General features: G+C 64.4%; 47 protein-coding genes and 1 pseudogene. 25 read left to right on the plus strand and 23 right to left on the minus strand.

Features of this window, described 5'->3' with window-relative positions; translation table 11 throughout:
* Positions 1 to 133: 133 nt before the first annotated feature.
* Positions 134 to 490 carry a hypothetical protein gene (locus tag QCM77_RS34690; protein ID WP_279690174.1) on the minus strand — a complete coding sequence of 119 codons (357 nt, stop codon included), beginning with the start codon at positions 488 to 490 and terminating at the stop codon, positions 134 to 136.
* Positions 491 to 600: 110 nt separating this feature from the next.
* Entirely contained in the window at positions 601 to 1575 is a 975-nt protein-coding gene (locus QCM77_RS34695; RefSeq protein ID WP_280095980.1) for a tripartite tricarboxylate transporter substrate binding protein, read from the minus strand.
* Between the two features lie 157 nt (positions 1576 to 1732).
* Here QCM77_RS34695 and QCM77_RS34700 point away from each other — a divergent pair, with 157 nt between their 5' ends.
* Positions 1733 to 1990, plus strand: a complete 258-nt coding sequence (locus QCM77_RS34700; RefSeq protein ID WP_279690272.1) for a hypothetical protein — start codon at positions 1733 to 1735, stop codon at positions 1988 to 1990.
* A 42-nt stretch (positions 1991 to 2032) separates the two neighbouring features.
* Here the strand turns inward: QCM77_RS34700 and QCM77_RS34705 are convergent, their stop codons facing one another.
* Entirely contained in the window at positions 2033 to 2968 is a 936-nt protein-coding gene (locus QCM77_RS34705) for a LysR family transcriptional regulator (RefSeq protein ID WP_279668364.1), read from the minus strand.
* Positions 2969 to 3085: 117 nt separating this feature from the next.
* Between QCM77_RS34705 and QCM77_RS34710 the strand changes: the two genes are divergently transcribed.
* Genes QCM77_RS34710 through QCM77_RS34725 form a run of 4 tightly spaced genes read left to right on the plus strand, consistent with a single transcriptional unit; the run spans position 3086 to position 5497 of the window.
* The gene (locus QCM77_RS34710; protein ID WP_280095981.1) at positions 3086 to 3838 is read left to right on the plus strand and encodes an SDR family NAD(P)-dependent oxidoreductase; all 753 of its coding nucleotides are present in this window, start codon (positions 3086 to 3088) and stop codon (positions 3836 to 3838) included.
* A 37-nt stretch (positions 3839 to 3875) separates the two neighbouring features.
* Positions 3876 to 4574, plus strand: coding sequence for a pirin family protein (locus tag QCM77_RS34715; RefSeq protein WP_279668362.1), 699 nt, complete (start codon positions 3876 to 3878; stop codon positions 4572 to 4574).
* A gap of 52 nt (positions 4575 to 4626) precedes the next feature.
* Entirely contained in the window at positions 4627 to 5226 is a 600-nt protein-coding gene (wrbA, locus tag QCM77_RS34720; protein WP_279668360.1) for an NAD(P)H:quinone oxidoreductase, read from the plus strand.
* Between the two features lie 43 nt (positions 5227 to 5269).
* Complete coding sequence (locus tag QCM77_RS34725; protein WP_280095982.1) at positions 5270 to 5497, plus strand: hypothetical protein; 228 nt, start codon at positions 5270 to 5272, stop codon at positions 5495 to 5497.
* Here QCM77_RS34725 and QCM77_RS34730 read toward each other — a convergent pair.
* From QCM77_RS34730 to QCM77_RS34745, 4 genes are all read right to left on the minus strand, one after another.
* The gene (locus QCM77_RS34730) at positions 5494 to 6378 is read right to left on the minus strand and encodes a protein-L-isoaspartate O-methyltransferase family protein (RefSeq protein WP_280095983.1); all 885 of its coding nucleotides are present in this window, start codon (positions 6376 to 6378) and stop codon (positions 5494 to 5496) included. The two genes, QCM77_RS34725 and QCM77_RS34730, sit on opposite strands and share 4 nt — an antisense overlap.
* A gap of 75 nt (positions 6379 to 6453) precedes the next feature.
* Positions 6454 to 7599 (minus strand): GNAT family N-acetyltransferase, encoded by a 1146-nt coding sequence (locus QCM77_RS34735; protein WP_280095984.1) that lies wholly within the window; start codon positions 7597 to 7599, stop codon positions 6454 to 6456.
* Positions 7600 to 7719: 120 nt separating this feature from the next.
* Positions 7720 to 9072, minus strand: a complete 1353-nt coding sequence (locus tag QCM77_RS34740) for an O-antigen ligase family protein (RefSeq protein WP_462804369.1) — start codon at positions 9070 to 9072, stop codon at positions 7720 to 7722.
* Positions 9073 to 9111: 39 nt separating this feature from the next.
* Positions 9112 to 10179, minus strand: a complete 1068-nt coding sequence (locus QCM77_RS34745; protein WP_280095985.1) for a glycosyltransferase — start codon at positions 10177 to 10179, stop codon at positions 9112 to 9114.
* A 247-nt stretch (positions 10180 to 10426) separates the two neighbouring features.
* Here QCM77_RS34745 and QCM77_RS34750 point away from each other — a divergent pair, with 247 nt between their 5' ends.
* Positions 10427 to 11413 carry a glycosyltransferase gene (locus QCM77_RS34750; protein WP_279668350.1) on the plus strand — a complete coding sequence of 329 codons (987 nt, stop codon included), beginning with the start codon at positions 10427 to 10429 and terminating at the stop codon, positions 11411 to 11413.
* 15 nt (positions 11414 to 11428) lie between these two features.
* Here the strand turns inward: QCM77_RS34750 and QCM77_RS34755 are convergent, their stop codons facing one another.
* A complete protein-coding gene (locus tag QCM77_RS34755; RefSeq protein WP_280095986.1) occupies positions 11429 to 12457 on the minus strand; it encodes a glycosyltransferase family 2 protein in 1029 nt (342 codons plus the stop codon).
* A gap of 393 nt (positions 12458 to 12850) precedes the next feature.
* Here QCM77_RS34755 and QCM77_RS34760 point away from each other — a divergent pair, with 393 nt between their 5' ends.
* The 4 genes and pseudogenes from QCM77_RS34760 (at position 12851) to galE (ending at position 18126) form a co-directional block, all read left to right on the plus strand.
* A complete protein-coding gene (locus tag QCM77_RS34760) occupies positions 12851 to 13651 on the plus strand; it encodes a class I SAM-dependent methyltransferase (protein ID WP_279690200.1) in 801 nt (266 codons plus the stop codon).
* 291 nt (positions 13652 to 13942) lie between these two features.
* Positions 13943 to 16315: an exopolysaccharide transport family protein gene (locus QCM77_RS34765; RefSeq protein WP_280095987.1), complete on the plus strand. Its 2373-nt coding sequence runs from the start codon at positions 13943 to 13945 to the stop codon at positions 16313 to 16315.
* Positions 16308 to 17108 carry a WecB/TagA/CpsF family glycosyltransferase gene (locus tag QCM77_RS34770; protein WP_279668345.1) on the plus strand — a complete coding sequence of 267 codons (801 nt, stop codon included), beginning with the start codon at positions 16308 to 16310 and terminating at the stop codon, positions 17106 to 17108. The genes QCM77_RS34765 and QCM77_RS34770 overlap by 8 nt, the downstream gene beginning before the upstream one ends.
* Before the next feature lie 24 nt (positions 17109 to 17132).
* A pseudogene (gene galE / locus QCM77_RS34775) lies at positions 17133 to 18126 on the plus strand (UDP-glucose 4-epimerase GalE).
* A gap of 29 nt (positions 18127 to 18155) precedes the next feature.
* On the opposite strand, the gene QCM77_RS34780 reads toward galE, so the two are convergent.
* Positions 18156 to 18293 carry a hypothetical protein gene (locus tag QCM77_RS34780; RefSeq protein ID WP_280095988.1) on the minus strand — a complete coding sequence of 46 codons (138 nt, stop codon included), beginning with the start codon at positions 18291 to 18293 and terminating at the stop codon, positions 18156 to 18158.
* A gap of 56 nt (positions 18294 to 18349) precedes the next feature.
* Here QCM77_RS34780 and QCM77_RS34785 point away from each other — a divergent pair, with 56 nt between their 5' ends.
* The gene (locus tag QCM77_RS34785) at positions 18350 to 18691 is read left to right on the plus strand and encodes a hypothetical protein (RefSeq protein WP_279668372.1); all 342 of its coding nucleotides are present in this window, start codon (positions 18350 to 18352) and stop codon (positions 18689 to 18691) included.
* Here the strand turns inward: QCM77_RS34785 and QCM77_RS34790 are convergent.
* Complete coding sequence (locus QCM77_RS34790; RefSeq protein WP_280095989.1) at positions 18665 to 22780, minus strand: bifunctional diguanylate cyclase/phosphodiesterase; 4116 nt, start codon at positions 22778 to 22780, stop codon at positions 18665 to 18667. The genes QCM77_RS34785 and QCM77_RS34790 overlap by 27 nt on opposite strands.
* 46 nt (positions 22781 to 22826) lie before the next feature.
* Between QCM77_RS34790 and QCM77_RS34795 the strand changes: the two genes are divergently transcribed.
* From QCM77_RS34795 to QCM77_RS34810, 4 genes are all read left to right on the plus strand, one after another.
* Positions 22827 to 23003, plus strand: a complete 177-nt coding sequence (locus tag QCM77_RS34795) for a hypothetical protein (protein ID WP_280095990.1) — start codon at positions 22827 to 22829, stop codon at positions 23001 to 23003.
* 71 nt (positions 23004 to 23074) lie between these two features.
* Positions 23075 to 24127, plus strand: a complete 1053-nt coding sequence (locus QCM77_RS34800; protein WP_280095991.1) for an Ldh family oxidoreductase — start codon at positions 23075 to 23077, stop codon at positions 24125 to 24127.
* Positions 24128 to 24149: 22 nt separating this feature from the next.
* The gene (locus QCM77_RS34805) at positions 24150 to 25517 is read left to right on the plus strand and encodes an LLM class flavin-dependent oxidoreductase (protein WP_279690210.1); all 1368 of its coding nucleotides are present in this window, start codon (positions 24150 to 24152) and stop codon (positions 25515 to 25517) included.
* Positions 25518 to 25532: 15 nt separating this feature from the next.
* The gene (locus tag QCM77_RS34810) at positions 25533 to 26318 is read left to right on the plus strand and encodes a fumarylacetoacetate hydrolase family protein (RefSeq protein WP_279690212.1); all 786 of its coding nucleotides are present in this window, start codon (positions 25533 to 25535) and stop codon (positions 26316 to 26318) included.
* A gap of 99 nt (positions 26319 to 26417) precedes the next feature.
* Here QCM77_RS34810 and QCM77_RS34815 read toward each other — a convergent pair whose 3' ends face one another.
* A complete protein-coding gene (locus QCM77_RS34815) occupies positions 26418 to 27338 on the minus strand; it encodes a LysR family transcriptional regulator (RefSeq protein ID WP_279668333.1) in 921 nt (306 codons plus the stop codon).
* A 189-nt stretch (positions 27339 to 27527) separates the two neighbouring features.
* Between QCM77_RS34815 and QCM77_RS34820 the strand changes: the two genes are divergently transcribed.
* From QCM77_RS34820 to QCM77_RS34830, 3 genes are all read left to right on the plus strand, one after another.
* A complete protein-coding gene (locus QCM77_RS34820) occupies positions 27528 to 27866 on the plus strand; it encodes a hypothetical protein (RefSeq protein ID WP_279690214.1) in 339 nt (112 codons plus the stop codon).
* Positions 27867 to 27936: 70 nt separating this feature from the next.
* On the plus strand, positions 27937 to 28440 hold the full coding sequence (locus tag QCM77_RS34825; RefSeq protein ID WP_279661803.1) for a DUF8737 domain-containing protein: 504 nt from the start codon (positions 27937 to 27939) through the stop codon (positions 28438 to 28440).
* A gap of 90 nt (positions 28441 to 28530) precedes the next feature.
* Positions 28531 to 29370, plus strand: a complete 840-nt coding sequence (locus QCM77_RS34830) for a DUF8737 domain-containing protein (RefSeq protein ID WP_280095992.1) — start codon at positions 28531 to 28533, stop codon at positions 29368 to 29370.
* A gap of 86 nt (positions 29371 to 29456) precedes the next feature.
* Here QCM77_RS34830 and QCM77_RS34835 read toward each other — a convergent pair whose 3' ends face one another.
* Positions 29457 to 29912: an Lrp/AsnC family transcriptional regulator gene (locus tag QCM77_RS34835; protein ID WP_279661799.1), complete on the minus strand. Its 456-nt coding sequence runs from the start codon at positions 29910 to 29912 to the stop codon at positions 29457 to 29459.
* A 154-nt stretch (positions 29913 to 30066) separates the two neighbouring features.
* Between QCM77_RS34835 and QCM77_RS34840 the strand changes: the two genes are divergently transcribed.
* Complete coding sequence (locus QCM77_RS34840) at positions 30067 to 33516, plus strand: indolepyruvate ferredoxin oxidoreductase family protein (protein WP_280095993.1); 3450 nt, start codon at positions 30067 to 30069, stop codon at positions 33514 to 33516.
* A gap of 75 nt (positions 33517 to 33591) precedes the next feature.
* Positions 33592 to 35016 (plus strand): indoleacetamide hydrolase, encoded by a 1425-nt coding sequence (gene iaaH / locus QCM77_RS34845; protein ID WP_280095994.1) that lies wholly within the window; start codon positions 33592 to 33594, stop codon positions 35014 to 35016.
* Here iaaH and QCM77_RS34850 read toward each other — a convergent pair.
* On the minus strand, positions 35011 to 35922 hold the full coding sequence (locus tag QCM77_RS34850; protein ID WP_280095995.1) for a LysR family transcriptional regulator: 912 nt from the start codon (positions 35920 to 35922) through the stop codon (positions 35011 to 35013). The two genes, iaaH and QCM77_RS34850, sit on opposite strands and share 6 nt — an antisense overlap.
* 274 nt (positions 35923 to 36196) lie before the next feature.
* On the opposite strand from QCM77_RS34850, the gene QCM77_RS34855 reads away from it, so the two are divergent.
* The 3 genes from QCM77_RS34855 (at position 36197) to QCM77_RS34865 (ending at position 39601) form a co-directional block, all read left to right on the plus strand.
* Positions 36197 to 37378, plus strand: a complete 1182-nt coding sequence (locus QCM77_RS34855) for an HlyD family secretion protein (RefSeq protein ID WP_280095996.1) — start codon at positions 36197 to 36199, stop codon at positions 37376 to 37378.
* Between the two features lie 117 nt (positions 37379 to 37495).
* Positions 37496 to 39112, plus strand: coding sequence for an MDR family MFS transporter (locus QCM77_RS34860; RefSeq protein WP_280095997.1), 1617 nt, complete (start codon positions 37496 to 37498; stop codon positions 39110 to 39112).
* Between the two features lie 27 nt (positions 39113 to 39139).
* Positions 39140 to 39601, plus strand: coding sequence for a carboxymuconolactone decarboxylase family protein (locus QCM77_RS34865; RefSeq protein ID WP_279661787.1), 462 nt, complete (start codon positions 39140 to 39142; stop codon positions 39599 to 39601).
* Positions 39602 to 39730: 129 nt separating this feature from the next.
* On the opposite strand, the gene QCM77_RS34870 is transcribed toward QCM77_RS34865, so the two are convergent.
* The 6 genes from QCM77_RS34870 to QCM77_RS34895 all read right to left on the minus strand — a co-directional run bounded on the left by QCM77_RS34870 (position 39731) and on the right by QCM77_RS34895 (position 45509).
* A complete protein-coding gene (locus QCM77_RS34870; protein WP_279690233.1) occupies positions 39731 to 40591 on the minus strand; it encodes a D-amino-acid transaminase in 861 nt (286 codons plus the stop codon).
* A gap of 201 nt (positions 40592 to 40792) precedes the next feature.
* Positions 40793 to 41524, minus strand: a complete 732-nt coding sequence (locus tag QCM77_RS34875) for an amino acid ABC transporter ATP-binding protein (protein WP_279661783.1) — start codon at positions 41522 to 41524, stop codon at positions 40793 to 40795.
* Between the two features lie 8 nt (positions 41525 to 41532).
* Positions 41533 to 42225, minus strand: coding sequence for an amino acid ABC transporter permease (locus tag QCM77_RS34880; RefSeq protein ID WP_279661781.1), 693 nt, complete (start codon positions 42223 to 42225; stop codon positions 41533 to 41535).
* Between the two features lie 4 nt (positions 42226 to 42229).
* The gene (locus tag QCM77_RS34885) at positions 42230 to 42961 is read right to left on the minus strand and encodes an amino acid ABC transporter permease (protein ID WP_279661779.1); all 732 of its coding nucleotides are present in this window, start codon (positions 42959 to 42961) and stop codon (positions 42230 to 42232) included.
* A 126-nt stretch (positions 42962 to 43087) separates the two neighbouring features.
* Positions 43088 to 43999, minus strand: coding sequence for an amino acid ABC transporter substrate-binding protein (locus QCM77_RS34890; protein WP_279661777.1), 912 nt, complete (start codon positions 43997 to 43999; stop codon positions 43088 to 43090).
* Positions 44000 to 44090: 91 nt separating this feature from the next.
* Positions 44091 to 45509 carry a M20 family metallopeptidase gene (locus QCM77_RS34895; RefSeq protein ID WP_280095998.1) on the minus strand — a complete coding sequence of 473 codons (1419 nt, stop codon included), beginning with the start codon at positions 45507 to 45509 and terminating at the stop codon, positions 44091 to 44093.
* A 254-nt stretch (positions 45510 to 45763) separates the two neighbouring features.
* Here QCM77_RS34895 and QCM77_RS34900 point away from each other — a divergent pair, with 254 nt between their 5' ends.
* On the plus strand, positions 45764 to 47143 hold the full coding sequence (locus tag QCM77_RS34900; protein WP_280095999.1) for an LLM class flavin-dependent oxidoreductase: 1380 nt from the start codon (positions 45764 to 45766) through the stop codon (positions 47141 to 47143).
* 161 nt (positions 47144 to 47304) lie between these two features.
* Here QCM77_RS34900 and QCM77_RS34905 read toward each other — a convergent pair whose 3' ends face one another.
* From QCM77_RS34905 to QCM77_RS34920, 4 genes are all read right to left on the minus strand, one after another.
* The gene (locus tag QCM77_RS34905; protein ID WP_279661773.1) at positions 47305 to 48966 is read right to left on the minus strand and encodes a thiamine pyrophosphate-binding protein; all 1662 of its coding nucleotides are present in this window, start codon (positions 48964 to 48966) and stop codon (positions 47305 to 47307) included.
* A 108-nt stretch (positions 48967 to 49074) separates the two neighbouring features.
* Entirely contained in the window at positions 49075 to 49578 is a 504-nt protein-coding gene (locus QCM77_RS34910) for a GFA family protein (RefSeq protein ID WP_279690241.1), read from the minus strand.
* 879 nt (positions 49579 to 50457) lie between these two features.
* Positions 50458 to 51585 (minus strand): alkene reductase, encoded by a 1128-nt coding sequence (locus QCM77_RS34915; protein ID WP_280096000.1) that lies wholly within the window; start codon positions 51583 to 51585, stop codon positions 50458 to 50460.
* Positions 51586 to 51704: 119 nt separating this feature from the next.
* On the minus strand, positions 51705 to 53201 hold the full coding sequence (locus QCM77_RS34920) for an aldehyde dehydrogenase family protein (protein ID WP_279661768.1): 1497 nt from the start codon (positions 53199 to 53201) through the stop codon (positions 51705 to 51707).
* Between the two features lie 185 nt (positions 53202 to 53386).
* On the opposite strand from QCM77_RS34920, the gene QCM77_RS34925 reads away from it, so the two are divergent.
* Entirely contained in the window at positions 53387 to 54232 is an 846-nt protein-coding gene (locus QCM77_RS34925; protein ID WP_280096001.1) for an SDR family NAD(P)-dependent oxidoreductase, read from the plus strand.
* Positions 54233 to 54452: the final 220 nt, after the last annotated feature.

Raw genomic sequence — 54452 nt, forward strand, 5'->3', positions numbered from 1 at the left:
GCTCGGCTTGCCTAGACAAAGCGGTTCCATCTTCGCCCATTGGGCGTCATTCAAAACGAATCGGTCCATCCCGAGCTTGAATCACAGCCGAGCTCAAATGAGAATCCTGAATCCCAACAGACCCTAGGCAGCCCTAATCGTCGTTATCGTCATAAGGTCGCGGCTGCGATTGCGGAGGTGGTGGCGGCGCATTGTTATATCGTGGCACCGGCGCGGCGCGATTGCGCGGAACCGGCTGCTGCGGCTGCATCTGATTATTGGATTGGAACACCGCGCGGCAGCCGCTGGAGAGCTGCGGCGTGTTCTGCTGCAAGCAAGCCGTGATGCGGCTCACGTCAGGGATCTGGTCGCTGCACAGCCGCCACACATCCGGCGTGCAGGCCATCTGCTGCTCCATGGTTCCGCGATATTCTTCGGCGGACGCAGCGCCCTGCGCGACTATGCCGCCGATCGCGAGCGCTACGCCCAGCGCAATCCGCTCTGTCCGCATGTCCCGATCCTTCTTGAGCCTCTTGAATTTGAGTCTCTCGAATTCTCTTCAATCAATGAGACGCGGGGAGGTTCTGGACTAACAAAAAAACGTGAAAACGGGCTAGGAACCTATTCGACCCTGCCGATCTTCTTGACCGCCGTAATCAGTCGCGCGCTGTCGGAGGCGACGAACTCGGCAAATGCCGGCGCGTCCTGATAGGCGACGAGACTGCCCGACGTCTCGAAGGCCTTGAGCACGTCCGGACTCGTCATCACCTGCGCCATCGCTTCGCGCAGCCGGCTCGCTATCGGCGTCGGCAGCGTGCTCTGCGCGAACAGGCCGGCCCAAATGTACATCTCGACGTCCTTGTAGCCGAGCTCCTGGAAGGTCGGAACGTCGGGGAAGCTCGCGATGCGCCGCGCACCGCAATTGCCGAGCACGCGCAGCTTGCCGTCGTCGACCTGCGGCTTCAGCGTGCCGGGTGCCGCGGCGATCGCCTGCACGGTGCCGCTGAGAATCGCGGTCAGCGCGGGCCCCGCACCGCGGAATGGTACGTGCAGCAGCTTGATGCCGGCGCTGCTTGCGAACATCTCCATCGCCACGTGCAGCGTGCCATAGGGCCCGGACGAGCCGTAGGTGATCTGGCCCGGCCGCTTCCTGGCGTCCTCGACGAAATCCTGCGCCGTCTTCCACGGCGCGGAGGCCGGCACCGCCAGCAGCGTGGGATCGGCCAGCACCCGTGCGATCGGCATGAACTGCGAGACCTCGTAGGCGACCGGACGGTCGAACAGCCGGTCGGCCTCGGGCAGCACAGCAAGCGAGGACAGCGTCATCAGCAGGGTGTAGCCGTCGGGCTCGGCGCGCGCCGCCGCGGCATTGCCGACGGATCCACCACCACCGCCGGCGCGGTTGTCGACGATGACCGCCTTGCCGAGGATACGCTCCAGCGCCGGTGCTACGGGGCGCGCCGCGAGATCGGCCTGGCCGCCGGCCGGAAACGGTACGATCATGGTGATGTTGCGAGCGGGATAGGCTTGCGCGAAAGCCGAGCCCGACAACAACGGCAATGCGGCAGCGGCGCGCAGGACATCGCGTCGATCCATGGCAGATTTCCTCCCCCTGTTTTTCTTGTTTCGCTGCCAGCCTAGCGTGACCACCCGCAAGAACAAGCCGCGCGGCGGGATTTACGAAGCATTATCCATGTTCAGCCCTGGCAGGAACGCCACCCTGGACCCACCGTTGCCTCCCAGGAGTGGAGCGATGAATAGACTTCGGACCATCGATGTGGCGTTGGACGAGATACTGGTGAATCTCGCGGCGATCGTGATGCGGCTTTCAAAGCCCGACGTGACGCGAACGCCGGAAGCGCGCCACGCCTTGGCGCAATCCGTGCATCAATACGCGGTTTGCGCAAGGCGCTCGAGCGACCCGCGTGTTCATGAATTGAAGTCGCAGCTGGAAGAGACGTTGAAGCCGAGCTTGCGAATTATCGCGAAGGATGGCGTGAAGGTGTCGTAGTCACACTCCGTCATTGAAGCCGCTCGTTCTACGATGACTTTGCTACGACGGCTTTGCCTTTCCGCGCGCCCGCCGCTTGCACGTGCCCGGCAGCTTCGCCGCTAGAAAATCGCCGAGCGCCTCGACGCGGGCGGGGCGCGGGCCGCCGGGCGGGGTCACCAGATGCACGGCGCCTTCGGCCTGCTTCCAGTCTTTCAGGATCACTTCGACCTCGCCGGACGAAATCGCCTCGCCGACGATGAACTCCGGCAGTTCGGCGATGCCGAGGCCGGCGATCAGGGCCGGCATCACCGCTTCGCCGTTGTTGACGCGAAGCTGTCCGCCGGGGCGCACGCTGGCCTGCTCGCCGGCCGAATTGGTGTAGTGCCAGACATTCGGCGTCGAGAGATAGGCATAGCTGAAGCATTTGTGCTCGGCCAGATGCATGGGATGCGTCGGCCTTCCGTGTTGCTTGAGATAGGACGGCGCGGCCACCGTGAAACGCGGCATGGTAAAGAGCCGACGCGCGATCAGCGAAGAATCCGGCAGCCGTGCGATCCTCACCGCCATGTCAAAGCCCTCGCCGATCAGATCGACGGTCGCATCGCTCAAGTGGAGATCGACCGAGACTTCCGGATAGGCTTCGAAAAACTCCGGCAGCAGCGGCGCCACCGCTTTCACACCGAAGGTCATGGGTACGGCGAGCCGCACCAGGCCGCGCGGTGCCACCGATTGCGCCAGCGCCTCGTTCTCCGCCGCCTCGCCGTCGGAGAGCAGGCGTGTGGCGCGTTCGGCGAGCTTGTGCCCGGCATCGGTCAGCGCGAGCCGGCGCGAGGTGCGGTTGAACAGACGGGCGCCGAGCCGCTCCTCAAGCCGGGTCACCGCCTTGGACACCGTCGCCTTGGACATCACGAGCTCGCCCGCGGCTGCCGCAAACGACCGCAATTCCACGACTTTTGCGAAAATCGCGAGTGCCTCGAAATCGGGGAGTTTTGCCATACGAGCGGATCCAATCGGGTTATTTAAGGAAACAATACGTTTCAACAGTTTCTATTTCTATACCACAGGCGGAGGCTTATCCAAGGGTCATCAGAAATTCAGGAATGGAGAAATCCAATGACCAAGAAGCTCTCAGGCAAGGTTGCGCTCGTCACCGGCGGCTCGCGCGGCATCGGCGCGGCCTCTGCCCGCGCCCTCGCCGATGAAGGCGCTGATGTCGCCATCAGCTACGTTGCCTCGCCCGACAAGGCCGAAGCCGTCGTCACTGAGCTGAAGGCCAGGGGCGTCAAGGCGCACGCCTTCAAGGCCGATCAGGCTTCCGCCAAGGACGTGACGCAGCTCGTCAAGAACGTCGCGAAGGAATTCGGCCATCTCGACATCCTCGTCAACAATGCCGGCGTCGCCAATGGCGGCGCGATCGACGACGCGAACGCCGACACCGGCGCGCTGGAGCGGCAGGATTCCATCAACGTGCATGGCGTGATCGCGGCGATCCGCGCCGCCTCGCAGTTGATGGGTGAAGGCGGCCGCATCGTCACTGTTGGTTCGATGCTTGCCGACCGCGCCTCGTTCCCCGGTCTTGCAGATTACGTCGCCACCAAGGCCGCCGTGGTCGGTTACACCAAGGGCGCAGCGCGCGACCTCGGCCCGCGCGGCATCACCGTGAACGTGGTGCAGCCCGGCTCGATCGACACCGACATGAATCCGAAGGACGGCGGCGAGTTCGCCGAGACCCAGCGCAAGCAGCACGCGCTGCAGCGCTTTGGCCGTCCCGAGGAAGTCGCCGCCGGCGTCGTCTTCCTCGCAAGCCCGGAAGCCTCCTTCGTCACCGGCACGGTGCTTAACGTCGACGGCGGTTTCGGCGCCTGATCCAGGCGCCGCCCGTCCAACATAAGGAATTACGCAGATGATCGAACTCAGACCCTTCGCAAAGCTGGGCGGCGCCGACCACGGCTGGCTCAACGCCAAGCATCATTTCTCCTTCGCAAGCCACTATGATCCCAACAACATGGGTCACGGCGCCTTGCGGGTGTGGAACGACGACGAGATTGCTCCGAACACCGGCTTTCCCGCCCATCCCCACGCCAACATGGAAATCATCACCTATGTGCGCGAGGGCGCGATCACCCATCAGGACAGCCTCGGCAACGAAGGCCGCACCGAGGCGGGCGATGTGCAGGTGATGAGCGCCGGCAGTGGCATCCGCCACTCCGAGTACAATCTCGAGCCGACCAAGACTCGAATCTTCCAGATCTGGATCGAGCCGACCGCGCGCGGCGGCCAACCGACCTGGGGCTCGAAGCCGTTTCCGAAAGGAGACCGCTCGGGCAAGCTCGTCACGATCGCGAGCGGCTTCGAGGATGACACGGACGCGCTGCCGATCCGCGCCGATGCGCGAGTGCTCGCCACCACGCTGAAGGCGGGCGAGAGCGCGGAATACGAGCCGCACAAGTCGCGGCACCTCTACCTCGTGCCCGCGGCGGGTTCAGTCGAGATCAACGGCGTGCGCGTCAATGCCCGCGACGGTGCCGCGATCCGCGACGAGGACAGGCTGAAGATCACAGCTCTGGAAGACACCGAGCTCGTGCTCGTCGACGCGGCTTAAGCCGCCATCCACGCAACCAAACAGTCAACATCGATCCCAACGGAGACCACCAATGACCAAAGTTCTCGTCCTCTATTACTCCGCCTATGGCCACATTGAAGCGATGGCCAATGCCGTCGCCGAAGGCGCGCGCGAAGCCGGCGTCGCCGTCGACATCAAGCGCGTACCCGAGCTGGTGCCGGCCGAGGTCGCCAAGGCGTCCTATTACAAGGTCGATCAGGCTGCACCCGTCGCGACGATCGAGGACCTCCCGAACTACGACGCGATCATCGTCGGCACCGGGACCCGCTTCGGCCGGATGGCCTCGCAGATGGCGAACTTCCTCGACCAGGCCGGCGGCCTCTGGGCCAAGGGCGCGTTGCACGGCAAGGTCGGCGGCGCCTTCACGTCGAGCGCGACCCAGCACGGCGGCCAGGAGACGACGCTGTTCTCGATCATCACCAACCTCCTCCATTTCGGTATGACGGTGGTCGGCCTGAACTACGGCTTCGCCGGCCAGATGAAGCTCGATGAAGTCACCGGCGGTTCGCCGTATGGCGCCACCACGATCACCGGCGGCGACGGCAGCCGCCAGCCCAGCGCCAACGAGCTCGCCGGCGCACGCTATCAGGGCCGCCAGATCGCGGAGACCGCCAGGAAGCTGCATGGCTGAGCTGCACGGTTAAGCCTCGCAGTTCAGCTTTACGAGCGACTGCATGGCTGATCTGACGCGGGCGGCATTCTCTTTAGGGAATGCCGCCCCATCTTTGTCGACAGAACATCTCACCAAATGCGATACGAATGGCTTTCGAACTCTTGTTGATCGCGCAGATGGTCCGCAGGCCCGCCCAGGCACTGGCGCGGCGCTGGTATTGCCGCAGCCTGTTCAGGGCCTCACGCGGCCGCTTTCACTGCGCCGGCTGCACGAAGGCGTGATCGGCTAGGCCTGCGTGATGTCCGCGTGGGGCTCAATGGACGCAGTAACGACAGGCGCCGGTGCCGTCGACAGCCACCAGCCATCACCGGCGAACCAGCAGGTCTCGTCGGCAGCGCCCTCTCTCCGCAACGACTGCACGCCCTCCCATCCCTTTGCGAACGCCTCGGCCAGCCGCCGGGCGGCATCGGCGTCCTGCAATCCGGCGCAGCCGATGAATTGGGCTCGACTGAGGAATTTCGCGGGCCAGATCGCGCCGCCGTCCGGGCGCGTGACCATCAGCATGCCGCCGAGCATGCCTTCAGGCGCGAGCGGAAACACCAGCCGCCCGCCGGGCCGCAGCGCATCGAGCCATTCGGTGGCCGGCTGCGCCGCGCCCGCGCAGACATAGATCACGTCGGCCTTGGGCAGATCGGACGCGATGCCCGAACGGTCGCGCACATCCGCATGGGCGATCTCCTTCAGATTCTCGCGCGCGAGTCCTGCCAGACGTTCGTCGATCTCGTAGGCATGGACGTGGCCGCCAGGGCCGACGAGATGCGCGAGGATCGCGGTGTAATAGCCGCTCCCCGCGCCGATCTGGATCACGGTCTCGCCTTCCTTCACAGCGCAACCGCTGAGCCAATAGGCGTGCGCACCGGGCATCCCGATATTGAGACCCCGCGCGCTGTCGAGCGCGAGCAGCGTGTTCTGATAGAGGAAGGCGGGATCATCATCGGGCGTCACGACATAGGGGTGGCCGCCGAAGGAAATCGGCCACGGCCCGGGCCCGACGAACGGCTCGCGCCTGACGGTCCGAAAGGCTTCCTCGATACGGGGGTCCGCGGCCCTCGCCGCGGCGCAGATCAACTGCGCATAGAATGCGCGATATTTTGCCGAACGATCTTCCATGTCGTCTCCGCGAAAGAGGCGACGATAACACAACGATTGCGATAATCGAGTGACCCTACAATCCAGGGCAGCGCATCAGCGCGCTCCCTTGCCCATCGCCCGCGCCGCGAGGCCGGCGAGCCAGGGATGACGGCGCAGACCCTGCGCTGCATGATCGCGCCATGCGTAGGGAAAGCCGCGCCAGGACAGCGCGACGCTGACATCGGTCAGCGGCACCGGCTCGGCGCCGAAGCGGCGCTTGTAGTCCTGGTTGCCGATGCTGAGGTCAAAACGGCGCACGCCCTCTGCATGCAGCGCCGCCATGGTCCGCTCGGTCACGAGCAGCCCCGGCGAGCAGCTCGACCATGAGTCTCCGGCGTGGCTGATGCGCAGGAGAAAATAGGTCGCACCGAACCTGACGCCGAGCGTGGTGGCGACGATAGCCTCGTCGCACACCAGCGCCGAGATGACGGCATAACCGTCCGCGACACCCTGACGGGCGACATCGCGATAGAACTGCGCATGGGTTTCGTCGTTGAGGACGAAGCGCGAACCGAGCTTTCGCATGCGTGCCTGCTGCTGGACATCCATCACGTCCAGCAGCTCGCGCGCACGCGCGACATCAGTGGCGATCTCGAATCGCGCGCCGGCATGACGGCTGAAGACGCGCCAGCAGCGTGGCATCTGCATGCGCTTGATCGAGGCCTGGTAGTCCACATAGTCGTCGCCCGTCAGCACGAGGTTGCCGTTGAGCGAGCTGGATCCGATCCGGCCGAGCGACACCAGCGGGTTCGGGTTGCCGCCGACATGGGCCGGCATCTTCTTCAGGCGCAGCAGATCGAAGCCGTCCGGCAATGCGCGCAATGCATCGATCAGCGCCTTGCCGATCGCATCCGTCGCCGCCGTATCCAGCGCGGCATCGAGCGCCAGGATCGGCGCATTGTTGTCGGAGACGCCGAGGTCGGCGAACTCGACAACGCGGATGCCGCGCCTGACATGGCTGATCATCGGCACGACCGCGATGTCCTTGCCGGTCGCGGCATCCGAGATCACTGCGATCAGCGGCGCGAGATCGTGAAACGCCTCGTACCAGGCATCGAGCCAATAACGATGCTGGAAAGCGGTGCGAAGGCCGCCCTTCAGGCGCAATGCGGCCTGCCGCCAGTCACGCACGAAATCGATGGCGATTCCCGACGTGCTGGACACCCGATCATCTGGTTGCTCGACACTGAGAAACGTCATCCGCGGGACATGCAGTTACTGAATGTTTCCAGATAGATTATGTTTTGCGCAGACCACAAGCGACGTCGCTGCTTATCGTTAAGCTGGCACCACCATCGCATCGGCGGCTGCGACAAGCCGTCAACGATCGGGTTCCGTCCGCTCGACGCATTCGAACCTGGCCATGAAGTGCAGACCGGCGACGGCAAGCGCGAACATGAACCAGATCGGATTCTGCCGTTCGAGCAGGAAGGTCTCGGTAGCCCCGTAATACAGCCCGAACAGCCACACCGTCAGGAACAGTTTTGCCAGCGCGCGACTGCGGTTGTGAGCCTGGGCGGATTGGAAATTTCCGAGCGGTGCGAGCACGAAGACGAGGATCACCAGCACCAGCCCCGGCAGGCCGATGGTGACCGCGAGGTCGAGATAGCTGTTGTGGCTGTGCGCCGCGGTCGTGGCCCATTCGGCGCCCTGGGCGGTCTGCCGCGCGGTCACGTCGTCCCAGAACGCGGCATAGCCGTGACCGATGATCGGCTTCTCGGCGACGGCTGCGAGCGCGAACTCCCAGATGGCGGAACGGCCGGTGAAGGTGGGATCGAGCGGAAGCAGCCGTGTCATCGCCCCAAGCGCCGGGCTCAGGACACTGCCGACCGTCAGCAGATTCATCACGATCAGCGGCACGAAGCAGATGATCCGCTTCAGCCACAGGCTCGGCGTGACACAGACCAGCGACGCGAGCGCGTAGATCGCAAGGCACAGCACCGACGACGTCTTGCCGCCGGTGAAGATCAGGAAGATCCCGGCCAGCGCGGCGACCGCCGGGCCCATCACGAACGACCCGACGGCGGACAGGTAAATGCCGACATAGACCAGAATGGTCATCACCGGCGAGGCGATGTTCTTGTGGCCAAAGCTGCCGCGCCAGTCGCCGGCCAGCTGCGGCTCGGTGACGTCGAGTGCGGTGTGGATCGAGTATTGCGGCGCGAGAAAGACGCCGAGATAGCAGAGTGCAAGCAGTACGAGCGCGGCGCCCCCGAGGCACAGGTTGAAGCTGCGCTGCGTCGGGGGCAGCAATGGCAACAGCACGGCGAGCGCCATCACGCTGCCTGCGAGCACGAACCGCTGCATCGAAACTCCGCGGTTCTCGGAGAAGAGGATGTTGATCAACAGCCAGCCGACCAAACAGAGATGCAGCGGCGTCACCAGGGTCTTCAGCGCGGGCGCATCCGTTGCGGCGACGAACAGCACCGCGACCGCGGCCAGCAGGCCCCAGGAGACATAGGTGAGCGCCATTCGTCCGCCGACCACGGTGGCGACGTCCTCACTGCGCAGGTCCGGAAACGGATCGAGCGTCACCAGCACGAGGAGCAGCGCCGCGACTGCGACAAGGCAGCGCGCGGCCCGCACGGCGTTGACCCCCGCAAGCCCATCGCGCAGGACGGAGCCGAACGATCGGGCCTCGACGTCGGTCATGTCAGTGGCGCTGCGATCCATGGCTCAAGGCTGGTGGGGAAGCCGGGGAAGCTCCAAGTCTTAGCCGATCCCTGTTAAGCATCCGTCAACCAGTACACCGGAGCTCTGCGGCACCGGCTGCTGCCGCACGATGCTCCGCGCGATCTCGTAATATTGCAGCGCGCGCTGTTCCAGCGTGAGATTGTCGAGCACGAAACCGCGCGGATCGAACGTATCAGCGGCGCACCCGGCCCAGAAATCGCCCCAACCCGCTTCGAACCCCGCGATGTCGACGAACTTGGCGCCGCAACGATCGTCCCAGTACGGCACCGACGACACCGGTGCGAACTGGACGCGATGCGGATAATAATCGGGGTCCCGCCAGGGGCCGCCGGGATCCCAGGCGAGCACCGGCACGCCGCAGGACAAGGCCTGCTGATAGGCGATGCCCTGGCTCTCGTTCTGGCACAGGAAGATCATCGCACGCGAACGCGCGAGCGCGGCCTGATAGTCTTCTTCCTTGTAACTGCCGTAACGCAGTTCCGTGAACGAGCGGCCCTCCCTGGTGAGCCGGGCGCGGACGGGCTCGATCAGCTCCGGCGCATAGCGTTCGCGGTCCCAGTGGACCTTGTCGTAGATCAGGACGTCAACCGTCTTTTGCGACGTCCGGGACGGCGCCCAGAGATCCGTGTCGATGCCGACCGGCCAGGCCTCCGTGTCGCGCCAATGCGGCCGATACATGTCGGCGTACCACGGGCCGGGCACCACGACCTTCTTGACCGGCAGGCGCCTGAACAGGTCGGGATCGTCGAGCGGATGATTGTGGGCGGCGACGCCGAGCAGGATCGGATTCTTCCACGCAAACTTGTCGAGCAGGAAGGTGCGGCCGATGATGCAGGCGAGCTCGCTCGGATGCTGGGCGATGTAGCCATAGTCGTTGACGCGGTAGCGGATGCCGAGCCGATCGAGCCCCGCACAGAGATTGAGGAACACGCGGAGCTGCCCGCTCATGCGCGGCTCGCCGAGCAGCATGCGGCGCGCCATGCGCCGCAGATGCCGGTCGCCGGGAAACCAGCGATCGTCCTTGTCCTCGTAGAACAGGTTGAGGACCATGTCGTCGGGATCGTAGTCGAATGTCTTAGCGGGCACTGGGTCCATCCGCGGCAGTCCAGTGCGCATTCTCGCATGGGACCGGCTGTCGCACTCTTCCAAATTTGCCACAGGCTTAATGCCGCCGGCTTAACGCTAATCTACGAAACCGGCGCTGCGCCGGCCTTCGCGGCGACGATTTTTTCCTAATGCGAGTATCATTCGCAGCGGCCAGGGTTGCGATCGATCGCATTGCCAATTCGGCGGATGCGCCCTGGTTAACAGACCCTTAAAGGCGAGCCGTAGCTTGATCACCGCGGAAGAAATTCTCGATTTGCCGGCCACATCGCGCGTCGCGCCGGCGGCGCGCCTGCCGCTGCAGGTCGGCTCAACCACATCGGTGTCCGTCGTCATTCCGGCCAAGAATGTTGCGGCCTATGTCGGCGAAACCCTCGCCAGCGCACTGGCGCAGGCCGAGGTCACCGAAGTGATCGTCGTGGACGACGGCTCGACCGACGACACCACCGCCATCGTCCATGCCATTCATGACCCGCGACTGCGCCTGATGACCAACGGCGCCGCGGGCGTATCGGCGGCGCGCAATCTCGGTGCGCAGCATGCGAGCGGCCAATGGCTGCTCTTCCTCGATGCCGACGATCGCCTGCGGCCGGGCGCGGTCGCGGCGCTGCTGGCGGCTGCGCGCGGTGCGCCGCGAGCGGTTCTCGTCTACGGCGACTACAACACAATCGACAGCGAGGGGCGGCAGATCGGTCGACGGGATCTGCTGAAAGGACGCCGCAAACCCTCCGGTGACGTGCTGGCGCGGCTCGCGGCCGGCAACTTCATCGTCAATGGCGGCATTGCGCTTGCACGTGCAGAGGCTTTCCGCGCCATCGGCGGCTTCGACGTCTCGCTCAGATATTGCGAGGACTGGCACTGCTGGTGCCGTCTTGCCGCGATCGGCGAGTTCGAGTTTGCGCCCAACCTTCTGCTCGACTACCGCCTGCACACGGCCAACACCATGAACGCGGCGGAGCGGACGCCGCAGGATTTCTTCCCGGCGATCGCGCGGGTGTTCGACGACGGGCTGATCATGGCGCGACTGCCCGCGAGCATGGCAGCCGGGCTGCGCCAGGCCGCCGAGGTTCATCTCGTCACGTATTCGGCGATGCAAGCGGTCCGCTTCGGCAGATATCGCCAGGCCTTCGCCTATCTCGGGATGGTCGGCCGCCGCTCGCTCAAATCGCTGCCGCGCTCCGCGGTCAGGGTCGCCCTCGCCTGCTTTGGCATTTAGCTCGCTACCTCGGCATCAAGACACGATCTTTGAGGCCTCATAGGGTTTCGGCTCGATGCCGAACGCCGCGAGCACCGAGCCGAGCGCGACCATCACGGGATGCATCGCGACGACGGCCTTCGACGATTTCAGCAGACCGGCCGCGCGCACCAGCGATAGCGGCAACCTCCCGAGCATCTGCGCAAATACCCGCACGCGCGCCGCTGCGCCCTGCGCGGCCTTGGACTGCACACGATAGTTGATCGCGCCGATGCGCAGGCCTCGCTTTACGATCCATCCGAGACTGGTGCGGCTTTGCGGCACCGTCTCGGTGATGACTGCCTCCGCCGTCCAGTGGAACGTCATGCCGGCATCGCGGCACCGCACGAAGAAATCGCAGTCGCCGCCTCCGAGGAAGTTGAAGCGCGGGTCGAAGGCGGGACGGGCGAACTTCTCGAACGCCGCACGGGTGATCAGGCAATTGCCGCAGCCATAGATCAGGGGCACCGCACCGCTGTAATCATAGGCGGGACAGAAAACGGGATGACGCGAAAGCCAGGGCTTGCTGTCGTCCTCGAAGACCGGCATGACCGGCCCGCCGACCACATCGGCGCCGGTCGCGTCCGCGGTGCGAACCATCAGCTCGAGCCAATCGGGCGAAGCGATCTCGTCGTCATCGATCATCAGGAAGCGGGTCGCGGCGGGGAACAGCGCGAGCGCCGCCTCGAACGCGGCGTTGATCGCCTGGACGTTGCCTTGCCGTCTTTCGACCAGGCAGACGCCCTGAAGCCTGCCATCGGCGAGATACTCCGCGGCCACCGTTGCGCTCTCGCGCCCTACCGCGTCGTTCTCGACCATGACAACGGCGAAGGAGCGCGGGGTGCGCTGGCTGGCGAGCGAGTCCAGCGTCAGCCGCAGATGCTGCGGGCGGCGGAAGCAGGGGATGCAGACGACGACACCAACCGACAGGTCGATAATTCGGGAGCTCGCCGCGATCTCCCGGTCGGGATCGCGCACGGCCTCCGAGATACGCGTGGCGGACAGGTCTGTCGGGATCAAGGTCATGGCGTTCTAGATGTCCGAGATAGATTGAAAAAGCCCTGCTTCGATCCCGCGGATCAGCGCCGTCCCGCGACGGCACGTCGCCGCGGGACAGGTACGTCCCAAAATGAACGGCCGGCCCAAGGCTCGCGACGGCGCCACGCCGCCGATTTTCCGCCACCCATACGCTTAACCGCTTTCGCGTGTTTCTGCTGCGAAACCTTGCCCGCGTGATACTGCAATTCGCGATCCACCGTGCCGATGGCGGCTGGCGCGGATGATGCCGTAGTTAACGCACATGCTCATTAACCCGACCGTAAGCACCGCGACGGGTGACGCGTCGCGGCACCGGATTTGCTCTACGGGCGCACGAGATTTTTCCTGTAAATTTAAGTCGAACAAGCGCGGTCAGAAAATATGAACAAGCCAGCCACGATCGATTTCGCGACAGCCACGGCGATCCAAATTCCCGCGGCCATTGCCCACATTCAGGCGCTGCACGATCTCGTGCCCGGTGAAGCCCGCGACAGCCTGCTCGCTGTCCACGACGTACTGCGCCGCGAACTGCCGCAGGGCCAGCTCGCCACCTATGAAGCCGGCGGCGGCTCGTGCAGCGTTCTGCCAGCGGAATTGCTGAGCCGCAGCAAGGTCACTGTCGTCGACATCGACGAGGACCAGGTCCGCAACAACAGCTACGCGGACGAAGCGATCCTCGGCGACGTCCAGACCTACCGCTTCGGGCGCGAGACCTTCGATCTGGTGATCTGCTACAACGTGATCGAACATCTTCCCAACGTCGACGCCGCACTCCTGAATTTCCGCGATGCGCTCAAGCGCGGCGGGATGATCCTGATCGGCGCGCCCAATCCGCGGTCGCTGTCCGGCGTCGTCACCAAATACTCGCCGCACTGGTTCCACGTCTGGTTCTACCGGCACGTCCGCGGCATCAAGGATGCCGGCCTGCCGGGCGAGCCGCCGTTCCCGACCTTCTTCCATCCCCTGGTGACGCTGCCGAGACTCGAAGCGTTCGCCGCAGCCAACGGCCTCGAGATGATCTACCGCCGTGAGGTCGAGAGCCCGCGCTATCCCGAGATGCGCCGGCGCAAGCCGGTGTTCGCAGCCCTGGTCGACGCCGGCGCCGCCGCACTGAACGCCGTGCTTCCCCGGGGGACCGATGTCCGCCGCGGCGACTATCACGTCATCCTGCGGAAAAGCTGACGGCCGTGGTGCGCGCGCGGCCGATCGCAAGACCAGCGAAGCCTCGCGACCACGCTGCACGCGGTAACGAAGCGTTAAGCTCTGAAGGACCTCGCCACCGCACGCGTCACGGCGACGCGTCGAAGAGTGGCACGCGCTTAAACGCTTTGTTTGCCATTTCGGTGAATAGTCCCTCAATGAGTATGGTTAATTTTCCCTGTTGCGTGGATTGGGCACCTATATCTGAGGTGCGTGGCGTAGAGCGAAGAGTAATCCCTCAGCACGCGACAGTTGGAATGAAAGCTGGGGATCATGCTTGACTACAACCAGCCGATAGACCGGGCCAGACCGGAGGCCCCGCAGCAGCGGCCTCAGGCCGGCTTCAACGCGCTGGAGCTCGTCAATTTACTCTGGCGGCGGAAGATCGCGATTGCCGCTGCCGCGCTGCTGGGTGCGACGCTTGCCGTCACCGCGGGCAAGAGCCTGACGCCCCGCTACACCGCCACCGCCCAGCTCTATGTCGACCCGCGCGAGCTTCAGCTCGTCGATCGCGAGCTCACGCCCCGCGCGCAGGACGTCTCCGGCATGGCGATGGTGGTCGAGAGCCAGGCGCGCCTGATCACCTCCAACAGCGTGCTGCTCCAGGTCATCCAGCAGGCTGATCTGGACAAGGATCCGGAATTCGGCGGCGGTGACGGTAAGAGCCTGATCTCGTCGCTGCTCGGCCTGATCGGCCTTCAGCCCCGCGCGCCTTCCCCCGCGGAGAAGAAGGAAGTGCAGCTCGCGGCCCTCGAGGCGCTGAACCGGCACATCACGATCCGCAAGACCGAGAAGAGTTTCATCGTCGACATCGAGGTCTGGTCGACCGATCCCGCGAAAGCGGCGATGCTCGCCAACACGCTGACCAGCGCCTACCTCGCGGAATCCCGCAACTCGCAGGCTTCGGCCGCGCGGCGCGCCACCAACGATCTCTCCGGCCGCCTGAAGGAGCTGCGCGAGCGGCTGCGCAACGCCGAGACCGTGCTTGCGACCTACAAGGCCCAGAACAATTTCGTCGGCACCCAGGACGCCCTGATCAGCGACCAGCAGCTCTCCGCCAGCAACCAGCGGCTTTCCGCCGCCCGGGCGGGGACGATGGATGCGCAGGCGCGTCTCGACCAGATCGAGGCGAGCCGACGCACCGCAGCAGATGCGGGCGCGAACTCCGAGGCGCTGCAATCGCCGACCATCGCGAACCTGCGTGCACAATATGCCGACGCGCGCAAGAAATATGCGGAACAGGCCGGCGAGCTTGGCCCGCGCCATCCGGCACTGCGCCAGACCGAGAAGCAGGTCGAGGATCTCAAGCGCACCATCAACGAAGAGATCGACCGCTTCGCCCAGTCCGCCAAGAACGACTTGACGCGCGCCCGCGACTTTGAAGCCTCGCTCAACCGGGCGCTGGAGGCGCAGAAGCGGCAGAGCGTCCAGCTCAGCCAGGCCGCCGTGCGCCTGCGCGAGCTCGAGCGCGAAGCCGAAGCCAGCCGTGACGTCTATCAATCCTTCCTCAAGCGCTCGCGCGAGACCGAGGAGCAGGAGACGCTGAACACCTCGGCGGCCCGAATCATCGGCGAAGCGACGGTGCCGCAGCGGCGCTCGTTCCCGCCGGCGATGAGCCTGTTCGCCATGATCGGCTTCATCTTCGGCGCAATCGCTGCATCGAGCTGGTTTGCCGCGGCCGAACTGCTGCTCGCCGGTGCTTCCGCGCCGGCACCCGCGCCGGCCCGTCCCGATCGCACGCCGGTGCCGCAAGCTTCGCGAGCTCCAGAGCCTTCGCGGGTTCCGGAGATTGCCCGGCCGCAGCAGGTTTCGCGAACCCCGGAGGTCGCGCAGGCTCTGCCGGAACTTGCCGCCCCTCCGCTGCAACCTTCGATGGCTGAAAGGCCCTTGATCGAAAAGCCGCTGATCGCCCGCCTCCAGGAGGCCGACGTCATCCACACGCTCGGCGCCATTCTCGCCACCGGCGGCGGCGTCGACCTCACCCGGCTGGGCTGGCCGACGCTGCGCCCCGGCTTTCCGCTGACGACGCTGCTCAATGCCTGGCGCGACATGCGCGCCGCGGTGGCACGCCGTACGGGCGGCAAGGCGATGCCGGTCATCGCGCTCGTCGGTGCCAGTGAGACCACCGGGCGCAGCGTAACCGCGCTGAATTTCGCGCTCGCGGCCGCGCGCGACGGCGCCCGGGTGCTGATGATCGATGCCGACCATCAGGCACATTCGCTCTCGAACAAGGTCAACCGTCCCGGCAAGAACGAGCCGAGCAAGCTCGGCTGGCTTTCCATCGGCAGCAAGGCCGCGCGCGAGATCAAGACACTCAACGGCATCTCGGTATTGCCGGCCGCCGAGAGCGACGCCGGCAGGGCCACTGATGCCATCCGCAAGGCCATCGAGCAGGCGCGCTCCGCCGGCGGCTATGACCTCGTGATCCTTGACGGCCCCGCGGCGCCACTCACGGCCAGCAGCCGCAAGCTGCTCGATGATGCCGACGCGCTGGTGGCGGTGCTGCCGACCAGCCTCGACATCAACGACGGCCTCGAAGAGATCTTGAGCACGCTCGGCCACGCCGAGCGCAAGCTCGTCGGCGTCGTGCTCGACGAACTCACCCCTGCAACCCAAGCGCGCCAGCGAGGCAGACAATATGCTTGAGCGCCGCATCAATCTGGAGGGCCGGGCCGCAACCGCGGACGTGCCCCGGATCACCGTCGGCGGCCTTCGCATGGCCGCGCTCGACCTGGAAGCTACCGCCGATTTCATGATCGAGGCGACGGATCCGCGCCATCGCATCGGCCGTCCGCTATTCCTGACTTCGGCCAATGGCGAAGTGCTGGCGCGTTGCTCGACAGAGCCGCAGACCGAGCGCCTGTTCCGTACCGCCGACCTTATCAACGCCGACGGCCAACCGCTGGTGGCGGCGTCGAAACTGCAATCCTGGTTTCCGCTGCCCGAGCGCGTCGCGACCACCGACCTGTTCCATCTCGTCGCACGCAAAGCCGAGGCGGCGGGCCGTACTTTCTACATGTTCGGCGCCAGCGAGGACGAGAACGCCACGGCGGTCAGGAAAGTCCAGAACCTCTATCCGAACCTCAAGATCGTCGGATACAGCCACGGCTATCTCCGCGGCGACGCCCTGCGCGCGAAAGTCGAAGAGATCAATGCGCTCGCTCCGGATTACCTGTGGGTCGCGCTCGGCGTGCCCTCTGAGCAGGCATTCGTCGAGGAATTCACGCCGCTGCTGACCAATGTCGGCGTCATCAAGACATCCGGCGGTCTGTTCAACTTTTTGTCGGGTAGCCGCTCCCGCGCGCCGCAATGGATGCAGAAGATCGGCCTCGAATGGGTCTGGCGCACTTGGCTCGAGCCGCGCCGCCTGTTCTGGCGCTATTTGACCACCAACCCCCGCGCGATCTATCTTCTCTTCAGCCGGAACCGGCCCTTTTAATCCCTGAGAAGAGTAGATGAAGACATGACTGACCGACCGACTGTCCTCGTCACAGGAGGCGCGGGTTATATTGGCTCGCATGCCTGCCGCGCCCTGACTGCCGCCGGCTATCAGCCCGTCGTTTATGACAATCTCTCGACCGGTCATCGCGGCTTCGTCGCCGGCCCGCTGATTACCGGCGACCTGCTCGATGGCGCAGCGCTGGCGCGCGCTTTCGCCGATCACAAGATCGCGGCGGTGATGCATTTCGCGGCGGCCAGTCTCGTCGGCGAGTCCATGACCGACCCGCAGAAATACTACATCAACAACGTCCAGGGCACGCTGTCGCTGTTGCAGGCGATGCGCAATGCGGGTTGCCATCGTATCGTGTTCTCACTCGACCGGCGCCGTCTACGGCAATGCGGACTCCAAGGCGCTGCCGGAAGATTTTCCCTGCGCGCCGATCAACCCCTACGGGGCGTCGAAATGGATGATCGAGCGCATGCTCGCCGATTATCGCGCAGCCTACGGTTTCGGAGCATTCTGCCTGCGCTATTTCAACGCCAGCGGCGCCGATGCGGCCGGCGGCATCGGCGAGCTGCGTGACAACGAAACTCATCTCATTCCGCGCGCCATGATGGCGCTCCAGGGCCATGCCGACTTCGCATTGTTCGGCGACGACTACGACACGCCCGACGGCACCGCGATCCGTGACTACATCCACGTTACCGACCTCGCGGCGGCGCATCTCGCGGCACTCAAGCTGCTGGAAGAAGGACACGCCGGCGGCAGCTTCAATCTCGGCACCGGCTCCGGCTTTTCAGTGAAAGAGATCCTGGCTGCGATCAGGCAGGAGACCGGTCGCGAGGTGCCGCACACTGTCAAGCCGCGCCGCGCCGGCGATCCAACCTATCTGGTCGCCGACCCCTCCGCAGCGCGAAAAGTGCTGAATTTCGTGCCGCGCCATTCCGACCTCTCCACCGTGATCCGGACCGCCTGGGACTGGCACCAGAAGGCGCATCCGTTCAGGTCGCGTTAGGCACCGGTATTGTGCCTTGCGGGCCGGGCTCATAAGCGGATAAAGAGACTATCATAGTCGGCGTCGGCAACTTTCCCGGCCGCCGCATGTTGTGGTATGGCCGCCGACAAAAGCGGCACAATTGGCTCAGCCAACAGCGCGAGCCAGCTTTTCACAGCGAAGGCCACGATCGAGTCCGCGCATCGGCCTGCTTTTCAGGCGCGACCCAAGGAGCACGGAACGAATGCATCAGGCCGCAAGCCTGCAATTCGAGCGCGTGATGGACGAGCTCGTCCTCTGGCACGGCGTGCCGGAGGACGAACGATCGCCGGCGCCGGCCTGGTGGTGGGGTCCGGCGATGGCGGTATTCGACGCGCACGAGCCGATGCGACAGGCCTGGTGTTGTGAGCTGGGCCTCGGCGACGGCTCAAGCTTCGCCGAAGGTGCGCATGCTCTCCTTGAGCTGTTCGCCGAGCAAACCTCACTGACCTGGCCGGATGATTTTCCGCGCAAAGCGGAAATCAAGGAAGACGAGGTCCGCGAGCTGCACCCGCAGCCATCAGACGACAGCGCTTTTCAACCGTAGCGCCGCGGCCTCGGTGGCGGCATGGTCCGGCTCCGGCTGGAGCGGCGGCGCAACAGGCAGCTCCATCGGTCGCAGCAACTCGGCCATCTGGCGCGCCGGCAACGGCTTGGCAATCAGGAAGCCCTGCATCTCGTCGCAGCCATGGGTGCGCAGGAAAGCCTCCTGTTCGGCGTTCTCGACACCTTCGGCCACCACCGTCATGCCGAGCGCCTTGCCCATGCTGATGATCGCCTGCGCGATCGCCTGGTCTTCCGAATCCTGCGGCAGGTCCCGTACGAAAGAGCGGTCGATCTTGATGGTGTCGATCGGAAAATGCTTCATCAGCGACATCGACGAATAGCCTGTGCCGAAATCGTCGATGGCGAGGCGAATGCCGCGGCTCTGGATGGCGTCAAGCACCTTCAGCGCGCGCCCGACATTGCGCATCATCATGCTCTCGGTGACCTCCAACTGCAGCAGCACCGGCGACATGCCGCTGGCGGCCAGCGCCTCGTCGACGTCCTGCAACAGGCACTCGTCGACAAACTGACGCGGCGACAGGTTGACTGCCATCGACACCGGCAGCAAGCCGCGGCGCTGCCAGGCCATGGCCTGCGCGCAGGCCTCCTTTACCACCCAACGGCCGATCGGCACGATCAGCCCGGTCTCTTCCGCAAGCGGAATGAACTGCGCCGGCGAGATGCTGCCGAGATCGGGATGCGTCCAGCGCAGCAGCGCTTCCACGCCGGTGATCTGGCCGGTCACCATGTCCACCTTGGGCTGGTAGTTCAGCGAAAACTGTTCGCGCTCCAGCGCCCGGCGCAGCGCGCTCTCCAGCGACAGCCGTTCGATCGACTGCGTCTTCACTTCCTTGGAGAAGAAGCGATAGCCGTTCTTACCGTCTTCCTTGGCGAGATACATCGCCATATCGGCATTCTTCGTCAGCGTCTGCACGTCGGCGCCGTTGGCCGGATACATCGCGATGCCGATCGAAGCCGTGGTATGGCACTCGTGCCCGGCCAGCTCCATGGGCTCGGCGAGCGCCGTCAGCAGCCCGGTCGCGATGCGCTGGACGTCGTCGATCTCGCCGCACTGGTCGAGGATCACCACGAACTCGTCGCCGCCGAGCCGCGCCACCACGTCGCTGGCCCGCAGCGCACCGCGCAGCCGGTTCGCCACTTCGAGCAGGAGCAGATCGCCGGCCTCATGACCCAGTGAATCGTTGATGACCTTGAAGCAGTCGAGGTCGATGAAAAGCACCGCAAAGCGGTGATCGTGGCGCTGCGCTTCGTCGATCGCCTCACGCAGCAGTCCGTTGAACGTCTCGCGGTTCGGCAGGTCGGTCAGGCTGTCGTGGGAGGCGAGGTACTCGATCCGCTCGTCCGCCTCGTTTTTCTCGTCAGCCCGGTCGAAATTCTCCATCGCGAAGGAGACGTTGTCGGCAAGGCGCTGCAACAGCTCGACGAACTCGGCCGTGAAGGTGCCCGGTTCGGTCGACATGTAGATCATGACGCCGACCGCCTGATCGTGCGCGACGAGCGGAAACGCCGCGCCCGACCGTGCGCCGTCGTTGCAGACGATGGCGTGGAAGACGCGAACGCGGTCGTCGTTGAGATAGTCGTTGCTGATGCAGGGCTGGCGGGTGCGGAACGCCGTGCCGCTCATTCCGCGCCCTTCGGGGCGCTCGGGGTCGACGGAGAGGCGGACGTTGCGCGTGGTGTCGGCCGACGGCCCGGCCGCCGACACGATCTCGAGCTGGTCGCTGCCGGCCCTGGCCAGCGCAATCGTGGTCGAGGTGAACTTGGCGCCGTTCGACGCAGCGAGGCAAACGAGGTCGAACAGCTCGGTCCGCGACTTCGCCCGCATGATCGCTTCGTTGGTCGCGCTCAGCGCCGCGAACATGCGCGTCAGGCGCTCCTTCTGCGCCTCGGTGCGGGCCTTTTCCTCGGCGCGCTCGAAATTGTCGAGCGCGAACGACACGTTCTCGGCCAGGCGCCCGAGCAGCTCGACCATATCTGGTGTGAATGTATTCTCTTCCGGCGCGAGGAAAAGCAGAATGCCGATCGGCTCCTGCCCCGCGCGCAGCAGCGGGAAGCTGGCAGCGGCTCGCGTTCCATCTTCGGTTGCCTTGGAATGCCAATGCGCAGATCGCGGGTCGTGAAGATAGTCGTTGATCACACTGGGCCGTCGCGTGCGCAACGACGTGCCAATGATTCCCTGTCCCTCGGGATGATCAGGAGAGACATCGCAGGTACGTCCAATCATTCGCTCCTGGAGCCGCCCCTTGACCGCGACGACGCGAACCAGCTCTCGTTTTTCGTCCATGATTCCGATGGTCGCCGACGCGAAGACACCGCCGAGCACGGCCGCCTGACACGCAACTTCGAACAGCTCCCCGCGGGTCTTGGCGCGCATGATGGCCTCGTTCGTGGCGCTCAGCGCCTCGAACATGCCGCTCGACCTGTCACGCTGCTTGTCGGCCTTGGCCTTCTCGTCGGCGCGATCGAAATTCTCCAGCGCGAAGGCGACATTGGCCTGGAGCTTGCGCAGCAGCTCGATGAATTCGCCCGTGAAAATGTCGCGCTCGGGAGAGTTGAACAGCAGCACGCCTTCGACCCGGTCGCCGTTGAAGAGCGGCAACGCCGCGGAGGACGCGATCCCGTTGCGGCGGGCGCTGGCCTGCCACGGCGCAATACGGTCGTCGGCGAGCACGTCGTTGCTGACGGCGGGCTGGCGCGTGCGGAACGAGGTGCCGGTCAGCCCGCGGCCTTCGGGCACATCGTCGGAGGTCGAGAATTTGAAGTTGCGAACCTGATCCGCGTTCGGTCCATAAGAGGAGACGACACGCAGCAGCTCGGCGCGATGATCGGCGAGCGCAATGGTGACCGAAGTGAACTTGGCTCCTTTCGCCGTCGCCTCGCAGACGAGGTCGAACAACTCGGAGCGCGACCGCGCGCGCAAGATCGCCTCGTTGGTGGCGCTGAGCGCCGCATACATCCGCGCCAGGCGCTCTTCTTCCGCGGCGATCCTGGCTTTCTCGGCCTCTCGCCCGAAATTCTCGAGCGCGAACGAGACGTTCTCGGCCATGCGCAAGAGGAGCGCGACGATCTCCACGTCCTTGGCCCAGGACCGGCTGATGAAGAACAAGAGCACGCCGACACTTTCACCGTGCCTGATCAGCGGCGCGACCACGCAGGCGGCAACGCCGGTGTTGACGTTGGCGTGTTCCCAGGGAGTGCCCCTGGTGCGGCGAGCGAGATCGTCCTCGACGATCGGCTTTTGCGTCCGAAACACCTCGCCGGATATGCCCTTGCCGTAGGGATTTTCCGGATCGATCGAATAGCGTGCCTGGGTGACCAGCTCGAGGTTCTGCCCGGTGGAGGCGACCGGCTTCATCCAGTGAGAATCCGCCTCGCGAAGCAACACGAAGGTCGCCACCGACTTGCCGCCATGGACGGAGGCGTCGCACACGAGCTGATACAGCTCCTGCTCGGTCTTAGCGCGCAGGATCGCCTCGTTGGTTGCGCTGATCGCGCCGTACATGCGGTTGAGCCGGCGCATCGCCCTCTCGCCGGTCTGGCGCGCCGTTTCGCGCGTGAAATTGTCCAGGGCGTAGGAGATGTTCGCCGACATACGCTCGAACAGCGACACCATCTGCGCGTCGAGCGAGCCGGCCTCGCTGCGGGTCACGAACAGCACACCGACGCTCTTGCCATTGCAGAGCAGCGGCAGCGCCGCCGCCGCGCCGATATGGGCCTTGGCCGCGCCCTCGCGCCAGGCCAGCGAGCGCGGATCGTTCAAATAATCATTGCTGATGCAGAGCTTCTGATTGCGAAAGGCTTCGCCGCCGACGCCCAACCCTTCCGGCGCATCGGCTTCCGTGGTGATCTCGATTGCGCGCAGCCGTGCAACGTCGTCGCCGCAACCGGCAGCAAACCGCAGCCGCGATCCGTCCGGCTCCACCAGGAACACGGCGACAGCCATGAAGTCCCCGCTCGAAAACCCGGCGTCGCAGACCTTCTGGTACAGCTCGTCCGGCGATTTCGCGTAGAGGATCGCTTCGTTGATGGCGCTCAACGCCGCAAAGGTGCGCGCGAGTGTCGTCGGCACGATCTCAACTCCCGGGCATTTCTGCCTTTTTGTCCCGGGTGACGTTATGACCGCCGATCGCCTAAGTGGTCGTTATTGCGAGCTGCAAACCGTCGATCAAAGTGAACGAGCTGCGAACGACCGGCGCCAAACTGTCGAAAATGCCGCCGCACGGGACGAATCTTCGACCAAAGGCGCATCTCTCTACGAATTTGCAGCCCTGTATTGGTTTACGGGAGATTGATATCGCAGCCGCGCTTTGAGACGATGGCTCCCAACAAGCACCCTGTTAAGGGCATCAGCCGAGGGAACGCCATGCCGATCGTCAAGGCCGACCGCCTCACGCGTATCAGCGCCGCGCTGCTCCGTGCTGCCGGAGCTTCCGAGCAAGAGGCCGACGCGGTCGCCATCGGCTGCGTCAACGCCAATCTCGCCGGCCACGATTCCCACGGCGCGATCGCTATTCCGACCTATATCGACCGTATCAAGGCTGGCCACATCGTGCCCGGCGCCAAATGGACCATCGTCCAGGAATCGCCGACCACGACCGTGATCGACGGCCAGTGGGGCTTTGGCTTCCACGTCAACGCCAAGGCGATGGCGCTGACGATCGAGAAGGCGAAGACGGCGAACGTCGCCGCCTGCACCGTGTTCCGGCAAAGCCATGTCGGCCGCCTCGCCGCCTATCCGCTGATGGCGATGCGCGAAGGCATGATCGGGATCGCAACGGCGGACTCCGGCCGCTCGCCGAAACACGTGGCGCCGTTCGGCGGCAAGGAGGCACGGCTCGGCACCAATCCGATCTCGATCGCGGTGCCGTCCGATCTCGATGCGCCTTTCTACCTGGACATGGCGACCTCTGCGGTCGCGGCCGGCAAGATCCAGCTCGCGGTCGCCCGCGGCGAGGAGATTCCGACCGGATGGATCATCGATGCCGAAGGACGACACACCACCGATCCGACCCAGTACCGCAAGGGCGGCGCGCTGCTGCCGCTCGGCGGCACCGAGGGCTACAAGGGCAGCGGCCTCGCCGCCATGGTGGAGGTGCTGTGCGGCCTGCTCACTGGCCTCGGCTTCGGTGTCGAGCCCACGGGTCGGCACAATGACGGCTGCTTCATGGCGGTGTTCAACGTCGCCGCGTTTCGCCCGCTGCAGGCCTTCAAGCGCGAGGTCGCCGAGTTCGCGCACTATCTCAAATCGACCCCGCCCTCCGAGGGCAGCCAGGGCGTGTTCTATCCCGGTGAGATCGAGGGCGTGCGCGAGCAGCAGCGCCTGCGCGACGGCATCGAGATCGAGGATGCGACCTGGGAGAAACTGCGCATGCTGGCGCGCGAGTACCGGCTCAATACGGTCCTCGATCTGGCATGACGGAATTTCGGAGAACGGCAGCATGACGCGGCAGATGGTACTGGTCGGCTTCCTCCAGGCGCAGAACTGCACGAATTTGCCGAGTTCGTGGCGGCATCCGGACTCGCGCGACGATTCGATGTCGGCGGACTATTATCAGGAGATCGCCAGAATCCTCGAAGCCGGCAAGTTCCACATGGCCTTCTTCGACGACCGGCTGGCGATGCCGGACCGCTACGGCAACGATCACGCCCACACCGTCGAATACGGCATCCGCTGCGTGAAAATGGACCCGCTGATCGTGCTGACCACGATGGGCCTTGTCACCGACAAGCTCGGCCTGGGGGCCACTTGCTCGACCACCTATTACGAACCCTTCGACGTCGCCCGGCGCTTTGCAACCCTCGATTTGATGTCCGGCGGACGCGCGGGCTGGAACGTCGTCACCTCGCTCAATGACGGCGAGGCGCTCAACATGGGCAGGGACTCCCATCCCGAGCACGACTCCCGCTACGACCGCGCCGACGAATTCATGGAGGTCGTGCTCGGCCATTGGGACACCTGGGAGGACGGCGCGCTCATCATGGACAAGCAAAGCGGCCGCTTCGCCGACCCGTCCAGGGTGAAGCGGCTCGATCACAGGGGACCGGCGTTCAAGTCCCGCGGTCCCTTCACCGTGCCACGCTCTGACCAGGGCCATCCAGTGATCATCCAGGCCGGCGCGTCCGGCCGCGGCCAGCGCTTTGCCGGCCGATGGGGCGAGGTGATCTTTACCGCCGCGCGCAACCTTGCCGCCGCCAAGGAAGGCTACGCGTCCGTGCGTAACGAGGCCGCGAAAGCCGGCCGCGATCCCGAGGCGATGTTCCTCTGCAACCTGACGACACCGGTCTGCGCCGCGACGAAGAGCGAAGCCGAGGACAAGATGGCGCTGATCAACAAGCTGCCGCTGCAGATCGACGCGCTGTCGCTGCTGGCCGAAGCGCTCAACTACGATTTCGCCAGCAAGGATCTCGACGAGCCGCTGACGACGGAAGAGCTGAGGAGCATGCAGGGCATTCTGGGCATCCGCGACGGCGTGCTCAAGAACTCGGGAAAGAGTAATCCGAGCGCGCGCGACTTCGTCACCTTCTCCGGCCGCGGTCAGGTCCAGGATGCGATGGTTGGCGGCCCCAAGGAGATCGCGGACAGGCTCGAAGAAATGTTCGTCGAGCGCGGCTGCGACGGCTTCGTCATCGCCGCGACCTATGTGCCGGGCTCCTACGCCGATTTCGTGCAACATATCGTACCGGAATTGCAGCGGCGCGGCGTGTTCCAGAAGGAGTATCGCGGCAAGACGCTGCGGGAAAATCTCGGGCTCAAGCGGCCGGCTGCCGGCGCCTGGAAAGTGCAGCCGCGCGATGCCGCGGAATAACAACGGAGACACGGCATGCGCTGGCTGAAATTCACCGCCTCGGACGAGACTTCCTGGGGGATCGTCGAGGGCGACCAGGTGATCGCGGTCGCCGGCGATCCGTTCGGCGAATGGCAACGGACCTCGCACGCGCACCCTCTGTCGCAGGTCAAGATCGAGCTGCCGCTGATTCCGCGCACCTTCTACTGCGTCGGCCTGAACTATCTGAAACACCTGAAAGAGGCCGCCGACAAGCGCGGCGAGGTGCCGTCCGTGCCTGATAGACCCGAGATCGGCTATCGCGCCCAGAACGCGCTGATCGCCCATGACAAGGAGGTCGTGATCCCGTCTTTTGCGACGGACAAGATCCACTACGAAGGCGAACTCGTCGTCGTCATCGGCAAGAAGGTCAAGCATCTCACCAAACAGAATGCCATGGATTGCGTGTTCGGCTACACCATCGGCAACGACGTCAGCGAGCGGAGCTGGCAGAAGGCCGACCGCAGCCTGTGGCGCTCGAAGAACGCCGACACGTTCAAGCCGATGGGCCCGTGGATCGAGACCGAGGCCGATCTCGCCAAAATGCAGACCATCGTCAGGGTCAACGGCAAGGAGACCAACCGCTTCCACACCAACGACATGATCTTTGGCGTGATGGCGTTCCTGGTGGAGCTGACGAAATACTTCACGCTATGGCCCGGCGACGTGATCTGGATGGGTACCGACGGTGCGTCGCCTGACATCAAGCACGGCGATGTCGTGGAGATCGACATCACCGGTGTCGGGACGCTGCGGAACAGGTTCGTGCGGGAGCAGCGGTAGGCTGCTTGCGTGATGGGGGCACGGCGCAGGAACATTTTTTGTGCGCCCTACGCAGCTTGATCAAAACGGCAGCGCCATCTCGTCAAATCCGGATTCGGATCAGCTTGTGGCTCCTGAGCGGCCCTTCACATGATCGATAAAGGCTCGCAACTTCGGCATGATCTGTCGATGGCCGGGATAGTAGAGGAACACCCCCGGTGTCATCGGAGCGAATTGCTCCAGCACGTGGACGAGTTTTCCCGCCGTCACGGCACCGGCGGCGAGCGGTGCGGGCACTTGCGCAAGGCCCACACCTTCGACGGCCGCGCCGAGCATCGTGGGAAAGTCGTTGGCGATGAAAGGTCCTGAAACGGCGATCTCGATCGAACGACCGTTGTCGTTGAGCGACCATGATGCAATCCCACCATTCGATCGTCGCAATCTCAAGCAGGCATGCTCACGCAAATCTTCCGGGCGCTCGAGCCGGCCGCGGCCGGCGAGGTAATCCGGGCTGCCGACGATGATGAGAGGTAACGGCTTCGTCAGACGCACCGCGACCATGTCGGGGGCGATGAACTGGCCCAATCTGATGCCAGCATCGAAACCTTCGGCTGCGATGTCGACCAATTCCTCGCTTGCAGCAAGCTCCACCTCGATCTCGGGAAACGCCCGGCAGAACGACGCGACCAGCGGCTCCAGCAGGATCGGCACGACCGAGCGGGGTACGGTGAGACGCAAGAGCCCGGTCGGTCGCTGTCCGAGTTCACGCGCGGCACCGCTGGCAGCGACGAGCTCCTCGAAGGCGGGCCTTGCGCGCGCAAGAAATTTTTCGCCGGCCTCGCTCAGACCGACGCTACGGGTCGTGCGGATGAACAGCACGGCGCCGACGCGCGCCTCCAGTGCGCGTACCGCCTGACTGATTGCCGACGGCGTTACCCCGAGTTCAGCGGCCGCTCGACGGAAACTGCGGTGCTGGGCGACACTCAGGAACGCCTCCACGCCGTCGAGCGCACCGTGCCTGACTGTGAAGTTTTGCTTCATGGCCCATCAACATTATCGCGAATAGTCGCCGGTGCAAAGCAGACTTACATCCGGACTGCAAGCAGCACCGCTGCGCGCGCTGACACTCGCGACACCACGGCGACCGCCGTGATCGGAGAAATGAGACCGATGAAAGCAATCCGTCACGCCGTTTTGGCACTCACCCTCACACTGATAGGTGCGACTTCCATGGCCGATACATCCCCTGCCCAAGCACAAGCCGCATCTCCCACAACCGGGGTGATGGTCATCCTGACCGTCAAGCCGGGCGTCACACGCGAACAGGTCATGGCCGTCATGCCCGATGAAATCAGGCAGACCGTACAGCTCTATCTCAATGGAAAGGTTCGTGAATGGTATTCGCGATCCGATGGGCGCGGAGCCGTGTTTCTGCTGGATGTCGAGGATGTTGCCGCTGCGCACGCAGCCATGGAAGGACTGCCGCTGGCGAAGCAAGACCTCATCGATCACGAGTACATCGCAGTCGGCCCGCTTCAGCCGCTCCGCCTGCTCATGACCAAACCCTGACCGCCCGTCGACGTTGAGCCGGCGGGCTTCGACGTCCCGACCATCCGGACATTCATAAGGACATCCGAACGTGCCACCGAGCTTCAACCTTCCGTTCGTCCTCAGCGTCGCCGGCGCCCTCCTGACAAGCGCGGTGGTGGCCATCACCTACGTTTGGCCGACGGTCGGCGCCATGCCGCGTCACGACGCCTTGCGGCTTCTCGCGGCTTTCCATGCGTTCAGGTTCCTGGGGATGAACTTCATGGTTGCCGGGTTCGTGTCTTCGGAGTTGAGCTCGGATTTCGCCAGCGAAGTCGGATGGGGAGATCTCATCGCCGCCACTCTCGCACTCATTTCAATGGCGGCGCTCTCCTGGCGATGGCCGATCGCCGTTCCGATCGTCTGGATATTCAACGTCTGGGGTACGCTGGACCTCTTGAACGCGTACTACATGGGCGTGACGAAGATCCAGAATCCCGGCCTCTTCGGCGCGGGCATCTATATCCCGGCCCTTTATGTACCTCTGCTGCTGGTCAGTCACGTCCTTGTCTTCATAATCCTGCTGAGGCCCGGATCGGATAAGCAGGCAGCGTGACACTGCGCTCGGGCCGCAATCCCGACCTGCGCGCCGAGATGGCTTGCGTCGGTCCGCAACGTGGACTGGCCTCTGATGAAGGAATGCCCGATGAACAGCGATGCTATTTCCGTTGCCGTAATTGCCCCGCGTCCCGTCTGGCTCAGCCTGATGTCGACCGTTCTGTTCATGATGTTGTGGACTTGGTTGATCTACGCGCTACCCGCACTTCCAGAGAGCGGCATTCCGGCCCTGGGCGTCCGGCTGATGACGCATGGGCTCATCGCACTTGGTTTGTGGCTCGGCCTGGAAAGCACTGATCTGACACCAGGTCAGCGTCAGGCGACCTGGTTGGTCCTCATGGTGCCTTTCACGGTGTGGGCCACTGTCGCCTGGACGGCGGCCATCAACGGCGCATTTCGCGTGGGCGCCTCCGCCTTGCCGCTGCTTCCGGCGGCGATCTTGCTGCCGGTCATCGTCGGCGCTCCGGTGCTGCTGCTGTCGAAACGGGTGGGACAATTACTCGATGCAATGCCGCCGACGTGGCTGATCGCGCTTCAGCTCTATCGCATCTTTGGCAGCCAATGGCTCGCTTACTGGATGCGTGGGGTGCTGCCGGGCTTGTTTGCATTGCCGGCAGGAACTGGCGATGTGCTGACCGGTCTTTTCGCTGTGCCGGCAGCGCTCGCGCTCGCAACGGGGACGGCCCAAGGGCGCAAGGCGGCCGTCCTCTGGAACCTCTTCGGCATCGCCGATTTCGCCATCGCGATCACCTTGGGGATGATCATGTCGCCCGGCGCATTCCAGCTGATTTTTCCGAACGGCCCGAGCATGGCCTTAGACACCTTTCCGAATGTGCTGACCCCTGCCTTTGTCGTGCCAAGCTCGATCTTGCTGCACGCGCTGTCGCTGCGCCAACTGTTCCGGCGCAGCCGGGCAGAGTCGGCATAAGCCACGGCTGAGTCAAGCGGCATGCGCGAAAACATGGATTGCTTCGTCGCCAACGCTCTCGCAATAACGAAGCGAATGAAAGTGCCTCAAAACGGTAGTGCCACGCTCGTCTTGATCTCCTTCAGCACCACGTTGCTGCGGACGTAACGGATGCCGGGAATACGGAACATGAATTCGTCGAGGAACCTGTTGTAGGCGGTCATGTCCTGCACGACGACGCGCAAATGATAGTCGGCGTCGCCCGTCGTCGCAAAGCACTCCAGCACCTCGCGCCGCTTGGTCACCCGAGACACAAACTCATCGACGAATTTGGCGTCGTGCCGCTCCAGCGAGACATGGAGGATGGCGGACATCGCAAAGCCCGCCTGCTCGCGCGCGACAAGCGCCGCATAGCCCCGGATCGCGCCGCTCTCCTCGAGCGCGCGCACCCGCCGCCAGCAGGCCGAGGTCGACATGCCGACCTCATCGGCAAGCTGCTGGTTGGTGGCGCGGCCGTCCTTCTGGAGATGGGCGAGAATCCGCGCGTCCTGGTCTTCAATCATGAAGGCACCTCCATTCGGTAGAGTATACCATATTATGCGATGATACGAGAAGTTCTACCGAATTATCCTTCCAGTCGGAATGAATAGGTAAGACCTACCAATGCCCGCGGCTTAACCTTGGCTGATCCGGCAGGGACGCCGCGCGAGGTCCGCCATGGACGCCATTCCGTCACTCGACGCCTACGAGCTCTCCGACCGCTACGACCGCGAGGCGGGCCGCGTCTTCCTCACCGGCACGCAGGCGATCGTCCGCATCGCGCTCGACCAGGCGCGGCGCGACCGTGCGGCGGGTCTCAACACCGCCGGCTTCATCTCCGGCTATCGCGGCTCGCCACTCGGCGGCGTCGATCTCGAGCTCTGGCGCATCCCGGAGCGGCTGAAGCGGGACCGCATCGAATTCCTTCCCGCAGTGAACGAAGATCTTGCCGCGACCGCGGTGCTCGGCTCGCAGCAGGTCGAGACGCAAGCCGACCGCGAGGTCGATGGCGTGTTCGGGCTCTGGTATGGCAAGGGCCCCGGCGTCGACCGCTCCGGCGATGCGCTGAAACACGGCAACGCCTACGGCTCCTCACCGCATGGCGGCGTTCTGGTGGTCGCCGGCGACGACCATGGCTGCGTCTCGTCCTCGATGCCACATCAGTCCGACGTCGCTTTCATGAGCTGGTTCATGCCGACGCTCCACCCCGCAAGCGTCAGCGAGTATCTCGAATTCGGCGAATATGGCTACGCGCTGAGCCGCTTCTCCGGCATGTGGGTCGGCTTCAAGGCGATCTCGGAGATCGTGGAATCCGGCGCGTCCGTCGCGCTGCGCCCGGCGCGCGCCTTCCGCACGCCCCACTTCACGCCGCCGCCAGGCGGCCTGCACTATCGCTGGCCGGACCTGCCGGGGCCGCAGATCGAGGAGCGGCTGGAGGCGAAGAAACACGCAGTCTACGCCTTCGCAAAGGCCAATCCGATCGACCGTCATATCTACGACATCCCAGGCGCCACCTACGGCATCGTGACGACAGGCAAGGCGCATCTCGATCTGATGGAAGCGCTGCGGCTGATGGGTCTCGACGAAGCGGCCTGCCGCAGCATCGGCATCGACATCTACAAGGTCGGCATGGTCTGGCCGCTGGCGCTGCATGACGCGATGGCGTTCGTGAAGGGCAAGCGCGAGATCCTCGTGGTCGAGGAGAAGCGCGGCATCATCGAGAGCCAGTTCAAGGAATATTTCTACGACTACCCCGGTGCAAAGCCCGAGCGCATGGTCGGCAAGCACGACGAGCGAGGGGCGCGGCTGATCTCCTGGATCGGCGAATTGTCACCGCGCGCGCTGGCGTCCGTGCTGGCGCGACGGCTCGATCCGATGTTTCCAGGCCTCGATCTCACCGCGCGTGCAGCGGCGCTGCTGCCGGAGGCCGAGCGGACGATCAACGTCTCTGGTGCGACGCGCACGCCCTATTTCTGCTCCGGATGCCCGCACAACATTTCGACAAAAGTTCCGGAAGGGTCGAAGGCGCTGGCCGGCATCGGCTGTCATTTCATGGCGAGCTGGATGGACCGCGAGACATCGTCGCTGATCCAGATGGGCGGCGAAGGCGTGAACTGGGCGGCCTCGTCACGCTTCACCGGTAACAAGCACGTTTTTCAGAATCTCGGCGAAGGCACCTATTATCATTCGGGCTCGATGGCGATCCGGCAGGCGATCGCGGCCCAAGCCAACATCACCTACAAGATCCTGTTCAACGATGCCGTCGCGATGACCGGCGGCCAACCCGTCGACGGCCCAGTCAGCGTGCACGCCATCGCGCACAGCGTCCGCGCCGAGGGCGTTGCGCGCATCGCGCTGGTGTCGGACGATCCCGCGCAATTTTCGCCGGGCGACCTGCCGGTCGGCGTGTCCATCCATCCGCGCGAAGAGATGGACAGCGTGCAGCGCGAGCTGCGCGAAATCTCCGGCGTCTCAGTGCTGATCTATCAGCAGACCTGCGCGACGGAGAAGCGTCGTCGGCGCAAGCGTGGCGAGATGGCAGACCCCAAACGCTTCGCCTATATCAACGATCTCGTCTGCGAGGGCTGCGGCGACTGCTCGGTCGAATCCAACTGTCTTAGCGTCGAGCCCAAGGAGACGCCGTTCGGCCGGAAGCGCCGGATCAACCTCTCATCATGCAACAAGGACTTCTCCTGCCTCAACGGGTTCTGCCCGAGCTTCGTCACCGTTGAGGGCGCAACGCGCCGGAAGCAGGGCGCGAGCCAGATCGACGCGGTCGGCCGCGCGGCCACGCTTCCCCCGCCCGCGCCCGCAACGCTCGACCGTCCATATGATCTGCTCGTCACCGGCGTCGGCGGCACCGGCGTGATCACGGTCGGCGCCCTGATCGGCATGGCGGCGCATCTCGAACGAAACGGCGTCTCGGTGTTGGATTTTACCGGCTTTGCGCAGAAATTCGGGCCGGTGCTGAGTTATATCCGGCTTGCGCCAACTCCCGAGGCGCTGCATCAGGTGCGTATCGACCAAGGCGCGGCCGACGCGCTGATCGGCTGCGACCTCGTCGTCAGTTCCTCGCCAAAGGCATCCGGCACCTATCGGAAGGGCACGCGCGCCGCGGTCAACACCGCGGAGATGCCGACCGGCGACGTCGTCCGTTTCCGCGACGCCGATCTCGCCTCACCCGCCCGCCTGCGCGCGATCGGCCGGGTGATCGGCGACGGCAATCTCGACACCATCAACGCCAACGCGCTGGCCGAGCGCCTGCTCGGCAATGCCGTCTACGCCAACATCATCATGCTCGGCTTTGCCTGGCAGAGCGGGCTGCTGCCGATCTCGCTATCGGCGCTGCTGCGCGCGATCGAGCTCAACGGCGTCGCGGTCGAAAGCAACAAGCAGGCTTTCGCCTGGGGCCGGATTGCAGCCGCCGATCCCGGCTTCCTGCCGAAGGCGGACGAATCGCCCAAGGCCGAAACGCTCGACCAGCTGATCGACCGCCGCACCGATTTCCTCACTGCCTATCAGAACGATGCCTATGCAGCGCGCTACCGAGCACTCGTTGCAAACGTTCGCAATGCCGAAGCCAACCTGAATAGCGAGGCGTTGACCGAGGCGGTCGCGCGGGCCCTGTTCAAGCTGATGGCCTACAAGGACGAATACGAGGTGGCGCGGCTGCACATGCAGGGTAGTTTCCTCGACGCGTTGAAAGGCGAATTCGAAGGCGACTTCAGCATCCAATATCACCTCGCCCCGCCGTTCCTGCCGTCAAGACGCGACGCCCGTGGCCGTCCGCGCAAGCGCGCCTTCGGGCAGTGGATCCAGACGCCGCTTGCCATGCTCGCGCGGTTGAAGGGATTGCGCGGGACGCCGTTCGATCCGTTCGGCTACACGGCGGAACGGCGGGCCGAGCGGGAACTGATTACCTGGTACGATGGCGTCATCAAACGGATACTCGGCGGGCTCGAAGCGACGCATCTGCCAAGTCTCGTCGCCATTGCCAAAGCGCCGATGGATATCCGCGGCTACGGGCCGGTTAAAGATGCCGCGATCGGGACGGTGAAGGCCGAGGTCGAACGGCTGTTCGCCGAGCTCGACGCGCCATCACCTGCAAAGATGCGCGCCTACGGTTGACGGGGCGCCGACGAGGCTTCAGCCTCTGGAGCTATGGGGCGCCCTGATGGCGTTCCTGCAATCGGGTGAGGTATCATGGATTCCGATCAGTTGACCCTGACCCAGGCCGCGGCCGACCTCCGCGCCGGAAACATCACGAGCACCGCGCTCACGACGGAAGCTCTTGCCCGTGCCAAGGCCAACGCCGATCTGAATGCCTTCATCACCCTGGATGAGGCCGGCGCCTTGAAGGCTGCGGCCGCATTCGACGCGAACGGCAGCAAGGACAAGCCGCTCGGCGGCGTTCCTATCGTGATCAAGGACAATATCGAGGTCGCCGGGCTTCCCTGTAGCGCAGGAACGCCAGCGCTGAAGGATTACGTTCCGAAGGCCGACGCGCCGGTGGTCGCAAAGTTGCGCGCAGCGGGCGCGGTCATCATCGGCAAGACCAGCATGCACGAGCTCGCCTTCGGCATCTCCGGCTACAATACCGCGTTCAAGACCGGCGCGGAGTTCGGCGTGCGCAACGCCTATGACCGCGCCCTGATCGCGGGCGGCTCCTCCTCCGGAACGGGCGCCGCGATCGGCGCGCGGATCGTCGCAGGCGGGCTCGGCACCGACACTGGCGGATCGGTCAGGGTGCCGGCTGCGCTGAACGGATGCGCGTCGCTGCGCCCGACCATCGGACGCTATCCGCAAGAGGGCATCGCACCGATCTCGCACACCCGCGACACTGCGGGCCCAATGGCGGCGACCATGGCGGATGTCGCGCTGCTCGACCGCGTCATTGCGGGTGGCGACGCCGTTCAGCCCGCTGATCTGAAGCAGATGCGAATTGGCATCGCGAGGTCGATGCTGATCAATCTTGACGGCGACACCGAGGCCGCCTTTCACGCGGCGGTCGCGAAAGTGAAGACGCAGGGTGTCACGGTCGTCGAGATCGAGATGCCGCAGCTCGCCGAACTCAACGGCCAGGTCGGCTTTCCCGTCGCACTGTACGAGGCCTATGACGACATGGTGGCCTATCTCGCACACACCGGCACCGGCATCACCATCGAAGCACTGGCGCAGGAGATCGCGAGCCCCGACGTCAAGGGCACCTATGACGGCCTCGTGATCCCGCGCAAACTGCCTGGTCCCGACAATACGCTGGTCGATGCCGAGCCGATCTATGACGCCACCATCAAGTCCGCGCGTCCTGCCCTGCAGGCGCTCTACGGCAGGACCTTTGCGGACAACCGGCTCGACGCCATCGCTTTCCCAACCACGCCGCGCGTTGCCATTGCGTCCAGCCCCGAGTCCAGCAGCCTCGAAAATTTCGGCCTGTTCATCCAGAATACCGATCCCGGCAGCAATGCCGGAATTCCCGGAATCCAGATCCCGATTGCGCTCGGCGCGGTCAGCAAACTTCCGATCGGGCTTGAGCTGGATGGCCCCGCGGGCAGCGATCGCCGCCTGCTTGCGGTCGGCATGGCGCTAGAAAAAGTGTTCGGGCGGTTGCCGGCGCCGTCCCGATCATGAATAGGGATTGATCAGCTTCTGCTGCTCGGCGCTGTGATGCACGAGCATGTCGATGAAGGTCCTGACCTTCGCCGACAGATGATGCCGGTGCGGATAGACCGCGTTCATCGACATCTCGACGGGACGACATTCCGGCAGGAGGCGAACGAGGTGGCCGGCCTCGAGATCGTCCCGAATGAGAAACCCGGCCATCAGGCAGACGGCAGCGCCTTCCAGTGCCACCTTCCGCAAGGCCTCGCCGCTGTTGGTGATGAAGCTGCCGGAGATCCGCACCGATGCCGGCGTGCCCTTGCGATCGAAGAAGCGCCAATCGTCGCCGAACGGATAATTCAAGTGACGGGCGCAATTGTGCGCGGTGAGCTCATCGAGCTTCTGCACGCGACCATGCCTTTCGAGATAGTCGTGCGAGCAACACAGCACGTGGCGCCAAGTGGCGAGGCTGCGGACGATCAGGCTCGAATCCGGCGGCGAGGTCATGCGCAGGGCAACGTCATAGCCTTCTTCGATGAGGTCGATTTCGGCTTCGCCCATGCGCAGATCGATCTTGAGCTCTGGAAAGCTCGACAGGAGTTTCGCCACCACGGGCGCGACGAACGGCACCATGTGCGTGGCGACGTGGATCCGCAGCGTGCCGCGGGGCACCGACTGCAATTCGCTCGCGATATCGTCGGCCTGTTCGATATCGGCGAGGATCTGGATGCAGCGGTCGTAATAGGCCTTGCCGATCTCGGTGAGGTTGACCTTGCGCGTGGTGCGCTGAAGCAGCCTCACCCCGAGCCGGTCTTCCAGCGCCTGAACGTGATTGCTCACCATGGTGGTCGACATGTTGAGCTTGCGGGCTGCTGCAGAGAAGCCGCCGGTCTCGGCCACCCGGCTGAAGACTTCGAGGCTGGTCAATCGGTCCATGAAGGCTGATTATCCGCTCCTGATCGATAATCGCAAGGAATTCCCTCGGATTATCCATCAGATCATCTCGCGTGCGGCATGGCGCATGCGTTAGCAGCAATCGCTCGACAGACACGGCAATCGCTCTGGGGCAGTCGCACCTCCGGTTCGGTAGACCAAACGCCATGGCGAGGCCCGGACTATCCACTCTCGGCGGATAATCCTTCCGGTATTTCGCCGATTATCACTCGAACTGGGAAGACCGATAGTCTCGGCCAGCCGATAGGAGACTGCCATGTCCGAGATGCCGCGCACCGAAAACTTCCAGCAAGCGACTGAAATAACTCAAGATTACCCCAAGACACCGCCGCGCGGCCCGGCTCGGAGTATGGTCCGGCGTACGGCGTTGGTGCTCGCGCTCCTCGCGGGCACGGCAACGATTGTCTATTGGGGACACGACTATTGGACCGTCGGCCGCTACCTGGAGACAACCGACGACGCCTATGTGAAGGCCGACTCCACGATCGTCGCGCCAAAAGTCTCGGGCTACATCGCGAAGGTGCTGGTCAGCGACAACGAAAGGGTCAAAGCGGGCCAGGTGCTGGCGAGGATCGATGACCGCGACTTCAAGGCGGCGCTCGACCAGGCCGACGCCGATGTCGCTGCGGCGGAAGCGTCGGTGCGCAACCTCGACGCCCAGCTCGAACTCCAGCAACCGATCATCGAGCAGAGCACGGCCGATGTCACTGCTGCCGACGCCAATCTGAAATTTGCGCAGGAGGAGCGCGCCCGCTACGACGACCTCATGAAGTCGGGCTCCGGCACGATCCAGCGCGCACAGCAGACCGACGCGGCGCTACGCGCCAGCAACGCGCAATTGCAGCACGCGAAGTCGGGCCTCGTGGCCGCGCGACGCAAGATCGACGTGCTCACCACCCAGCGCGCACAGGCCACAGCCCAGCTCGAACACGCGCGCGCGGTCGCGGAGCAGGCGACGCTGAATCTCTCCTACACCGAGATCACCGCACCCGTCGACGGCACGGTCGGCGCCCGCTCACTGCGCGTGGGACAGTTCGTGCAGGCCGGCACGCAATTGATGGCGGTGGTGCCACTCGATGCAGTTTATGTGGTGGCGAATTTCAAGGAGACGCAACTCACCCATGTCCGCGCCGGCCAGCCGGTCGAGCTGCACGTCGACAGTTTCCGCAACCAGACCCTGCGCGGCCATGTCGACAGCCTGTCGCCGGCGAGCGGTCTTGAATTCGCACTGCTGCCGCCGGACAACGCCACCGGCAATTTCACCAAGATCGTGCAGCGCGTGCCGGTGAAGATCGTGCTCGACGACCACAGCCTGGCCGGGCTGTTGCGCCCCGGCATGTCCGCGGTGCCGACCGTCGACACCAAACAGGCCGTAATGGCCGAGCGCGAGGCGGCCAGGCGCCTCGCCGACAATGCGACGCGACCCAACGGAGGCTGAGGCCAGAACGGCCGGCAGCATTATCAAGTCCTGCCGGACGATCCTTCCCACGCTTCCTCGATTATTGAAACCATCCGCCTGATGCATCCTGTCTCCGTATCCGAGACGAGGCCTTCCATGAGCACGCTCCAACCCACCCTGAACGCCGCTTCCGTCGCCAGCATGCCCGCTCCGGCCGCACCCGCCACGCCGGCGGTTTCCACCAAGACCTGGATTGCCGTGATCGGCGCGACGCTCGGCGCCTTCATGGCGGTGCTGAACATCCAGATCGTCAATGCCTCGCTCGCCGACATCCAGGGCGCGATCGGCGCCGGCATCGACGACGGCGGCTGGATCTCGACCTCTTATCTGATCGCGGAGATCGTGGTGATCCCGCTGTCCGCCTGGCTCGCGCAGGTGTTCTCGATCCGCATCTATCTCCTCACCAACGCGGTCCTGTTCCTGGTCCTGTCGGCCGCCTGTGCGCTGGCGCAGGACCTGCCGCAGATGATCGTGCTGCGGGCGGTGCAAGGTTTTACCGGCGGCGTGCTGATTCCGATGGCATTCACGCTCATCATCACATTGCTGCCGCGCGGAAAACAGCCGGTCGGCCTTGCGCTGTTCGCGCTGTCGGCGACGTTCGCGCCCGCGATCGGCCCGACCATCGGCGGCTATCTCACCGAGAATTTTGGCTGGCAGTACATCTTCTATGTCAACCTCGTGCCCGGCACGATCATGGTCGGCATGCTCTGGTACGCACTCGACGCCAAGCCAATGAGACTTTCGCTGCTGCGCGAGGGCGACTGGGCCGGCATCATCACGATGGCGATCGGCCTGTCGGCGCTTCAAACGGTACTGGAAGAAGGCAACAAGGACGACTGGTTCGGCTCGCCCTTCATCGTCAAGCTGTCTGTCATCGCGGCCGTTGCGCTGACCGCCTTCCTGATCATCGAGCTCACGGTGAAGAAGCCGCTTCTGAACCTGCGCCTGCTGGTCCGCCGCAATTTCGGCTTCGGTATGCTCGCGAATTTCCTGCTCGGCGTCGCGCTGTACGGTTCGGTGTTCATTCTGCCGCAATATCTGGCTCGCATCCAGGGCTACAATGCCGAGCAGATCGGCATGGTTCTGGCCTGGACGGGACTGCCGCAGCTCCTTCTGATCCCCCTGGTGCCGCGCCTGATGCAGAAGTTCGATGCGCGGATCATCATTGGGGCCGGATTCGTCCTGTTCGCGGCCTCCAACTTCATGAACATTTACATGACCAGCAACTATGCCGCCGATCAGTTGCTCTGGCCCAACGTAGTCCGCGCGATTGGGCAAGCCTTGGTACTCGCGCCGCTGTCGGCGGTCGCAACCGCGGGCATCGAGCCGGAGAATGCGGGCTCGGCCTCCGGCCTGTTCAACATGATGCGCAATCTCGGTGGCGCCGTCGGCATCGCGCTGTTGCAGACGCTGCTGACCAAGCGCGAGCAGTATCACTCCAACGTGCTGATGCAGTCAGTCTCGGTGTTCGAGCAGGCGACGCGGACGCGGCTGGAACAGCTCACCCAATACTTCGTCAATCACGGCATCCTCGACCGTGCGGACGCGTCGCATCGTGCTTATGTTGCGATCGGCCATATCGTGCAGAAGCAGGCCTATATCCTCGCCTTCAGCGACACCTTCTATCTGCTCGGCATGGCACTCATCGTTGCACTGATCGCCACCCTCTTCCTCAAGAAGGCCGGCCATGCCTCGGCCGGCGGCGCCCACTGACGTCAACCCAGCAAGCAAGGAGAACCCATGAAACCCCGCATGAATTTCTACCAGGCCGCACCCGACACGATGAAGGCGCTGATGGCGCTGGAAGAGCAGATCCAGTCGACGGGCCTTGAGAAATCGCTGATCGAGCTCGTCAAGATCCGCGCGTCGCAGATCAACGGCTGTGCCTTCTGCATCAACATGCACACCGAGGACGCCCGCAAGCGCGGCGAGACCGAGCAGCGCATCTATCTGCTCAACGCCTGGCGCGAATCCCCGCTCTATACCGATCGCGAGCGCGCCGCGCTGGCCTGGACCGAGTCGGTGACGCTGATCTCCGAGACGCACGCGCCTGATGACGTCTACGAACAGGTCCGCGCGCAATTCTCCGATGCGGAGACGGTGAACCTGACCATGCTGATCGGCGCCATCAATGCCTGGAACAGAATCGCGATCGCGTTCCGGGCGATTCACCCGGTGAAAGTGAAGGCGTCGGTGGCGTGAGGCCTTCTCAACTGCCATGCCCCGCCAAGGCGGGGCATCCAGTACGCCGCAGCTTCTCGGTTCAAGCAGTCCTGTCACGGCGTACTGGATCGCCCGGTCAAGCCGTGCGACGACAGAGGGGTGTACGGCTTATACCGCCGTCGCCTTGGCGAACTCCACGTAGATCTCGCGCAGCCGCGTCGCCATCGGGCCGGGCTTGCCGTCGCCGACCTTCTTGCCGTCGATCGCAACCACCGGCTGGACGAACAGCGACGCCGAGGTGGCAAAGGCTTCCTTGGCGGCGAGCGCCTCGGCGACCGTGAAGGAACGCTCCTCGACGCGGAGCTGGCGCTCTTCCGCAAGCGCCACCACCGCCTTGCGCGTGCAGCCCGGCAGGATCGCGTTGGAGTTCTTGCGAGTTACGATGACGTCGTCCTGGGTCAGGATGAACGCCGACGACGAGCCGCCTTCGGTGACGTAGCCGTCCTCCAGCATCCAGGCTTCGCCCGCACCGGCTTCCGCCGCGGCCTGTTTCGCCAGCACCTGCGCCAGCAGCGCCACACTCTTGACGTCGCGACGCTCCCAGCGAATGTCGGGCACGGTGATGACGTTGATGCCAGTCTTGGCCGAGGCGGCGTTGATGATGTCCTTCTCCGACGTGAACATCACCAGGCTCGACTTGACGTCGCCCTTGGGGAAGGCGAAGTCGCGGCCCTTGTCGGCACCACGCGTCACCTGGAGATAGACGAGGCCGTTCTCGACCTTGTTGCGCGCAATCAGCTCCTTCTGGAGCTCGGTGATGCGCTCGACCGTCTCGGGCAGCTTCAGCTGGATCTCGCCGACCGAGCGCTCCAGCCGCGTCAGATGCGAGGCGTTGTCGATCAGCTTTCCGTCGAGCACGGCCGAGACCTCGTAGATGCCGTCGGCGAACAGAAAACCGCGATCGAGAACCGAAATTTTGGCGTCCGAGAGCGGGACAAATGAGCCGTTGACATAGGCGATCGAGTCCAAGGCAGGTCTCCTGGCGGGACGAGGGAATTGGCGCGGTTATACGGGAAGTGGGGGCGCCAATCACCCCTCTATTGTCATTCCGGGGCATTCGCATAGCGAATGAGCCCGGAATCCATAACCACCATCGTGAGTATGGATCCTCAGATGCGCGATTGCGCATCATGGCTCGCGGGTTCGCGCGCCCCGGGATGACGGTAGAGATTAATGCGACAGAATCTTCGACAAGAACTTCTGCGCGCGGTCGCTGCGGGGCTTGCCGAAGAAGTCGTCTTTCGGGGCGTCCTCGACGATCTCGCCGCGGTCCATGAAGATGACGCGGTTGGCGACCTTGCGGGCAAAGCCCATTTCGTGGGTGACGACCATCATGGTCATGCCCTCATGGGCGAGGTCCACCATGACGTCGAGTACCTCGCTCACCATTTCGGGGTCGAGCGCCGAGGTCGGCTCGTCGAACAGCATGACAATGGGGTCCATAGCGAGCGCGCGGGCGATCGCCACGCGCTGCTGCTGGCCGCCGGACAATTGCGCGGGAAACTTCTGCGCCTGTTCCTTCAGGCCGACGCGCTCCAGCAGCTGCATGCCTTTCGCCATCGCCTTGTCGCGCGACCGGTCGAGCACCTTTTGCTGGGCGAGGCAGAGATTGTCGATGATCTTCAGATGCGGAAACAGCTCGAAGTGCTGAAACACCATGCCGACCCGCGAGCGCAGCTTCGGCAGATTGGTCTTGGGGTCGTTGACCTTGGTGCCATCGACGCTGATGTCGCCCTTCTGGAACGGCTCCAGCGCGTTGACGCATTTGATCAGCGTCGACTTGCCTGATCCCGACGGACCGCAGACCACGACCACCTCACCCTTGGTGACGCTGGTGGTGCAGTCGGTCAGCACCTGGAAGGTCGGGCTGTACCATTTGTCGACGTGGCTAATCTCGATCATGACAGACTCTATCGAATGATGGCGATGCGCGCCTGGAGGCGGCGAACGCCGAAGGACGCGACACAGGAGATGGTGAAGTAGACGATTGCTGCGAACAGATACATTTCGACCAGACGGCCGTCGCGCTGCGCGACCTTGCTCGCCGCGCCGAGGAAATCCGTGATCGACAACACGTAGACCAGCGAGGTGTCCTGGAACAGCACGATGGTCTGCGTGATCAGGACCGGCAGCATGTTGCGGAAGGCCTGCGGCAGCACGACGTAGCGCATGGTCTGGGCGTAGGTCAGGCCGAGTGCGTTGGCTGCGGCCGGCTGGCCGCGCGAAATCGACTGGATGCCGGCACGCATGATCTCGGAGAAGTACGCGGCCTCGAACATGATGAAGGTGATGAGCGAGGACGCAAACGCGCCGACGCTGATCGGCCGCGACGCGCCCGTCAGCCACTGCCCGATATAGGGCACCAGGAAGTAGAACCAGAAGATCACCAGCACCAGCGGTAGCGAGCGCATGAAGTCGACGTAGACGCCGGCGATGCGGCCCAGGATCTTGAAGCCCGAGAGCCGCATCAGCGCGATTGCCGTGCCGAAGATCAGGCCGCCGAGCGCGGAAAGCGCCGTCAACGTCACCGTGAACGTCATGCCCTCATAGAACAGATAGGGCAGCGCGCGGCGGATGACCTCGAAATCGAAATTGCTGAACATGGCGCTATTTCCCCGTGATGTAGCCGGGGATCGCGACGTAGCGCTCGAGGAAGCGCATTGCGGTCACGACGACGGCGTTGACGAGGAGATAAAGGAGGGTCGCGGCGGTAAAGGCCTCGAACACCTGGAACGAGAATTCCTGCATCGAGCGCGCCTGTCCGGTTAGCTCGAGCAAACCGATGGTGATGGCCACGGCCGTGTTCTTGAGGGTGTTGAGGAACTCGGACGTCAGCGGCGGCAGGATAATGCGGAAGGCCATCGGCAACAGAATGTAGCGGTAGGCCTGGATTGTCGTCAGGCCGAGAGCAGTGGCCGCCATCTTCTGCCCGCGCGGCAGCGAACCGATGCCGGCCTGCAATTGCACCGCGACGCGCGCCGACATGAAGAAGCCGATGCCGATCGCCGCCGTCCAGAACGGCGCATTCGGCAGCTGCTTCAGCCAGAGGCCGGCAGCTTTCGGCAGCAGTTCCGGCAGCACGAAGAACCACAGAAAGAGCTGTACCAGCAGCGGCATGTTGCGGAAGAATTCGACATAAGCAAAACCGAACCAGTACGCCCCCTTCGACGGCAGCGTGCGCATCACGCCGACGAGCGAGCCGGTGATCAGCGCGATGATCCACGCGAGCGCACCCGTCTTGAGGGTCAGCACCAGTCCCGTCAGCAGCATGTCGAGATAGGTGCCGGTCCCCATCGGGTTCGGCTCGAAAAAGATTCCCCAGTTCCAGTGGTAACTCACGTGTCCCCCGCGCGAACGCGCCAGTCATGGATGTCCCGGCGCCTATGCAAATGTCCGGCCACTCCCTCCAGAATGGCCGGAATATGCTGCCTCTCCCCGCAAGCGGGGAGAGGCGAACAACTCAGCTTACTTATAATCGTCCGGGTTTGGCGAGTCCGTGGGCTTGGCGAACTCGTTCTTCAGCTCGGCCGAGATCGGGGTGTTGAGGTTCAGACCCTTCGGCGCGATCTTCTGGGTGAACCACTTGTTGTAGATCTTCTCGCCCTCGCCGGAGGTGTAGAGCGCGGCGGTCGCAGCATCGACCACCTTCTTGAACGGCGCATCGTCCTTGCGCAGCATGATGCCGTACGGCTCGGGCTTGGAGAACGCGTCCTTGGAGATGACATAGTCGTCCGGCGACTTCGAGCCGGCAACGAGACTCGCGAGCAGGATGTCGTCCATCACGAAGGCTACGGCGCGGTCGGTCTCGACCATCAGGAAGGATTCGGCATGGTCCTTGGCCGGAATGATGTTGGCGCCGAGGCCTTTCGCGACATTGGCCTCGGTGAGCTGCTTGATGTTGGTGGTGCCGGCGGTGGAGACCACCGTCTTGCCCTTGAGATCGTCGATCGACTTCAGGCCGCTCGACTTCTTGAAGACGTAGCGGCTGGCGGTCAGGTAGTGGGTGTTGGTGAAGGCGACCTGCTTCTGGCGCTCGGCGTTGTTGGTGGTCGAGCCGCATTCGAGGTCGATGGTGCCGTTGGCCATCAGCGGAATACGCGTCGCCGAGGTGACGGGGTTGAGCTTGACCTCGAGCTTGTCGAGCTTGAGCTCCTTCTTCACGGCGTCGACGATCTTGTAGCAGATGTCCATCGCGAACCCGATGGGCTTCTGGTTGTCGTCGAGATAGGAGAACGGGATCGAGGAGTCGCGGAAGCCCAGCGTGATGGCGCCGGTGTCCTTGATGTTCTTGAGCGTGCCGGTCAGCTCCTCGGCCCCGGCCTGGCTGACAGCGAAGGTCGCGGCGAGCGCGAGGCCGATGCTACGGAAATGTTTCACTTTTTGGTCCCCTCTCAGGATGATGCCGGCGGGATGCAAGCACAAAACAAGCCGGAATAGAATGTGACTTTCGACTGGATCGCGGCTCAGGTTAACGGCTCAGGTTAGCGGGCTTGTTAGTGGTCTTTGTTAGCGGTCCTGGCAATTCCCCGAGATCCCAGAACAGCCCGGCCATCACCGTCAAGGCCTCTTCGGTCAATGGCAGCAGGATGTGCTCATTGGGCGCATGCTGGGAGCAGCCGGGATAGGAGTGCGGCACCCAGATCGTCGGCAGGCCCAGGATCTCGGAGAACACGTCGTTGGGCAACGAGCCGCCGAAATTCGGCAGCACCGCCGGCACCTTGCCGGTGGTCTGGCGCACCGAATCCGCCGCCCACTGGATCCAGGGGCTGTCGAAATCCGTGCGCGAGGCGGCAAAGCTCTGCGCCGCCCGGACCTCGACCATCGGAAAGCCCTTTGCAACCAAATGGGCGCGGACGGCGTCGATGAGGCCGTCGATCTTCGTGCCGACCACGAAACGCAGTTGCAGCACGGCATTGGCGTGGCCGGGAATGGCGTTGGCCGGCTTCTCGATATTGCCCGACGACATCGCCAGCACTTCGAGCGTGTTCCAGGCGTAAAGCCGTTCGGCCGCCGACAATCCCTCTTCGCCCCAGTTCTCGGCCAACGTCGGCTCGTCCTCGGTCGGCACCACCTGCACGTCGGCAAGATAGCTGCGGATCTGGTTGGTGAGCCGGGGCGGCTTCAGCGCATCGAGCTGAAGGCGGCCGTGGCCGTCGACCAGCGTCGAGATCGCGTTGGCCAGAATGATGGCGGGGTTGGCGAGCACGCCGCCCCAATTGCCGGAATGATGCCCGCCGTCGCGGAGGTTCACATCGAGATGAATGCGGATGCCGCCGCGGCAGCCGAGGAACAGGGTCGGACGGTCGGCGGACAGGCGCGGCCCGTCCGAGGCCATGAACAGATCGGCCTTGAGCGCGTCGCGATTGAGATCACAGACCTTGCCAAGATCAGGCGAGCCGATCTCCTCGCCCATCTCGACGATGAACTTGGCGTTGAAGCCGAGCTTGCCGCCGCGGGCCTCGCGCACCGCGCGGAGTGCAGCCATGTTGATGCTGTGCTGGCCCTTGTTGTCGGCGGTGCCGCGACCGTAGAGACGCGTGCCCGCAACCGTCGTGCGCCAGGGATCGCGGCCGTCGCGCCACTCGCCCTCCATGCCGTCGACGACGTCGCCATGGCCGTAGATCAGCACGGTCGGCGCCGTCTCGCTCTCGTGATGCTCGGCGAACAGGAACGGCGCCTTGCCGCTGGGAGATTCGACCATGCGGCTTTCGAAATCGAGCGTGGCGAAAGCCGGCACCATCTCCTGTTCCAGATAGGCGCGCAGCTCGACGCTCCGGTTCGGATTCTGGCTCTCGGTCCGGTAGGCGACGCGGCGATCGAGTTCGGTGAGGAACGCGCCGGATTTGAAATCGTCACGGGCGCGGGCGATGGCATCGGCTCTGGTCATTATTTTCTTTTTTTTGGGTTGCGAGACGAAGGAGCATACCCGAAATGGGCAGGCCTCCGAAAGTGGCGGGGACTTCGATAGTCTTGTAGTTCGCTTGGGATTTCGTTCTTGCTCTCTTGAGATTGGCTTGCCAAGCGCGGTAGCGCCGCTGATTTTGGCCTTGCCAAGCTCGCGTTATATGCAAGAACTTCGCCAAGTTGGGGCGCACATCTATCATTCGAAGGGCGCCCGGTACAGGGCGCCGGGGGACCAGCATGGCCAAGCAGATCAGGCTCAACGCATTTGCGATGAATTGCGTCGCGCACCAGTCACCGGGCCTGTGGACCCATCCGCGCGACCGCACCGCCGAATATAACCGCCTGCCCTACTGGATCGATCTTGCCAAAACGCTGGAGCGCGGCCGTTTCGATGGTCTGTTCCTGGCCGACGTGCTCGGCGTCTACGACGTCTATGGCAACAGCCCTGACGCGGCCCTGCGCAACGCGGCGCAGACGCCGTCGAACGAACCGCTGCTGCTGCTCTCGGCGATGGCAGCGGTAACCCAGAATCTCGGCTTCGGCGTCACCAGCAATCTCTCCTTCGAGCCGCCCTATCCGTTCGCGCGGCGGATGTCGACGCTCGATCATCTCACCGAGGGACGGATCGGCTGGAACGTCGTCACCGGCTATCTCGACAGCGCCGCGCGCGGCGCCGGCAAGGACAAGCAAACCGGCCATGACGACCGCTACGAGATCGCGGACGAATATATGGACGTCGTCTACAAGCTCTGGGAAGGGAGCTGGGAGGACGACGCCGTGCTGCGCGACCGCAAGCGCGGCATCTTCACCGATCCCACAAAAGTCCATCGCGTCAACCATGACGGCGCGCACTACCGCATCAACAACACCATCCACCTCAGCGAGCCGTCGCCGCAGCGGACGCCCGTGCTGTACCAGGCCGGCACCTCGCCGCGCGGCCGGCAGTTCGCGGCGAAGCATGCCGAATGCGTGTTCATGTCCGGGCCATCGGCCAACGTGATCGCGCCGCGCGTGTCAGCGATCCGTCAGGAGGCCGCCGCGTTCGGCCGCAATCCGGCGGAAATCCTGATGTTCTCGATGATGACGATCATCCTCGGCCGGACCGAGGCCGAGGCGAACGAAAAATATGCCGACTATCGCCGCCACATCAGCCCGGAGGGCGCGCTGGCGCTGATGTCGGGATGGACCGGCGTCGACTTCTCCGGCTACGACCTCGACCAGCAGGTGCGTCACGTCCAGAACGACGCCGGCCGCAGCGCAATGGACAACGTCACCCGCGCCGATCCCGATCGGGTCTGGACCGTGCGCGACGTCATCGAGCACGTCGGCGTCGGCGGTGCCGGTCCCGTCGTGGTCGGCACGCCGGAGATGGTCGCGGACAAGATCGAGGCGTGGTTCGAGGCGACCGATGTCGACGGCCTCAATGTCGCCTTCGCGATCTCACCCGGCGATTTCGAGGACATCGCCGACATGCTGGTGCCGGAACTGACGCGACGTGGGCGGTACAAGCCGGAGTACGCGCAGGGCACACTGCGGGAGAAGCTGTTCGGTGAAGGACGTGCGCGGCTCGGCGCACCGCATCCGGCGGCGGGGTATCGGGTGGGAAGGAAGGGGTAGCGCCCCTAGGTACGCTGTCATGCCCCGGCTTGACCGGGACATCCAGTACGCCGCAGCGTCTCGACTCAATCTCCGCCGCCTCTGGAATACTGGATCACCCGCCTTCGCGGGTGACGACGACTGAGAATGTGGCGGGCACCAGTGTCGCAAGTGACGCTGCCCTACACCTTCCCGTCCACCATCACCTCGATCAGCTTCGTGCCCGGCCGATTGAATGCCGACGACAGCGTCGCCTTCAGCTCGCGCGGATCGCTCACCTTGATCGCCTCACAGCCGAGCGCTTTCGCGATGCCGGCGAAATCGACCGGCGGATCGACGAAATCCATGCCGACGTAATTGTCGTCGCCATGGAAGGCGAGCAGGCGCTGCTTGATGATGCGGTAGCCGCCATTGTTGGCAATGACCACGTTGAGCGGCAGCTTGTGATGCGCCGCGGTCCACAGCGATTGGATCGAATACATCGCGCTGCCGTCGCCGGAGAAGCAGACCACGGGGCGATCGGGATTGGCGATGCTGGCGCCGACGGAGGCCGGCAGGCCCCAGCCGATGCCGCCGGAGGCAAGGCCGTGATAGCCGAAGCGGTCGCGGTGCGCGCGCAAGGCCGTGATCTGACGGCTGGAGGTGAGGCCTTCGTCGACCAGGATGGCATTGGCGGGCATGGCCTCGACCATCTGCAGCACCAGCCAGTCTGGATCGATGGGGCTACGGGCTCCGGCCTTGCCGATCTGCTCGACCAGCGCGGTGCGCCGCGCACTCCAGTTCTTCGGCGCGAGCTCGGCGAGGCGTTGCTTCGCGCGTTGCGCCAGGGCCGCGCCGCCCATCTCCTTCAGGACGGGGATCAGCGCGCGCAGCGTTTCCTTCAAATCCGCCTTCAGCGCGATCTCGGCGCCGTAGTTCTTGGCGATCTCCCAATCGGCCAGGCCGATCTGCACGATGCCGAGGCCATCCGGCAGCGCGTCGACCTCGCTATAGACCGACATCCGCAGCGGATCTCCGCCGAGCGCGATCAGAAGATCGTAAGGCGCCAGCGTATCGCGCGCGACCTTTTGCACGCGTGCCAGCGTGCCGACGAAGCTCGGGCTCTCCGACAGGAAATGCGAGCCGTAGGGCGTCGAGGACTGATAGGCAGCCGCACCGAGCACCTCGGCGAGCTCGGCGGCCTCCATGAGCGCATCGCTCTTGACGACTTCGTCCATGGTGACGATCACGGGACGCTCGGCCTTCAGCAGACGCGCGGCGAACGCCTTTAGTGCCTCGTCCGATGGCCTTGTGCGAGCGTCGATGCGGGTGGAGCGGCCGAGATCGATCCCGGCCTCGCTGTTGAGGATGTCGCCGGGCAACGAAATGAATACCGGCCCGGTCGGCGGCGTGGTCGCGACTTTTGCGGCACGGCGCACGATGCGCGGCAGATCCTCGAGCCGCGTCACCTCGACCGCCCATTTCACCAGCGGCTCGGCCATGCGCACCAGCGGGCCGTAGAGCACCGGCTCCATCAGGCCGTGGCCCTGCTCCTGCTGGCCCGCGGTGAGGATCATCGGCGTGCCCGTGAACTGGGCGTTGTAGAGCGAACCCATCGCGTTGCCGAGGCCGGGCGCGACATGGACATTGCAGGCGACGAGCTTTCCGGAGGCGCGGCTATAGCCATCCGCGATGGCCACCACCAGGCTCTCCTGCATCGCCATCACGTAGGTGAGGTCGGGATGGTCCTTCAGCGCGTGCATGATCGGCAGCTCGGTGGTGCCGGGATTGCCGAACAGGTGCGTGATGCCCTCGTCCTTGAGCAGCGCGAGGAAGGCGGAGCGGCCGGTGATCTTGTTCTTCATGTTTCCTCCAGAAGCGGACGTTGCCGCAAGGCAGGGGACATGATGGCCGAAGTCGGCGGATGCGCGCAAGGAAGCGCGCTCATGGCTGCGTTGCGTGGGCGCGCGGCGTCACATCTCCTCGCGCCCCAGCTCGAACGGATCCTCGCCGCTTGCCCGCTTCTTCTTTTTCGAGCGCTGCCACACCACACCGGGAAAGCCTTCCAGCGGCACCAGTGGCTCGCCGGTATAGGCCCATTCCTGCAGCTCCTCGATCGCGATGTGATAGAGCGGCTGGCGGCCGGTTCGCTCGCTGAACAACGCGCGGGGAATGTTGACCATGTGCGGCCCGCGCGGGCGCTCGTACGTGATCGGCGTGCCGCAATGCGCGCAGAAGCTGCGCGCGGTCTTCGTTGTCTTGTCCTCGTAGCGGGTCAGCGCCGTCTTGCCTGCGGTGATGCGAAACCGCTTCTTCCAGCTTCCGACATAGGTCGCATAGGCCGCACCGTGAGCGCGGCGGCTGGCGGCGGAGTGATCGTGCCAGGCCCAGCGTGCGGGGACGTCGATCTCGAAGGTGACCTTGCCGCAGAGGCATTGGCCGGTGGCAATACCTGCGGCGGCTGCGGCTTTAGCCATGGTGCTTCCCTCATTGTCATTACGAGCGCAGCGAAGCCATCGAGACTGTCTCTGCGGAAAGATCCTGGATTGCTTTGCCGCGCTCGCAATGACGAGATTGGGGCACCTGCATCACTCTTTCAATGGGCCCTCGCGGGCACGCCTTCGCGTTCTCGCGGCGCGTTTCGCCCGAGCTTTACGGTTTCGTTCGCGCTCTCTGAAGCCAAAGGGCGCAGGGAAGGCCGGGCGCCGGCGGCACCCGTTGGTCCGTGCGCTACAAGCGTGCACACGGGGTGGACCGATGGGGTGGCCGATCGCCCGGCCTTCCCTGCGCGGATGGTTTTAACGGTGTCCTTCGTGCTCTCCCCGGGGAGCGATGCACTATTGCCCCCGTCGCCCCGCCGATGGCTGATGCGCGCGCCCGGTCGGGCCACCACATCACCGCGAGGCTTGACGCACAGACCCCGGGCGTCAGGACCACACGACTTCTCCGTCCGCGGACGGTCCCGCCTGATCGTCGAGGGCTCGCGTGTGCTCACCCCTGACAACCGACAAGCCCGCTCTACAGCGCCGTGTCGTACCGCGTCGCGCGAGGACTCACGGTTGCCCGCCCTGTCATCACGCTGCCCGCGCCGACGCTGCCGCGTCCACCGCCACCCGGCCCGCATGTCGTGACGATCGCGAACGCCCCTTTGGCAGGGCCAGGATGAGGGCTGTATGCCACAAATCCGAAATTCGGAAAAGTGAAATGTTTTTGCGCAGAGGGCTTGACGGGGTGTTTTGCCCGACGCCTCGCGCGCGGCGAGAGGGCTTGGGGCCCGCGGCCACATCGTCACTGCGAGCGCAGCGGAAGCAAATCCAGACTGTCTCTGCGGAAGTATTGCCGGGCTACGGAGAAACCTACGCCGGCGTCAGCTCGTCATACACCGGATAGTCCGTATATCCTTTCTCCTCGCCGCCGTAGAATGTCGCACGGTTATAGGGCGTGACCGGGTAATCGTGCTGCAGGCGGCGCGGCAGATCGGGGTTGGAGATGAAGACGCGGCCGAACGCGATGATGTCGGCATGCCCCTCCGCGATCGCGGCGTTCGCCGTCTCGCCGGTAAATCCGCCGGCGGTCATCAGCACGCCGCTATAGAGCGGGCGGAACAGCAGCATCGCCGAGGGCACGTTCTGCCAGTTGACTTCGGCACGCCCGGACCCGCTGGAGCGCGGCTCGATGAAATGCAGATAGGCCAGGCCGAGCTTGTCGAGCGCCTTCACCACATGCGTGTAAAGCGGCATCGGATCGGGCTCGCCGGAATCATTGGCGATGCCGTGGGGCGACAGCCGCACGCCGACGCGGCCCGCGCCCCAGACGTCGATCGCGGCCTGCGTCACCTCGAGCAGAAGCCGCGCGCGATTTTCGATCGATCCGCCATATTGATCGGTGCGCTGGTTGCTGCGCGATTGCAGGAATTGCTCGAGCAGATAGCCGTTGGCGCCGTGAATCTCGACGCCGTCGAAACCGGCGGCCAGCGCATTCTTCGCGCCCTGCCGGAAGGCCTCGACGATGCCCTTGACCTCGTCCGTCTCCAGCGCGCGCGGCGTCTCATAGTCGGAGATCTTGCCGTCGGCGGTCATCGCCTTCAAGCCCTCGCCCTTGATCGGGATCGCCGAGGCCGAGACCGGCAGCTCCCCGCCGTGGAAGGAGGAATGCGAGACGCGGCCGACATGCCAGAGCTGGAGAAAGATGATGCCGCCCCTGGCATGCACGGCGTCGACAACCTTGCGCCAGCCCGCGATCTGCGTCTCCGAATAGATGCCTGGCGTCGCCGGATTACCGCGGCCGTGCGACAGCACGGGGGATGCTTCGGCGATCAGTAGACCGCCTGGCGTCGCGCGCTGGCCGTAATATTCGGCGTTGAGCGGTCGCGGCGAAAAGCTTTCGCGTTCGGCGCGCATGCGCGTCAACGGCGCCATCGCGACGCGATGCGCGAGCTTGTACGGACCGATCTGCAACGGTCTAAACAACGCCTCGAATTTCATGTGGGCCCCGAATGGCTAAGGAAGGATGCGTATCATATAGCGAGGGGCGGCCACCGGAAAAGGCGCCACCCCTACAAAAGCAGATATTCCCTCTCGCGGAACGCAGGAGAGAACGGGTGTTACGCCGTCTTGATCCAAACGGCCTTCACGTTGAGATATTCCTCGACGTGCTGCTTGCCGGACTCGCGGCCGTAGCCGCTCATCTTGTAGCCGCCGAAGGGCACCGCCGGGTCCATCGCCTGATAGCAGTTCACCCACACCGAGCCGGCGCGCAGGCTCTTCGCGACCGCATGCGCCTTGCTGACGTCGCGCGTCCACAGGCCCGAGCCGAGACCGAACGTGGTGGCGTTGGCCCGCTTGACCAGCTCGTCCATGTCCTTGAACGCGATCGCGGAGATGACCGGACCAAATATTTCCTCCTGCGCGATCCGCATATTGTCCTGGACGCCCGCGAACACCGTCGGCGAGACGAAGAAGCCCTTTGACAGCGCGCCTTCGGTGACGCGGCCGCCGCCGGCGAGCGCCCGCGCGCCTTCCTTCTGGCCGATGTCGAGATAGCTGGTGACGCGCTCGAGCTGCTGCTCGGACACCAGCGGTCCGATCTGGGTGTTGGGATCGAGACCGTTGCCCACTTGCAGCTTCTTGCCGAACTCGGCGACGCGGCCGACGAACTCCTCATAGATCGACTGCTCGACGAACAGCCGCGTGCCGGCGCTACAGATCTGCCCCGAATTGGCGAACACCGCCATGGCGGCGCCCGGCACGGCGGCATCGAGATCGGCATCCGCGAACACGATGTCCGGCGACTTGCCGCCGAGCTCGAGCGAGACACGCTTGAGGTTGCCGGCCGAGGCACGGATGATCGACTGGCCCGTGACATGCGAGCCGGTGAAGGCAACCTTGTCGACGTCGTGGTGCGAGGCAAGCGCCGCGCCCGCCGTCTCGCCATAGCCGGGAACCACGTTGATGACGCCGGGCGGAACGCCCGCTTCCATCGCGAGCTCGGCGATGCGCAGCGAAGTCAGCGGCGCTTCTTCGGCGGGCTTGAGCACGACGGTGCAGCCGGTCGCGATCGCCGGACCGATTTTCCAGATCGTCGCAGTCAGAGGACCGTTCCAGGGAATGATGGCGCCGACGACGCCGATCGGCTCCTTCAGCGTGTAGGAGAAGATCTCGCCGGGCAGCGAGTTCTCGATGGTCTCGCCGTGGATCGCGGTGGTCTGCCCGGCATAATAGCGCAGCATGCCGACGGCGCGCAGGCGATAGGCGCGGGTACGGCTGAGCGGCGCGCCCATGTCGAGCGTGTCAAGCTGCGACAATTCGTCGAAATTCTTCTCGACGAGGTCGGCGAGCTTGAGCAGCAGGTTCTGCCGCTCGAACGGCTTGACCTTGCTCCAGGGCCCTTCGAAGGCGCGGCGAGCGGCAGCGACTGCACGGTCAATATCTTCCTTGTCGCCCTCGGCAACGGTTGCGAGCAGCTCGCCGGTTGCAGGATTGTGGGTCTCGAAGCGCTTGCCGGAGGCAGCATCGACCCACTTCCCGTCGATCAGCATCTGCTTGTAGGACCCGTTGGCGAACGGATGGCGCGTGATCGGAATAGCCTGCGACACAGCCATGGCTGAACTCCCTGTCAAATGATTGATTGCTTCGATCTGGGCGGGATCGTTGGGTCGAAGAGAATACAGCCGCGCCGGAGAAGCGTAAAGGCGGCGTGGAACGAAGACCTCCCATGCCGACTTGTGCAGGGTCGCGCGAGCGCCATGTTATAGTTCGACCGAGCCCCTCCCCCGGAGACGGATCCATGCCGCACCCCGCCATCGTCAAGGACAATGTTGCCGTGATCACCGGTGGCGCGTCCGGCATCGGATTCGCCGCCGCAGCAGCGTTCGCGCGCGCCGGCATGAAAGTGTGCATCGCCGATGTGGATCAGATGCGGCTGGCGGAAGCCGCAACAAAACTCTCATCCGTCACTTCTGCCACACATGTGATGACCTTCGCCGTCGATGTCAGCAAGGCCGAGAGCGTCACGGAACTGGAGCGCGCCGTGCGCGAGCGCCTCGGCGGTCCCGACATCCTCATGAACAATGCGGGCATCCAGCCGGGCAGCACGCTGTTCGGCGAACCCGACAACTGGCAGCGCGTCATCGGCGTCAACATGTGGGGCATCGTCAACGGCTCGCGCATCTTCGCGCCCAACATGATCGCGCGCGGCAGGGCCGGCCTGATCATCAACACTGGTTCGAAGCAGGGCATCACCACGCCGCCCGGCGATCCCGCCTACAACGTCTCCAAGGCGGGGGTGAAGGCTTTTACGGAAGCGCTCCAGCACGAACTGCGCAACACCGGGAATTGCCGCATCACCGCGCATCTGCTGATTCCCGGCTTCGTCTTTACGGGCCTTACCGCGAAGGGCCGCACAGAGAAGCCGGCCGGCGCCTGGACGGCTGAGCAGACCGTGGATTTCATGTTGGCACGGCTGGAGGCCGGTGATTTCTACATCCTGTGCCCGGACAACGACGTGCCGCGCGCACTCGACGAAAAGCGCATGCTGTGGGCCGCCGGCGATATCGTCGAGAACCGCCCGCCGCTGTCACGCTGGCACCCGGATTATGCGGATGCGTTCGCGGAGTTTGTGAAGGGGGATTAGGCTATTTGACCCTCATGGTGAGGAGCGCGGAACGCGCGTCTCGAACCATGCAGGTCCGACTGGGGCCTCAATCCTTCGAGACGCCCGCTTCCAGCGGGCTCCTCAGAGGGTGTGATCTATTCGACGGCTCATCGAGCACTATAGCCGAAAGCCGTCGCAGTGTGATTCTCTGGCGATGGCGGATTCGCAGGAGACCACGATGGCAAGCGATGAATTGTTC

It is taken from the genome of Bradyrhizobium nivariense, from assembly GCF_029846695.2.
In the GTDB taxonomy this organism is placed as follows: Bacteria; Pseudomonadota; Alphaproteobacteria; order Rhizobiales; family Xanthobacteraceae; genus Bradyrhizobium.

Excerpts from the sequence above, each read along its gene's own strand:
- QCM77_RS34690 (WP_279690174.1), bottom strand. The coding sequence starts at position 490 with ATGCGGACAGAGCGGATTGCGCTGGGCGTAGCGCTCGCGATCGGCGGC.
- QCM77_RS34695 (WP_280095980.1), bottom strand. The coding sequence starts at position 1,575 with ATGGATCGACGCGATGTCCTGCGCGCCGCTGCCGCATTGCCGTTGTTG.
- QCM77_RS34700 (WP_279690272.1), top strand. The coding sequence starts at position 1,733 with ATGAATAGACTTCGGACCATCGATGTGGCGTTGGACGAGATACTGGTG.
- QCM77_RS34705 (WP_279668364.1), bottom strand. The coding sequence starts at position 2,968 with ATGGCAAAACTCCCCGATTTCGAGGCACTCGCGATTTTCGCAAAAGTC.
- QCM77_RS34710 (WP_280095981.1), top strand. The coding sequence starts at position 3,086 with ATGACCAAGAAGCTCTCAGGCAAGGTTGCGCTCGTCACCGGCGGCTCG.
- QCM77_RS34715 (WP_279668362.1), top strand. The coding sequence starts at position 3,876 with ATGATCGAACTCAGACCCTTCGCAAAGCTGGGCGGCGCCGACCACGGC.
- wrbA (WP_279668360.1), top strand. The coding sequence starts at position 4,627 with ATGACCAAAGTTCTCGTCCTCTATTACTCCGCCTATGGCCACATTGAA.
- QCM77_RS34725 (WP_280095982.1), top strand. The coding sequence starts at position 5,270 with ATGGCTGATCTGACGCGGGCGGCATTCTCTTTAGGGAATGCCGCCCCA.
- QCM77_RS34730 (WP_280095983.1), bottom strand. The coding sequence starts at position 6,378 with ATGGAAGATCGTTCGGCAAAATATCGCGCATTCTATGCGCAGTTGATC.
- QCM77_RS34735 (WP_280095984.1), bottom strand. The coding sequence starts at position 7,599 with ATGACGTTTCTCAGTGTCGAGCAACCAGATGATCGGGTGTCCAGCACG.
- QCM77_RS34740 (WP_462804369.1), bottom strand. The coding sequence starts at position 9,072 with ATGGATCGCAGCGCCACTGACATGACCGACGTCGAGGCCCGATCGTTC.
- QCM77_RS34755 (WP_280095986.1), bottom strand. The coding sequence starts at position 12,457 with ATGACCTTGATCCCGACAGACCTGTCCGCCACGCGTATCTCGGAGGCC.
- QCM77_RS34760 (WP_279690200.1), top strand. The coding sequence starts at position 12,851 with ATGAACAAGCCAGCCACGATCGATTTCGCGACAGCCACGGCGATCCAA.
- QCM77_RS34765 (WP_280095987.1), top strand. The coding sequence starts at position 13,943 with ATGCTTGACTACAACCAGCCGATAGACCGGGCCAGACCGGAGGCCCCG.
- QCM77_RS34770 (WP_279668345.1), top strand. The coding sequence starts at position 16,308 with ATGCTTGAGCGCCGCATCAATCTGGAGGGCCGGGCCGCAACCGCGGAC.
- QCM77_RS34785 (WP_279668372.1), top strand. The coding sequence starts at position 18,350 with ATGCATCAGGCCGCAAGCCTGCAATTCGAGCGCGTGATGGACGAGCTC.
- QCM77_RS34795 (WP_280095990.1), top strand. The coding sequence starts at position 22,827 with ATGACCGCCGATCGCCTAAGTGGTCGTTATTGCGAGCTGCAAACCGTC.
- QCM77_RS34800 (WP_280095991.1), top strand. The coding sequence starts at position 23,075 with ATGCCGATCGTCAAGGCCGACCGCCTCACGCGTATCAGCGCCGCGCTG.
- QCM77_RS34805 (WP_279690210.1), top strand. The coding sequence starts at position 24,150 with ATGACGCGGCAGATGGTACTGGTCGGCTTCCTCCAGGCGCAGAACTGC.
- QCM77_RS34810 (WP_279690212.1), top strand. The coding sequence starts at position 25,533 with ATGCGCTGGCTGAAATTCACCGCCTCGGACGAGACTTCCTGGGGGATC.
- QCM77_RS34815 (WP_279668333.1), bottom strand. The coding sequence starts at position 27,338 with ATGAAGCAAAACTTCACAGTCAGGCACGGTGCGCTCGACGGCGTGGAG.
- QCM77_RS34820 (WP_279690214.1), top strand. The coding sequence starts at position 27,528 with ATGGCCGATACATCCCCTGCCCAAGCACAAGCCGCATCTCCCACAACC.
- QCM77_RS34830 (WP_280095992.1), top strand. The coding sequence starts at position 28,531 with ATGAACAGCGATGCTATTTCCGTTGCCGTAATTGCCCCGCGTCCCGTC.
- QCM77_RS34835 (WP_279661799.1), bottom strand. The coding sequence starts at position 29,912 with ATGATTGAAGACCAGGACGCGCGGATTCTCGCCCATCTCCAGAAGGAC.
- QCM77_RS34840 (WP_280095993.1), top strand. The coding sequence starts at position 30,067 with ATGGACGCCATTCCGTCACTCGACGCCTACGAGCTCTCCGACCGCTAC.
- iaaH (WP_280095994.1), top strand. The coding sequence starts at position 33,592 with ATGGATTCCGATCAGTTGACCCTGACCCAGGCCGCGGCCGACCTCCGC.
- QCM77_RS34850 (WP_280095995.1), bottom strand. The coding sequence starts at position 35,922 with ATGGACCGATTGACCAGCCTCGAAGTCTTCAGCCGGGTGGCCGAGACC.
- QCM77_RS34855 (WP_280095996.1), top strand. The coding sequence starts at position 36,197 with ATGTCCGAGATGCCGCGCACCGAAAACTTCCAGCAAGCGACTGAAATA.
- QCM77_RS34860 (WP_280095997.1), top strand. The coding sequence starts at position 37,496 with ATGAGCACGCTCCAACCCACCCTGAACGCCGCTTCCGTCGCCAGCATG.
- QCM77_RS34865 (WP_279661787.1), top strand. The coding sequence starts at position 39,140 with ATGAAACCCCGCATGAATTTCTACCAGGCCGCACCCGACACGATGAAG.
- QCM77_RS34875 (WP_279661783.1), bottom strand. The coding sequence starts at position 41,524 with ATGATCGAGATTAGCCACGTCGACAAATGGTACAGCCCGACCTTCCAG.
- QCM77_RS34880 (WP_279661781.1), bottom strand. The coding sequence starts at position 42,225 with ATGTTCAGCAATTTCGATTTCGAGGTCATCCGCCGCGCGCTGCCCTAT.
- QCM77_RS34895 (WP_280095998.1), bottom strand. The coding sequence starts at position 45,509 with ATGACCAGAGCCGATGCCATCGCCCGCGCCCGTGACGATTTCAAATCC.
- QCM77_RS34900 (WP_280095999.1), top strand. The coding sequence starts at position 45,764 with ATGGCCAAGCAGATCAGGCTCAACGCATTTGCGATGAATTGCGTCGCG.
- QCM77_RS34905 (WP_279661773.1), bottom strand. The coding sequence starts at position 48,966 with ATGAAGAACAAGATCACCGGCCGCTCCGCCTTCCTCGCGCTGCTCAAG.
- QCM77_RS34910 (WP_279690241.1), bottom strand. The coding sequence starts at position 49,578 with ATGGCTAAAGCCGCAGCCGCCGCAGGTATTGCCACCGGCCAATGCCTC.
- QCM77_RS34915 (WP_280096000.1), bottom strand. The coding sequence starts at position 51,585 with ATGAAATTCGAGGCGTTGTTTAGACCGTTGCAGATCGGTCCGTACAAG.
- QCM77_RS34920 (WP_279661768.1), bottom strand. The coding sequence starts at position 53,201 with ATGGCTGTGTCGCAGGCTATTCCGATCACGCGCCATCCGTTCGCCAAC.
- QCM77_RS34925 (WP_280096001.1), top strand. The coding sequence starts at position 53,387 with ATGCCGCACCCCGCCATCGTCAAGGACAATGTTGCCGTGATCACCGGT.